This is a genomic window from Dyella sp. SG609 (assembly GCF_012275375.1).
GTDB lineage: Bacteria > Pseudomonadota > Gammaproteobacteria > Xanthomonadales > Rhodanobacteraceae > Dyella_D > Dyella_D marensis.
This window is the reverse complement of the sequence record NZ_JAAZQJ010000005.1, coordinates 269,870-323,517: the sequence shown is the minus strand read 5'-3', so window position 1 is coordinate 323,517 and position 53,648 is coordinate 269,870. Positions and strand designations below refer to the sequence as shown.

Sequence of the window (53,648 nt, the reverse complement as noted above, 5' to 3'; positions counted from 1 at the left end):
AAGGTGGTGGTGCACGAGACCTGCACCTCGGGGGCCAGCTGCAGTCGCGCCAGTTTTTGACGCGACGCGGCATTTCATGGATTTGTCATAGTTGATTGTTCTTAAAATAATTTAATGTGACAAAGCGCGTCTTCACAAAAAATATATTGCGCTGCACAAAAATCCTTGTTAGGCTTTGTCCCACTACCCCCATTCCCTTCGAGGGAGCAAAGCCATGACCCAGCAACTGAATGCCCAGGTGTTCGCCTACGCCAAGCAGCTGACCGACAACGCCTTCAAGGCCCAGTCGGTGGCTTTCAAGGCTCTGGAGAAGATTGCCGAGCTGCAGTTCCAGGCGCTCGAGAAGCAGTCCCAGGTGACCTCCGACTACATCGCCGATGCGCTCGAAACCCGCGACATCGAAGGCCTGCGCACCCTGTGGGAAAAGGGCAGCGCGCTGAGCCGCGAGAACGCCGAGCGCGCCGTCGCCGTGACCCAGGAAATCATCGCCGTCACGCAGAAGACCGCCGAGTCGCTGTCCGCCCTGGTGCAGGAACAGCAGCAGGCCGCCAACGACGCCGTGTCGGCCCCGGTCGCCGCGGTGAAGAAGGCCGCCGCCGCCGCGAAGTAATCCGCTTCAAAACGTCGCTCCCTCCCTCGGCGACGTCCCCCAAGGCCGGACTGGTTCTCCAGTCCGGCCTTTTTCTTGCCCGCGGCATGGACGCTTCGCACACGCGCCGGTCGGCAAAGTAGGCGATCGGGCACGAAAGTGCGGCATAACGCAGGAACGTGGCTTGTCCGTCTAAATGCCCCGCTGATATACTTTTTAAGATTGGACCGTGGCCCGCAGCTGGATCGGTGCCGCCTAGTGCGAAGCCGCGCGGGGACCTCACGTGCTCAACAGTCTTGCCTCCGGACGTCGTCTCGCGCTGCGCATCGTGATGCTGCAGCTCGCCACGGCGGCGATCGTGGGCCTCGCTTTCCTGACGCAGGGGTACCGCGATGCGATCGCGGCCGCTGCGGGCGCCGCACTGGTGGCGCTGGGTACCGCGCTGCTGGCGTCGCGTACCTTCGCAGGACTGGGCGGGGGCGGCATGACCATGGGCCGGATGGTTTCAGGCATGGTTCTGAAATGGATCGCGATCGCTGGAGGGCTGATCGTGATCCTGGGTCAATACAGACTGCCGCCACTGGCCGCTATCACGGGGCTGGTGGCTGCGTACGCAATAAATCTGCTGGCGTTCCGATTCAAGGGCTGAGACATGGCAAGCGAGCCTCAGGGCGGTTTAACCGAATACATCCAGCATCACCTGCACCACAACGTGGTGAGCCTGGGTGACGGTGCTTTCATGAAGCTCCATCTCGACTCGATCGTGGTGGCCTTCCTGCTCGGCGCGCTGTTCTGCCTGTGGTTCTGGCTGAAGGCGCGCAAGGCCACCTCGGGCGTGCCGTCGAAGGGCCAGGCCTTCGTCGAGCTGATCGTCGAATTCGTCGACACCCAGGTGAAGGACACCTTCCACGGCGACCGCCGCACGGTGACCCCGCTGGCGCTGTCGATCTTCATGTGGGTGACCTTCCTCAACGCGATGGACCTGCTGCCGCTGGACGCGCCGGGCTTCGCCGTGACCACCGCCGCCGGCGCCGAGGCCGCGCATCACACCTTCTTCCGCTGGGTGCCGACCGCCGACATCAACACCACCGTGGGCCTGGCCCTGGCGGTGTTCTTCATCGTGCTGGGCCACGGCATGAAGGCGAAGGGCACGCTGGGCTTCGGCAAGGAACTGGTCACCGCGCCGTTCCACGCGCACAACCCGGTGGTGGTCGCGATCCTGGTGCCGTTCAACCTGGCGCTCAACATCATCGAATACCTGTCTAAGCCGGTGTCGCTCGCGATGCGACTCTTCGGCAACATGTACGGCGGCGAGCTGGTGTTCATGCTGATCGCGGGCCTGTTCGCGGGCTGGATCAGCTTCCTGCCGGGCGTGCTGTTCAACACTGCCTGGGGGATCTTCCACATCCTGATCATCCTGCTGCAGGCGTTCATTTTCATGATGCTGACGATCGTCTACATCGCGACGGCGCGTGAGCATCACTGACACTAGGTTCCATCCGGTTTCGCTTTTCAATTCCGTTTCGCTCTAACCACACCTTTAGAAAGATTCACAGGAGAACACCATGAACCTCGCCGAACTCATTTCCCATGTGCAGGGCCTGACCGCGATCGCCGTCGGCATCATCATCGGCCTGGGCGCGCTGGGCGCTTGCCTTGGCATCGCCATCATGGGTTCGAAGTTCCTCGAGTCCGCCGCTCGCCAGCCGGAGCTGGTGCCGCTGCTGCAGGGCCGCATGTTCCTGCTGGCCGGCCTGATCGACGCGGCGTTCATCATCGGCCTGGCCGTGGCGCTGCTGTTCGCGTTCTCGAACCCGCTGACCGCCCAGGTCATCAGCAACTTCGGCCACTAATCGCTTAGTAGCCGGCGCGATATGCCGCTGCGGCCCTGTGGCCGCAGCGGATTGCGGTCCCACGCGTTACCGGAGTTTTCGGAAAGCTCATGAATATCAATCTGACTTTCCTGGGCCAGATGGTGTCGTTCGCCATCCTGGTCTGGTTCACCACCAAGTTCATCTGGCCGCAGCTCAATGCCGCGATCGAAGAGCGTCAGAAGAAGGTCGCCGAAGGCCTGGCCGCCGCCGAGAAGGCGCGCGCCGAGCTGAAGGACGCCGACGCCAAGGTCGCCACGGAGATCAAGCAGGCCCGCCAGCAGGCCGCCGAGATCATCGAGCGCGCCCAGCAGCAGGCCAACCAGATCGTCGACAAGGCCCGCGAGGACGCTGTCGCCGAGACGGCGCGCCTGAAGGCCCAGGCCGGCGAAGAGATCGCCAGCATGCAGCAGCGCGCCCGCGAGGAACTGCGCGGCTGGGTCGGCCGTCTTGCCGTGCAGGGCGCGGAGAAGATCGTGCAGCGCGAAGTCGACGCCTCGGCCCACAAGGCCCTGCTCGACCAGCTCGTCGCCGAGATCTGAGCCATGGCCCAGGCAATCACTCTCGCCCGCCCGTATGCCCGCGCCGCTTTCGAGCTGGCGCGCGCGTCCGGTGCGCTGCCCGCGTGGTCGCAGGCGCTGGCCTTCGCCGCCGCGGTGGCGAAGGACGCCCGCGTGGCCGCGCTCGGCAACGACCCGCGCGTGCTGCCCGAGCAGCTCGTCGCGCTGCACCTGCCGCAGGGCATGGACGCGCAGGCCCCGTTCGCCGGCTTCCTGGCCGAACTGGCCGAGCATCGCCGCATGGCGCTGCTGCCGGAAGTGGCCGACCTGTTCGAGCAGTACAAGCGCGAGGCCGAGTCGCAGCTGCTGGTCAAGGTGACCAGCGCGATGGCGCTGGACGCCGCGCAGGCCGAGCAGCTGAAAGCCTCGCTCAAGCGCCGCTTCAAGCGCGACATCGAACTGGAAACCCAGGTCGACGCCTCGCTGCTCGGCGGCGTGGTGATCGATACCGGCAGCGAAGTGATCGACGGCTCCGTACGCGGCCGCCTGGCGCGCCTTTCCGGCGCGCTGACGGCCTGAGTACGCGCAGAGCCAGCCCGGCCGGCCCGCGCCTGCGCGGAACGGACCGGATCTCGACTAGCGAATTCAAAAAAATCCCAGGATAACCACCATGTCCAGCACCACCTTGAACCCGTCCGAGATCAGCGAGCTGATCAAGACCCGCATCGAGCAGTTCAAGCTCGGCGCGGAAGCCCGCAACGAGGGCACGATCATCAGCGTGTCCGACGGCATCGTGCGCATCCACGGCCTGGCCGACGTGATGCAGGGCGAAATGATCGAGCTGCCGGGCAATGCCTTCGCCCTGGCGCTGAACCTGGAGCGCGACTCGGTCGGCGCGGTGGTGCTGGGCGAATACCAGCACCTGCGCGAAGGCGACACCGCCAAGACCACCGGCCGCATCCTCGAAGTGCCGGTCGGCCCGGAGCTGCTCGGCCGCGTGGTCGACTCGCTGGGCGCGCCGATCGACGGCAAGGGCCCGCTCAACGCCAAGCTCAGCTCGCCGATCGAGAAGGTCGCGCCGGGTGTGATCTGGCGCAAGTCGGTCGACCAGCCGGTGCAGACCGGCTACAAGTCGGTGGACTCCATGATCCCGATCGGCCGCGGCCAGCGCGAGCTGATCATCGGCGACCGCCAGACCGGCAAGACCGCGCTGGCCATCGACGCGATCATCAACCAGAAAGATTCCGGCATTAAGTGCATCTACGTCGCCATCGGCCAGAAGCGCTCGTCGATCGCCAACGTGGTGCGCAAGCTCGAAGAGAACGGCGCGCTGGCCAACACCATCGTGGTGGTGGCGTCGGCCTCCGAGTCGGCCGCGCTGCAGTACATCGCGCCGTACGCCGGCTGCGCCATGGGCGAGTACTTCCGCGACCGCGGCGAAGACGCGCTGATCATCTATGACGATCTGTCCAAGCAGGCCGTGGCCTACCGCCAGATCTCGCTGCTGCTGAAGCGCCCGCCGGGCCGCGAAGCCTATCCGGGCGACGTGTTCTATCTCCACTCCCGTCTGCTCGAGCGCGCCGCGCGCGTGTCGGAGGAGTACGTCGAGAAGTTCACCAACGGTGAAGTGAAGGGCAAGACCGGCTCGCTGACCGCGCTGCCGATCATCGAGACCCAGGCCGGCGACGTGTCCGCCTTCGTGCCGACCAACGTGATCTCGATCACCGACGGCCAGATCTTCCTCGAGACCGACCTGTTCAACGCCGGCATCCGCCCGGCCGTGAACGCCGGTATCTCGGTGTCGCGCGTGGGTGGTTCGGCGCAGACCAAGATCGTCAAGAAGCTGTCCGGCGGCGTGAAGCTGGCCCTGGCGCAGTTCCGCGAGCTGGCTGCGTTCGCGCAGTTCGCCTCGGACCTGGACCCGGCCACCCGCGCCCAGCTGGACCGCGGCCAGCGCGTCACCGAGCTGATGAAGCAGAAGCAGTACGCGCCGCTGTCGATCGCCGAGCTTGCGCTGTCGGTGTACGCCGCCGAGAAGGGCTACCTGGACGACCTGGCGGTCGACAAGGTGCTGCCGTTCGAGAAGGGCCTGCATGCGTTCTTCCACCAGAACCACGCCGAGCTGATGAAGAAGATCGTCGCCACCGGCGACTGGAACAACGACATCGAAGCCATCTTCAAGTCCGGCCTGGACGAGTACAAGAAGACCGGTAGCTGGTGAAGTACCGGGAATAGGGAATAGGGAATCGAAGAGCGCGAGCTCGCATCCCTGTTCCCGATTCACCATTCCCGATTCCCCCGAGCAAGCGCAGCGAGCGAGAACATGGCAGGCGGACGCGAAATCAAATCCAAGATCAAGAGCACGCAGAACATGCGCAAGGTGACGCGCGCGCTCGAAATGGTCTCGGCATCGAAGATCCGCAAGGCGCAGGATCTGATGAAGGCCTCGCGCCCCTATGCGCGCCAGATGCGCAAGGTGATCGCGCACGTCGCCCAGGCCAGCACCGACTTCAGCCATCCGTTCCTGGTGCAGCGCGAGAAGGTCGCGCGCGTCGGCTACGTGGTGGTGTCGACCGACCGCGGCCTCTGCGGCGGCCTGAACTCCAACCTGTTCCGCCGCCTGCTGCCCGCCATCCGCGAGTGGCAGGACAAGGGCGTCGAGGTCGACGTGGTGGCGGTGGGCCAGAAGGCCACGCAGTTCTTCCGCCGCATCAAGGGCGTGAACCTGGTCGGCAGCGTCACTCACCTGGGCGAGAAGCCCAAGCTCGAGCAGCTGGTGGGCGTGATCAAGGTGGTGCTGGACGCTTATACGGCCGGCAAGCTGGACCGCGTGTTCCTGGCCTACAACGACTTCGTCAACACCATGACGCAGAAGCCGACCCTGGACGCGCTGCTGCCGCTGCCCCTGGTGGCGGCGGAGCTGGAAGCGCACCAGTCGGCCGGCGAGTCGGCCTATGCCGGCATCAAGCTCGAACAGTCGCACGACTGGGACTACATCTACGAGCCGGACGCCGCCACGGTGCTGGAGTACGTGCTGGGCCGCTACATCGAGTCGGTGGTCTACCAGGGCGTGCTGGAGAACCTGGCCAGCGAGCATGCCGCGCGCATGGTCGCCATGAAGGCGGCCTCGGACAACGCGAGCAAGGTCATCGGCGAGCTGACGCTGGTCTACAACAAGGCCCGTCAGGCGGCGATCACGCAAGAGATCTCCGAGATCGTCGGCGGCGCCGCGGCTGTATGAGTGCGATCATCCATGATCGCTAAGATCAAACGGGCGGCCATCCATGGCCGCACTCTTCACTAAAACCACGCGACCAGAACGGGCGCGGTTAAACCAGACATTCAAAGATCCATCCGGAGCATTTCCATGAGCCAGGGTAAAGTTGTACAGATCATCGGCGCGGTCATCGACGTCGAGTTCGCACGCGATCAGGTGCCGCAGGTTTACGACGCGCTGAAGATCGACGGCACCGACATCACGCTGGAAGTCCAGCAGGTGCTCGGCGACGGCGTGGTGCGCACCATCGCCCTGGGTTCGCCGGACGGCCTGAAGCGCGGCCTGGCCGTGCGCAACACCGGCGAAGGCATCAAGGTGCCGGTCGGCAAGGCCACCCTGGGCCGCATCATGGACGTGCTCGGCAACCCGATCGACGAAGTCGGCCCGATCGAAGCCGAAGACCAGTGGGTCATCCACCGCGAAGCGCCGTCGTACGACGACCAGGCGCTGGCCAACGAGCTGCTGGAAACCGGCATCAAGGTGATCGACCTGGTGTGCCCGTTCGCCAAGGGCGGCAAGGTCGGCCTGTTCGGCGGCGCCGGCGTGGGCAAGACGGTGAACATGCTGGAGCTGATCAACAACATCGCGACCCAGCACTCGGGCCTGTCGGTGTTCGCCGGCGTGGGCGAGCGTACCCGCGAAGGCAACGACTTCTATCACGAGATGCAGGACGCGGGCGTCGTCAAGATCGACAACCTGCCCGAGTCCAAGGTGGCGATGGTGTACGGCCAGATGAACGAGCCGCCGGGCAACCGCCTGCGCGTGGCGCTGACCGGCCTGACCATGGCCGAGTACTTCCGCGACCAGAAGGACGAGCACGGCAAGGGCCGCGATGTGCTGTTCTTCGTCGACAACATCTACCGCTACACGCTGGCCGGTACCGAAGTGTCCGCGCTGCTGGGCCGCATGCCGTCCGCGGTGGGCTACCAGCCGACGCTGGCCGAGGAAATGGGCGTGCTGCAGGAGCGCATCACCTCCACCAAGACCGGTTCGATCACCTCGATCCAGGCCGTGTACGTGCCCGCGGACGACCTGACCGACCCGTCGCCGGCCACCACCTTCGCGCACCTCGATTCCACCGTGACGCTGAGCCGCCAGATCGCCTCGCTGGGCATCTACCCGGCGGTGGATCCGCTGGACTCGACCAGCCGCCAGCTCGACCCGAACGTGGTCGGCGCCGAGCACTACGACGTGGCCCGCCGCGTGCAGGGCACGCTGCAGCGCTACAAGGAACTGAAGGACATCATCGCGATCCTGGGCATGGACGAGCTGTCCGAGGAAGACAAGCAGCTGGTGTACCGCGCCCGCAAGTGCGAGCGCTTCTTCTCGCAGCCGTTCCACGTGGCCGAAGTGTTCACCGGCGCTCCGGGCAAGTACGTGACGCTGAAGGAAACCATCCGCGGCTTCAAGATGATCGTCGACGGCGAAGTCGACCACATCCCGGAGCAGGCGTTCTACATGGTCGGCGGCATCGACGAGGCCATCAAGAAGGCCGAGGACATGGCCGCGAAGAAGGCGGCTTGATGGTGAGGGAATAGAGAATAGGGAATAGGGAACAGTAAGAGCCTCGCAACTGAGCGCGCTTCTCCCGATTCCCTATTCCCGACTCCCTATTCCCTAGCGAGCGAAGCGAGCAAAAACCAATGAGCCATACCCTTCGAGTCGACATCGTCAGCGCCGAGGCCGAGATCTTCCACGGCGAGGCGACGATGGTGATCGCCACCGGCGAAATGGGCGAGCTGGGCATCGCGCCCCGCCACGCGCCGCTGATCACCCGCCTCAAGCCCGGCCACGTCGACGTGGTGCTGGCCAACGGCGAGCGCCAGCAGTTCTGGGTCTCCGGCGGCATTCTCGAAGTGCAGCCGCAGGTGGTGACCGTGCTGGCCGATACGGCCGCGCGCGCCGCCGACCTGGACGAAGCGGCCGCGCAGCGCGCCAAGCAGGAAGCCGAGGACGCCCTGGCCAACCGCACCGACGCCGAGGACATCGCCGAGGCGCAGGCCAAGCTGGCCCAGGCGCTGACCCAGCTGCAGGCGCTGGAGCGCCTGCGCAAGAACCTCAAGCACTGATCTCCCGCGCCGGCCACGGCGGAAAGAGATATGCGGAACGCCGGCCTTGTGCCGGCGTTTTCGTTTGGGCATGTTGCGCCGGTGCATCCGAGGGAGCCGCGCGTGGCAAAGCGTTTCCGCATCGTGTCATCGGGTCTGGCGGCATGCCTCGCCGCCTGCGGCCAGGTGCCGCCACAAACATCGGCCACGCGGCCGCAGGGCGATGCCACCTGGCATGCCGTGGTGCCCGCAGGCACCGCGCGCTACGAGCTGGCGCTGGGCGAAGTCTCCAGCGGCGCCGCGCCCGAGCATCGCGTCACGCCCGTGTATCCGGCCTCGCTGCTGGCAAGCTGCCCGCCGCCCGAAGAAGTACGCGCGCTGTTCATCGTCAGCGCCACGGGCAAGGTCGACGACGTGCGCATCGACGACGAAGCCAGCGCTGGCGCCGACCGCCGCCTCTATATCGCCGCGGTGAAGGCGGCCGCCAGCCAATGGTCCTTCCTGCCCTTGAAAGTCGAACGCTGGGCCGCCGACGCCAACGGCGAAAGCCACCTCGTCGACAGCCAGGCGCGTCCGTTCAGCCTCGCCTACGATTTTCACTTCGAATGCCACGGAGGTGCGGCGCGCGTCACGGCTGGCGACGCTGCGTCAGCCCCCGGTCATGGAGCGAAATGAGCGGCTGCTATCCTGCTTCGCTGACCCAGGCTCCAAGGGACCGACATGAAGAACATGCCCCTGCACGTCATTGTCCTCGCCGCCGGCGAAGGCAAGCGCATGAAGTCCAAGAAGGCCAAGGTGCTGATGCCGCTCGCCGGCCGCCCGCTGCTGGCGCACGTGCTGGCCGCGGCGCGCGCGCTGTCGGCGCAGCAGATCCACGTGGTCTACGGCCACGGCGGCGACCAGGTGCTGGCCGCCTTCGAAGGCCAGCCTGACCTGCGCTGGGTGCTGCAGGCCGAGCGCCTGGGCACCGGCCACGCCGTGGCCCAGGCCCTGCGCGACGTGCCGGACGATGCCGCGGTGCTGGTGCTGTACGGCGACGTGCCGCTGACCCGGCCGTCCACCCTGCAGCGCCTGATCGATACCGACGAAGCGCTCACCGTGCTCGCCACCCGCGTGGCCGACCCGAAGGGCTACGGCCGCGTGCTGCTGGACGGCAACGGCTTCGTGCGCGCCATCGTGGAAGAAAAAGACGCCAGCGACGAGCAGCGCGCGATCGACCGCATCAACACCGGCATCGTCGCCGCGCACGCCGCCGCGCTGAAGCGCTGGACCGCGAAGCTCGACCGCAACAACGCGCAGGGCGAGTACTACCTCACCGATATCTTCGCGATGGCCGCGGCGGAAAACCGCCCGGCCTTCTGCGTGGAATGCGACGACGAGATGGAAGCGGCCGGCGCCAACAATCCCTGGCAGCTGACCGAACTCGAAGCGGTCTACCGCCAGCGCGCGGCCAAGGCGCTGGCGCTGGAAGGCGTGCGCATCGCCGATCCGGCGCGCATCGATATCCGCGGCCGCGTCACGGTGGAGCGCGACGTGGACATCGACATCGACGTGATCCTGGAAGGCGATGTGCAGCTGGGCGAGGACGTGCGCATCGGCGCGTTCTGCCGCCTGAAGGACGTGCAGCTCGCCGCCGGCACCGTGGTGCAGCCGCACTGCGACCTGGAAGGCGTGGTCACCCACGGCCCCTGCACCATCGGCCCGTTCGCGCGCCTGCGCCCCGGCACCGAGCTGGCCGCCGGCGTGCACGTGGGCAATTTCGTCGAGACCAAGAAGGCGAAGCTGGGCGAGGGCAGCAAGGCCAATCACCTGAGCTATCTGGGCGACGCGGTGATCGGCGCGAAGGTCAATATCGGCGCCGGCACCATCACCTGCAACTACGACGGCGTGAACAAGAGCGTCACCCGCATCGACGATGGCGCGTTTATCGGCTCCAACAGCGCGCTGGTGGCGCCGGTGCGGGTGGGCGAGAACGCGACGATCGGCGCGGGCTCGGTGATCACGCACGATGCGCCGGCCGGGCAATTGACCGTGGCGCGTGGACGCCAGGCCACCTTGCATGGGTGGAAGCGTCCCGAGAAAAAATGAGCTTTGTCCTCACTGGATGCCGGCCTGCGCCGGCATGACGGTTTTTGATCGTCATTCCGGCGCAGGCCGGAATCCAGTAGCGAAGCGCCACATGGAGTGAGCGGCCCCAGAGCGTTGCTCTTTCCGCCAAAATGATCCAAAGACAAGGAGTGTCTTGCATGAACTTCCCCCTGCGCCTCTGTGCTGTGCTGCTTTCATCGCTGGCCGTCGTCGCCACTGCCGGCGATGCGCCGCACCGCGCACTGACCGGCCCGCCCTCGCACTACCTCTCCGTCGCCGGCAAGGACTATCGCCTGGCACCGGCGCATCCGCGCGATGCCGCCGGCCATGCGCTCGACGCCATCCGCGCCACGCGCATCGAAGTCAAAGACGGCGAGGGCGACTGGGAAACGGTGCAGGACAACGAACTGCCCGCACTCGCCATCGCGGCTCCGCCGGAACTGCGCGACAAGCTCGACTGGTTCTACGCCAACGCCATCGGCTGGCTCGCCGTGCCGCGCGGCTGGAAACCGCAGCGCACGGCGGTAGGCGTCGACGGCAATACCGTCTTCAGCTTCGTCGCGCCGGAAGGCGCCGAAGCGGGATGGATGAGCTGGGAACTGTTTCCCGCTTGCCTGGGCTGCATCTACGAAGCGGCGCAGGGCGTGTTCCCCGGCGCGCACAAGCAGCTCGATACGCTGATGGAAACCTCGACGCCGGAGCCGGTGCTCGAACCGAAGCCGGACCAACTGCAGCGGCTGGACCGCTGCACCGCGCGCCTCGCCTACCGCCTGCCGAAATCGCCGCCGGTGCGCGCGCTGATGGTGCTGGACCAGACCGGCGATCCGTTCTTCCGCGAACTGGCGATCGCCGCACCGGCTTCCTCGGCAGCGGTGGCGGATTTCCTGCTCGCCTCGTTCAAGGACGCGCACGGCGGCTGCGGCAAGCCCTGATCAGGCGTAGCGCCAGCCGTCGATCTCCACCAGCAGTTCGCGGCGGCAGACGTCGCCGTGCAGCAGCAGCACCGGTACGCCGGGCAGGCGCGCGGCGAGGAAGCCGAGCACGTGCGGCGCATCCGCCGCATGGCGCACATAGGCCTTCAGCGGCGAATGCGTGTCGAAGCCGGCCGGCATGCCGGCGTGCGCCAGCAGCGTTTCCAGGTTGGCCAGCGTTTCGGCCAGCTGCGCATCGAGGTCGTCCTCGTGCGCGGAACTGTGGCCGACCACCGCGGCGGTGCCGGAAATCGCCAGCACGTCCTGGCCCGGCAGCGCCATGGCGCGGGCGAAGCTCGGCGGCGTGCGGCCGTACTGGCGCGGGTAGCGCCAGGCGCTGACCTGGCGCGGATTCTCCACGCGCTGGCCGGGCTGGTCGCAGGCCAGCAGATAGACCTGCAGCTGCTGCCCGCCGGCGTGATGGCCAGCTCCATGATGGCCCGCTCCATGATGGCCAATCGCCGTGGCGGCGGGAAAGCCTTCGCGGAAGAACTCGCCCATGCCGGCCGCGCGGCCTTCGCAGAACAGCTTGTAGCGCTCGGCGTCGCCGTCGCCCTGGTTGATCGCGCCGAGGTAATTCCAGATGCGCTGCACGTGCTGTTCCGGCCGGCGCGCGAGGAATTCGCGCAGCAGGCGGTAGGCCAGTTCGGCGGTAGCGCGCGGGCCGCCATGCGCGTGTTCGTCCAGGTCCACTGCGGCGAACAGCCAGCCCGCGCCGGCGGACCAGCGCAGCGCGCCTTCGCGGCCGTGTTCGACTTCGCCGTCGACCTGCCAGACCTCCAGCGGCGTCGGCGCCTCCATGCCTTCGAGCGGCACGGGCAGATAGCGCGGATCGTCGTGCAGCGGTGCGCCGGCGCCGAAGCCCAGCGCGGCCAGCGTGCCGGTTTCGGCCAGCACCGCGGCCAGGGCCTCGTGGCGGTAGGAGATGCGGGGGGCGCGCCTTTCCAGGGCGGCCGGCTGGATGCTTTCTGAACCGGGAACCATGCACCGTAACCAGGGACGACAAGGCCGCCATGTTACACTGCCGCCCCATGCCAGCCGGGGGGGAGGGCATGTCCAGAGCAGTACGGAACGAGCATGGCAGAGCAGACCGCGGCACAACGTGAACTGGCGATCCTGATCGTCGAGAGCCTCAACCTGGAAGACCTGCAGCCCGGGCAGATCGACCCCGACACCCCGCTGTTCGGCGGCGAGCTGGGCCTGGATTCCATCGATGCGCTGGAGATCGCGCTGGCGGTGTCCAAGCAGTACGGCTTCCAGCTGCGTTCGGACAATCCGGACAACCGCGCCATCTTCGCCAGCCTGCGCTCGCTCGCCGAGCACATCGAAAAGCACCGCGCGGCCGCCTGAGCCATGCCGGCGATGCCCGCACGCCCGGCATCGTTCCCACGTTTGCGCACGCGCATGCCGGTGGCTGCATGAGCCCGACCTATCGCACCTGCGTGCGCATCGATCCCACGCATCCGTCGCTGCCGGGCCATTTCCCCGGCCAGCCGCTGGTGCCCGGCGTGGTGCTGCTGCAAGCCGTGGCCGACGCGTTGCGCGCCTGGCGCGGGCTGCGCCTGGCGCGCATCGCCGAAGCGAAATTCATGGCGCCGCTGCTGCCTGGCGAAGAGGCCGAGCTGCTGCTGAGCGAAAGCGGCGCGCGCGTGCGCTTCGAACTGCGCCGCGGCGAGCTGCTGCTGGCGCGCGGCGCGATCGAAGGCGAGGCGGCATGACCGAGCATTGGCAAAGCCGGCCCGAAGGCGGCGGGCGCTTCGCGCTGTGGCTGATCCGCAGCATCGCCCTGCATGGCGGGCGCGGTTTCGCGCGGCTGTTCCTGTATCCGATCACGCTGTACTTCTACTGGCGCCGCAAGCTGGAGCGCGAGGCCTCGCAGGCTTTCCTGGCGCGCGTGCTGCCGCATCGCGTCACCGCCTGGCATGTGCTGAAACACATCCACTGCTTCGCCTCCACCATGCTGGACCGCGTCTTCCTGCTGGCGCGCGGCGAGCGCGGCTTCGCCATCGAAGTGGAAGGCCTGGAGGCGCTGAGCCGCTACATGGACGAAGGCCAGGGCGTGCTGCTGTTCGGCTCGCACCAGGGCAGCTTCGAGGCGCTGCGCGCGATCAGCGCGCGCCGTCCCGAGGTGAACCTGCGCGTGCTGCTGGACAAGCAGAAGACGCCCGCGCTCACCGAACTGCTGGAAGCGCTGGCGCCGGAGATCGGCGACAAGGTCATCGACGCGTCGCAGGACGGCACCTCGGTCGCCATGCAGATGGCCGAAGCCTGCGGCCGGGGCGCGCTGGTGGCGATGCTGGCCGACCGCGGCCGCGAACACGAAGTGCTGCGCCGCGCCGAGCTGCTGGGCAGCCCCGCGCCGTTCCCGATCAGCCCCTGGCTGCTGGCGCATACGCTGCGCGTGCCGGTGGTGCTGTGCTTCGGCCTGTACCTGGGCGGCAACCGCTATCGCCTGGTCTTCGAAGCCTTCGCCGACCGCGTGGAGATCCCGCGCCCGGGCCGTGCGCAGGCGCTGGACGCGGTCATCGCCCGTTATGCGCAGCGCGTCGAGCATTACATCCACGCCGCCCCCTACAACTGGTTCAACTTCTATGATTTCTGGCAGCAAGACACTGGCGCTCCTGTTCGGCCTGAGCCTGTCGTGCTGGGCGAACGCCCAGGAGCCTGAGGCGCGCGCGGCCGGGTCGAGTTCGGCCGATGCACAGGCGCTGATCGCTTCGCTGGCGCGTCCCGCGCCGTCGCGCACGCCGTTCGCCGAAGCGCGCTTCATGAAGGTGCTGGAACAGCCGCTGGTGGTCTCCGGCGAACTGGCCTGGCTGGGCGGCGATCGCCTGGAGCGCCGCGTGGAGAAGCCGGCCAGGGAAACCGCCACCATTGCCGACGGCGAGGTGACGCAGCAGCGCGAAGGCCGCAAGCCGCGCAGCTTCTCGCTGCGCCGCGCGCCGCAGCTGCAGGTGCTGCTGGACAGTTTCGTGGCCCTGCTCGGCGGCGATGCCGGCCGGCTCAACCAGGCCTTCGACGTGCGCCAGGAAAGCCATGCCGGCGGCTGGACCCTGACCCTGGTACCGCGCGATGCGCGCGTGGCGAAAGCGATCGCCAGCATCCAGATCGACGGCCGCGGCGGCGAGCCGCGCTGCATGCGCATGCAGGAAGCCGACGGCGACCTGGCCGTGGACCTGCTCGGCGACCTGGCCGCGCGCATGCCGGCGGCGCCGACGCGCGACGCCCTCGCGGCGCTGTGCAAGGGCGGCTGAGCGTGAAGCGCGGCATGCTGCTGGCCGTGTGGCTGCTGGCGCTGGCCGGGCTCGGCCTGCTGGTGTCGCAGCGGCTGAAGGTGAGCGGCGACCTGCGCGACTTCATGCCCGCGCCGGTCGATGCCGATCAGCGCCTGCTGATGGAGCAGGTCGGCGACGGCCCCGGCTCGCGGCTGCTGTTGCTGGCGATCGATGGCGGCGACGACGCGGCGCTGGCTGCGTTGAGCCAGGGCCTTGCGGGTGCGCTGCGTCCTGATCCGCGCTACACCCAGGTGCTCAACGGCAGCTTCGACCTCACCGCGCTGGACGAAAAGCTGCTGCCGTACCGCTATCTGCTTTCGCCGACGCTGGATCAACAGCGCTACGACGAGGCCTTCCTCGCCGACCAGCTCGACCAGCGCCTGGACGATCTCTCTTCGCCCGCCGCCGCGCTGCTGAAAGGCCTGCTGCCGCGCGATCCCACGCTGGAAGTGCTGAAGCTGGCCGAACGCTGGACACCCGCGCGCACGCCGGAGACGCGCGAAGGCGTGTGGTTCTCGCCGCGGCGCGAGGCGCTGCTGGTGGTGCAGACGCGCGCCGCGGGTTTCGATCCGGCGGCGCAGGGCGAGGCGGTGAGCGGGATCGAGCAGGCGTTCCATCGCCTGCCCGGCGCGAGCAGTGCGCGCCTGACCATCAGCGGCCCCGGTTATTTCAGCGTGGTGGTGGGCGAGCACACGCGGCACGAGGCGGAGTGGATCGGCAATGTGTCCACCGCCGGTTTCATCCTGTTGCTGCTGCTGGCGTATCGCAGCATCGGCTCGCTGCTGCTGTCGGCCTTGCCGATCGCCAGCGCGGCGCTCGGCGGCATCGCGGCGCTGGTGCTGGCGTTTCCGCAGGTGCACGGCATCACGCTGGCCTTCGGTTTCACCCTGCTGGGTGTGGCGCAGGAATATCCCATCCGCGTGCTGAGCCACCGCCGCGCGGGCGAGGACGCCGTGGCCAGCGTGCGCGGCCTGTGGCCGCTGCTGCTGACCGCCATCGCTTCGGCGTGCATCGCTTATCTGGCCTTCTACGCCTCGGGCGTGAACGGCCTGCAGCAGCTGGCCGTGTTCACCATCACCGGCCTGCTGGTGGCCGGCCTGTGCACGCGCTATCTGCTGCCGCGCCTGCTGCCGGCGCAGGTGCGCGACGTGGCGCAGATGCCGTGGCTGGCACGCGCGCGCCGTTTCTTCGACCGGCTGCCCCGTCCGCGCTGGCTGCCGGTGCTGGTGGCCGTCGCCATTGTGGCCGCGCTGGCGCTTGCGCCCGGGCCGTTCTGGCAGAACAACCTCGCCGCGCTGACGCCGCTGCCGCAGGACCTGCTGCAGCGGGATGCGCGCCTGCGCGAAGCCCTGGGCGCGCCGGACGTGCGCTATCTGCTGGTACTGCAGGCGCCCGATGCGCAGGGCGTACTGCGCCTGTCGGAGCAGCTGGAGCCGAAGGCCGCCGCGCTGGTAGCCGGGCATGCCGCCGATGCCATCGAACTGCCTTCGCGCTATCTGCCAAGCATCGCCACGCAGCAGCAGCGCCAGCGCCAGTTGCCCGATGCCGCCAGCCTGCGTGCCGCACTCGCGGAAGCGACGCAGGGCATGCCGTTCCGCAAGGATCTGTTCGAGCCGTTCGTGGCCGATGTCGAGCAGGCGAAGACCTTGCCGCCGTTGACGCCGGAAGTCTTCGCGCAAAGTGCGCTAGGCCAGCGCTTCGCCGCGATGCTCGTGCAGCGCGAAGGCCAATGGCTCGGCCTGGCGACGCTCAGCGGCGTGCACGACGTGGCCGCGCTCGAAGCACTGGCCAAGGACAGCGGCGGCAAGGTACGCGTGCTCGACCTGAAAGCCGCCGCCGAATCGCTGGTGGCCGATTACCGCGTGCGCATCCTGCATGCACTGGCCATCGCCGCGGTGCTGCTGGTGCTGACCGTGTCGTTCGCGCTGCGCGGCTGGCGCCGCGCCTGGCGCGTACTGGCGCCGATGACGCTCGCCACCTTCCTGGTGCTGGCGGTGGAGCGCGCGGCCGGCGTGGAGATCTCGCTGTTCCACCTGGTGGCGCTGACCTTGGCCGCCGGCCTGGGCCTGCACTACGCGCTGTTCTTCGAGCGCGATACGGACGACGCAGCCGAACAGCGCCGCACCCTGCACGCCACCCTGGTATGCGTGGCTTCCGCGCTGCTGGTGTTCGGCATGTTCGCCTGGAGCAGCATCCCGGTGCTGCGCGCCATCGGCCTTACGGTGAGCCTGGGCGTGGCCTTCCATTTCTGCCTTTCGACCCTGATGGCGCCGCATGCTCGACCGGACTGACTGGGCCCGGCTGATTCCGCATGCGGGCCAGATGTGCCTGCTCGATGCGGTGCTCGCGTGGGACGCCGCCACCATCCACGCCATGAGCGAAGGCCATGCCGCGGCGGCGCATCCGCTGCGTTCCACGCACGGCTTGCACGCACTGCACTTGTCCGAATACGGCGCGCAGGCGATGGCGGTGCACGGGGCGTTGAACGCCAGGGCGCGCGGCGACACCGCGGTCCGCCAGGGGCGTCTGGTCAGCCTGCGCGACGTGGTGCTGGCGGTGGAGTACGTCGACCCGCAAGGCGGCCGGCTCGACATCCACGCGGAACAACTGTTCGCCGACGAAGCCGGCGCGCAATACGCGTTCCGCGCGGAGCAGGCCGGGCGCGTCCTGGCCAGCGGACGCGCCGCGGTGATCTACGTCGCCGGCTGACTCAGCGCGCCGGCGCCGCCGTATCGAACACGATCGGCCGGCTCGCGCGCGAACGCCGGTAGCTGGCCCACACCTCGCCGTAATGCAGCACGCGGCCCACCGTGTAGGTGGTGATGCGCACCACGTCGCGCACCGGATTGAAATGGCTCAGGCGGAACTCGCCCTGGTAGCGCGAGGCGATCGGCACCGAAGCCATCCCTAAGCCCTTCTCGCGCGAGGCGGCGATCAGGATGGCCGCTTCGAACACGAAGTTCTCCGCCGGCAGTTCCACCAGGTCCAGCGCGGCGCGCGGATACCAGCGCTGGCCGCTCTGCGTGTCGGCCACCGGCTGCGCGCAGGCCCAGGAAATGCCCCAGTCGGCGATCGCGTTGGCGATGCGGCGGGCCTTGGGCTGCTGTGCTTTGTCGAGCAGGCGGGCGCCGATCACGATGTGGTGCGGATAGCGCTGCGCGGCGGCGACGATGCGCGGCACGTCGCTGGCCAGGTGCTGGCCGTCGCCGTCCATGGTCACCACCGCGTCGAAGCCCTGGCGCAGCGCTTCGCGGAAACCGGTGCGCAGCGCCTCGCCCTTGCCGCGGCGCCGTTCGTGGCGCAGCAAGGTCACCGGCAGGCGCGCGACGATGTCCGGCGTGCGGTCGTCGGAGCCGTCATCGACCACGATGACCGGCGCGCCCAGCGCGATCGCCGCGCCGACCACGGATTCGATGGCCGCCTCTTCATTGAGGCAGGGGATAAGTACACACCAAGGGTTGGCCCGGACATTCAAGCGACGTTCTCCATGAGGATTTCCAGGCCGAGCCCTCCCGCTGCGGCCATCTGACAATGACGATCCCGGCCCGCCAGAACGACAAGCAGCGGCAGCGCCGCGGCGGCCGTGGCATTGGCCTCGCTCCAGGCGGCCGGCAATGCGCCGCCGTCCATAGGCGTTGCCGCGCGCGGCGCCAGCTGCAGCGACAGCGTGGCGAGCGTGCGCGGCGAGGTTTCCGGTGCGAGCACGAAGGCGCAGCCGAAGGCCTGGGTACTGCGGGTGATCGGCGCCAGCGGACCGGCACCGGCGACGTCGCTGCACACGAACAGCACCGGGCGCTGGTCGGCCAGCGCCATGGCGGCCGCTTCCAGCAGGCCGGCGCCGGTGCTGTCGTGCCAGGCGCACACGGCCGAGGACGGCGCGTGGCAGCCGGTGGCGATGGTCCAGTAGCCGGCGGCGGCGTTGTGCACCGAGTTGTGGAAGCGCGTGGGCGACAGCTCGGTCGGCGCGTGCGCCAGCGTCTCGCACATGTAGTCGGTGATGCTCAGGTCGCCGAAGGCGGAGCCGAACACGCAGGCCAGTTCCGCCGGCGCGCGTCCGCTCATGGCCACCGCCTGGCCGGCCACTTCGATGGCCAGCAGCACGCTTTCCGGCGCGCGGCGGCGTTCGTTCGCCGGCAGCGTCGATGCGGGCGGCTTGCCCGCAGGCGCGGGCGGCGGCGTGCCCTGCAGCTGCGCGTGCAGCGCGGCGAAATCCGCCAGCTGCGGCGACCACAGGCCGATGCCTTCCACGTGAACCCGCATGCTCATGCCGCCGCCTTGCCGAACGCGAGGCAGGCATTGTTGCCGCCGAAACCGAAAGAATTGCTCAAGGCGATGCGTACGTCGCGTCGTTCGCCGCGCCAGGCGAACTGCGGCCCGCAGGCAGGGTCGGGCTCGTCGCCGCCGAGGTTGCCGGGCACGAAGCCGTGTTCCAGCGCGAGCAGGGCGAACGCGGCCTCGACGATGCCGGCCGCGCCCAGGGTATGGCCGGTATAGCCCTTGGTGGAACTGGCGCGCGTGCTGGCCGGGAAGATGCGGCCGATCAGCGCGGCTTCGACTTCGTCGTTCTTCAGGCTCGCGGTGCCGTGCAGGTTGATGTAGTCGACCTGCGCGGCATCGAGGCCGGCGCGCGCCAGCGCATCGCGCAGCGCCAGTTCGGCGCCGAGTCCTTCCGGATGCGGCGTGGACATATGGTGAGCGTCGCTGGCTTCGCCGTAGCCGAGCAGGCGCGGCGCGGCGGGCGCGGCCCCGGCGCGTTCGAGCAGGGCGAAGCCGGCGGCCTCGCCCAGCGACAGGCCGCGGCGCGCGCGGTCGAACGGGCGGCAGCGTTCCGGCGATACCAGTTCCAGCGAGTTGAAGCCGAACAGCACGCTGCCGCACAGCGTGTCGACGCCGCCGACCACGGCGGCATCGACCAGGCCTAAGCGGATCAGCCGCTCGGCGCTGGCAAACACCTTGGCGCTGGACGAGCACGCGGTCGACACCGTCAGCGCCGGCCCCTGCAGGCCGAGCGCTGCGGCGACGAAAGCGGTGAGCGAGTGCGGCATGTGCACGCCGGAGCGCTCCAGGTCGGCCGGCATGCGGCCGTTTTCCAGGCGCCGGTAGCCTTCCTCGGTGGCGCCGATGCTGGCCGTGGAGGTGCCCAGCACCAGCGCGATGCGCGCGGCGCCGTAGCACGCGATGGCCGCTTCGGCCTGCGCCAGGAAGCCGTCCTGCTGCAGGCCCAGCCAGGCCAGGCGGTTATTGCGGCATTCCCAGGCGGCGAAGGCGGCGGGCAGGGGCGCGTCCTCGACGCCGTCGACGCGGCCGATCCAGCAGGCCAGCGGCGCGTCGCCGAAATCGTTGGGGCGCAGGCCGCCGCGCGCCGCTTCGAGCGCGCGAAGGTGATCGGCAACGCCGTGGCCCAGTGCGGACGTCACGGTGTATGCACTGACGGCAAGTGGATGAATGGGTTGGGGCATCGCGGGAGCCTAGCGGGCGGCCGCTGGGTGCGCCCAGTGCGGCCGGTTCTTGCGTTCATATTTCCGCCTATTTTTTTCCATTGCGGCTTTCATAAGCCTTGCCCACACTGCTGGCCTTTTGCCGGACCCAGCCTTGTCCTCCCTGCTCGCACCCCTCAGACGCGGCCCCTGGCGCCATGCGCGCCGGCGCGACCTGCTGCACGTAGCCGTGGTAGTGGGCGCGGCGATGGCGCTGAGCCTGGGCCTGGTGTGGCTCGGTTATCTGCTCTACGTGTGGCGGGTGGCGGCGCGCAGCCCGCTGGCGCCGCCGCAGCGGCGCGACCTGCTGGTGTTCGGCCGCAAGCTGATCGGCGACCGGCCGGAGCGCGACTACCAGCAGCGCCTGGCCCGCGCGCTGGCCCTGGTGCATGAAGGGCGTGTGGAGCGCATGTTCCTGCTCGGCGGCTGCAGCGGCGGCCGCATCAGCGAGGCGGAAGCCGGCCTGGCCTGGCTGCGCGCGCACGGCCTGCCGGACGCCGTGGCGCCCAGGCTCGAACAGGCCTCCACCGATTCGCTGGACAACCTGCGCCACGCCCGCAGCCTGCTGCGCCACGACGATCCCGGCCATGCGATGCCGCCGGTGGCGCTGGTGACCAGCCGCTATCACCTGCCGCGCTGCCTGCTGCTGGCGCGCTGGCTCGGGTTTACGGCGAGCGTGCCGGTGGCGGCGGAGGAACGCCTGCGCCTGGACCGGCGCATCGCGCTGCGCCTGCTGGCCGAGGCGGCCTATGTGATGTGGATCGACCTGGGCCTGCGCTGGGCGCGGCGCATCGGCCATGCGCGGCTCTTGATGCGCGTGCGCTAGGGCGCGGCGCACGGTCGCAGTCCCGGCGCCGGAGGGCTTGCTAAGCTCGCGGTGTTTTCCCCTCCCCGGACGCCTAGATGAGCCAGCAAACCGACCGAGTCGAACAGTTCCTGCGCGCATTGCAGGACCGCATCTGCGCAGCGGTCGAACAGTTGGACGGCAAGGCGAAGTTCGTCGAGGACGCCTGGACGCGCCCCGCCGGCGGCGGTGGCCGCACGCGCGTACTGCGCGACGGCGCGGTGTTCGAGCAGGCCGGCGTGAATTTCTCGCTGGTGCACGGCAGCCAGCTGCCGCCCAGCGCCACCGCGCACCGGCCGGAGCTGGCCGGCGGCGGTTTCGTCGCCACGGGCGTGTCGCTGGTTCTGCATCCGCATAATCCTTATCTGCCGACCACGCATGCCAACGTGCGTTATTTCGAGGCGGGCAAGGACGGCCTGGAGCCGGTGTGGTGGTTCGGCGGCGGCTTCGACCTCACGCCGTTCTATCCTTTCGACGAAGACGTGGCGCACTGGCATACGGTGGCGCGCGACCTGTGCGCGCCGTTCGGCGCCGACGTCTATCCTCGCTATAAAAAATGGTGCGACGAGTATTTCTATCTCAAGCACCGCGCCGAGACGCGCGGCGTCGGCGGCCTGTTCTACGACGACTTGAACGAAGGCGGCTTCGAGCGCTGCTTCGATTTCACCAAGGCCGTGGGACAGGGGTTCCTCGACGCCTACCTGCCGATCGCCGAGCGCCGCAAGGACACGCCGCACGGCGAGCGCGAACGCGAATTCCAGCTGTACCGGCGCGGGCGCTACGTGGAGTTCAACCTGGTCTACGACCGCGGCACGCTGTTCGGGCTGCAGTCGGGCGGGCGCACCGAATCGATCCTGATGAGCCTGCCGCCGCGCGTGCGCTTCGAATACGCCTATACGCCGGAGCCGGATTCGGCCGAGGCGCGGCTGGCGGATTACCTCAAGCCGCGCGACTGGCTTTGACAAAAAAAAAGCGGGCGGCCCGGTCGGGCCGCCCGCATCGGTGGATCAGTCGTCCGAGGACGGCATGTCGCCGGAGAACTTGGTCGGCGTGGCGCCCTTGATCGTGCCGACCTGGGCGCTGTCGCTGATCTGCAGGATCACCTCGCGGCGGAATTCCAGCGTGCCCTGCACCACGGCGTGCGGGCCGATCACCACGTGCGGCGGGCGGTTGTTGCTGTTGAACCAGCCGCTGGGCTTGTCGACCAGGATGCCGCCTTCGACGCGCGAATTGGCGCCGATGTAGATGCTGCCGTTGACCGTCTCGATGCCGTGGCCGATATGGCCGCCGTCGAGGTTGATGCGGCCGTTGACGTTGCCGACCTTGCCGGCCACGTCCGCGCCCTTGCCCAGGCGGATCGCGCCATTGGTGGTGCTGACTTCGCCGCTGACCTTGGCGCCGGCGCCCAGCGTGGCCGAGCCGTTGACCGTTTCCACCTCGCTGGCCTGCGCGCGCTCGCCCAGTTCCACCGAACCGTTCACCGTGCTGGCCTTCTGCACCACGGCGCGCTCGCCCACGTGCACCGAGCCGTTGACCGAGCTGACGTCGCCGGCCTGCTGGCCGGCCTCGACGCGGACCGCGCCATTGACCTTGTCGATATCGTTGTCCCGGGCCTGGGCGGCCAGCGGCAGCGCGAGGACGAGGGCCAGGGTGAGCAGGGTGCGGCGCATGGCGGAACTCCTTGAGTGAATGACCTGCCTAGGATGCTCCGCCGCGGCACGGGGTTTAGCATGACCTTCGACAGGGGCGCGATTTGACGGGCAGCAGGGCGGCCTGCACCATCCGGTCTTTCCCCGCAGCCCTTTCATCGCCATGCACAAACTCGTACTGATCCGCCACGGCCAATCCCAGTGGAACCTCGACAACCGCTTCAGCGGCTGGGCCGACGTCGACCTCACCGCGCAGGGCATGGAAGAGGCCAGGGAAGCCGGGCGCCTGCTGAAAGAGGCCGGCTACAGCTTCGACGTGGCGCACACCTCGGTGCTCAAGCGCGCGGTGCGCACGCTGTGGGGCGTGCAGGACGAGATGGGCCTGATGTGGATCCCCGTGGTCACCGACTGGCGCCTCAACGAGCGCCACTACGGCGCGCTCACCGGCCTCAACAAGGCGGAGACCGCGGCGAAGTTCGGCGAAGACCAGGTCAAGGTGTGGCGCCGCAGCTACGACATCCCGCCGCCGGCGCTGGAGCGCGCGGACAACGAATCGGTGCAGGACCCGCGCTATGCCGGCCTGGATGCCTCGGTGATTCCCGACACCGAATGCCTGAAGGACACCGTGGCCCGCGTGCTGCCGTACTGGCACGACGTGCTGGCGCCGGCGATCCGCTCCGGCCAGCGCGTGGTGGTGGCCGCGCACGGCAATTCGCTGCGCGCGCTGGTGAAGTACCTGGACGGTATGTCGGACGACGAGATCGTCGAGCTCAACATCCCCAACGGCGTGCCGCTGGTGTACGAGTTCGACGAGAACCTCAAGCCGCTGCGCCACTACTACCTGGGCGATGCCGACGCGATCGCGGCGAAGATGGCCGCGGTGGCCAACCAGGGCAAGGCGAAGTAAGCGCCGCGCCGCGCGGGTGACACGCGTCACCCGCGATGGCTGTGCGGCGTCAATCGCCGTGCAACACAACGGGCGCTAGGCTGCGCCAACTTCCACCGACGAGTGCCGGCCATGATGGCTCCGAACATGATTCCCGCGCTGATGGTTCCGCTGGCCGCGTTCGCCATCTACCGGCGCGTGCGCGGCAATTTCGGGCCGCAGCCGATCCGGCGCAAGCGCATGATGGCGCGCGTGGCCATCTTCGCCGTGCTGGCCGTGGTGTTCGCCCTGACGGGCCTGTACGACCCCATGCTGCTGGCGGGACTGGCCGGCGGCATCGCCGGGGGTGCGGTGCTGGGCCTGGCGGGCCTGCGCCTGACCCGCTTCGGGCAGAACGAGCAGGGCGCGGACGTCTATATCCCCAACCCCTGGATCGGCGCGGCGCTCACCGTGCTGCTGATCGGCCGGCTGGCCTGGCGCTTCCTCGAAGTGATGCCGCAGATCAAGGATCCCGCGCTGGCCGCGGCCGCGGGCCACGCGCCCCCGGTGGGCAGCCCGCTGACCCTGGCGGTGTTCGGGCTGATGGTGGGCTACTACCTGGTGTATTTCATCGGCCTGCTGGTGCACCACCGGCGCTTCCAGCGCGAGCGCGGCATCGCCGCCTCGGCCGACTGAGCGGGGACGCCCTCAGAGCGCGTCGTTGTCCAGCTCGCCGGTGCGGATGCGGATGACCTGGTCCAGCGCGCTGACGAAGATCTTGCCGTCGCCGATCTTGCCGGTGCGCGCGGCCTGGGAAATGGCCTCGACCACGCGGTCCAGCTGCTCGTCCGCCACCGCCACTTCCAGCTTGATCTTGGGCAGGAAGTCGACCACGTACTCGGCGCCGCGGTAGAGCTCGGTGTGGCCCTTCTGGCGGCCGAAACCCTTCACCTCGGTCACCGTGATGCCCTGCACGCCCACTTCGGCCAGCGCCTCGCGCACGTCGTCGAGCTTGAAGGGTTTGATGATCGCCACCACCAGCTTCATGGGAACCTCGTCACTTAAGGCAGCGGGCGGCAGGCGCCCCCGGGGAGCGGCATTTTGCCCGTCCCGGGGCGGATTTGTCGCCTGTGACGATGGTGTGTAGGAAAATCCCTACATAAAGCAGCGGAGCAGGCCGATGGCGTACAAACTAGGCATTTACTTAGACTTCTTTCCGACGAGTTCGAGGTGCTATCCATGATGGATAGGCAGGATATCGATCAGCTTGCCTTACGACTTGCCTCGTTGGTTCCGCCAGGATTGGCTCAGGCGCATGAGGACCTCCGCGCCAACTTTTCCGATGTCCTTGCGCAGGGACTGCGCCGCCTCGACCTAGTCACCCGCGAGGAGTTTGACGTCCAGAGCCTCTTGCTCGCCCGTACGCGAGCCAGAGTGGAAGCCTTGGAGCGACGAGTGGCCGATCTGGAGGCGCTCGCCGCATCGCGCGGGGGCTAGCCCTTCTCCCTCCCGGGAGCCGTCCCCGGTCCGTCACCCTCACCCCGAGAACGACCGGGGGCGGTCATTCTCTTTGCCCGCTCCGGAAACGCCGTCGCCATGAGTCTTGCCGTCACCCTCAGTCGAGCCCAGGAGGGGGTGGCCGCGCCGCAGGTGATGGTCGAGGTGCATCTTTCCGGCGGCCTGCCCGGCACCAATATCGTCGGCCTCCCCGAAGCCGCCGTGCGCGAAGCGCGCGACCGGGTGCGCGTGGCGATCCAGAACACCGCCTTCGAATACCCCAACCGCCGCGTCACCGTGAACCTGGCCCCGGCCGAGCTGCCGAAGGACGGCGGGCGTTTCGACCTGGCGATCGCGCTGGGCATCCTCGCCGCCGGCAACCAGGTGCCGCGCGAGCGGCTCGACAACTGCGAATTCCTCGGCGAACTGGCCCTGTCCGGCGCCTTGCGTGGCGTCTCCGGCGTATTGCCCGCGCTGATGCGCGCCCGCGCGCGCGGCCGCAAGGTGGTGGTGCCGCGCGCCAATGCGGCGGAGGCGGCGCTGGTGTCCGATGCCGACGTGCGCGTGGCCGATTCGCTGGCCGAGGTCTGCGGCTGGCTGCGCGGCGTACAGGACCTGCCCACCCCGGCCGCCGCCCCCGCCAACGACGAGCTGGCCGGCGACGGCCCGGACCTGCGCGACGTGCGCGGCCAGCGCCATGCGCGCCGCGCGCTGGAGATCGCCGCCGCGGGCGGCCATCACCTGCTGCTGGTCGGTCCGCCCGGCACCGGCAAGACCATGCTGGCCGAACGCCTGCCCGGCATCCTGCCGCCCTTGAGCGAATCCGAGGCGCTGGAAACCTGCGCCGTGCTGTCGGTGGCGGGGCAGGCGGTGGAAGCCGGGGAATGGCGGCGCCGGCCGTTCCGCGCGCCGCACCACACCGCGTCCGGCGTGGCCCTGGTCGGCGGGGGTTCGCAGCCGCGGCCGGGGGAGATTTCGCTGGCCCACCATGGCGTGCTGTTCCTGGACGAACTTCCCGAATTCAGCCGCCACGTGCTGGAAGTGCTGCGCGAGCCGCTGGAATCGGGCTCGATCGTGGTCTCGCGCGCGGCGCGGCAATCCACCTTTCCGGCGCAGTTCCAGCTGGTCGCGGCGATGAACCCCTGCCCCTGCGGCTATGCCGGCGATCCGCGCGAGCGCTGCCGCTGCACGCCGGACCAGGTGCAGCGCTACCGCGGCAAGATTTCCGGCCCGCTGCTGGACCGCATCGACCTGTGCGTGGACGTGCCGCGCCAGCCACTGAGCGAACTGGGCGCCGCCCGCGGCGAGCACGACGAGGATTCCGCCACCGTCCGCGCCCGCGTGATGAAGGCGCGCAACCAGGCCTTGCAGCGCGCGGGGCGCAGCAACGCCGAGATCAACACCCGCGAACTGGAGCGCGACTGCGCCCTGGCCCCGGCCGAACGCGCCTGGTTCGAGGCCGCGCTGGAACGGCTCGGCCTGTCCGCCCGCGCCTATCACCGCACCTTAAGAGTGGCCCGCACCATCGCCGACCTGGACGGCGGGGCGGCTTCGCTGGCCCGCGCGCATCTGGCCGAAGCGCTGCAGTACCGCCGTTTCTAGCCTTGCCGGCCAGGCGGCCGGGCCGATCCGGCGAATTTGTGTACCGATCAGTATTGACTTGGGTCCGATACGGGCTAATATCTGCACCGACGAGTTCTCTTATGGACTCCGTCCCCCGCCACCCCGGTATCGGTCCCTCCCTCCCTCCCCCGTCCGATACCGGGGTTTGGCCTTTCTCCCGCCGAACCTTCTCGTTTCGTTCCGGAATACTCCTATAGCGTCCACGCCCGGCCGCCTGGACACTGCGCGCCCTGCCGGCGCGGGTACCCTGTTGCCGCACTCGACGAAGGAACGCGAATGAGCACGCTCCAAATCAGCCTGATGCTCGCGGGCATGCTCGGCATCGGCTTCCTGGCGCAGTGGCTGGCCTGGCGCGTGCGGCTTCCCGCCATTCTGTTTCTGCTGCTGGCCGGCATCCTGCTGGGGCCGGTCTCCGGCGTGCTGCAGCCGGACCGCCTGCTCGGTGAGCTGCTGTTTCCGGTGGTGTCGCTGGCGGTGGCGGTAATCCTGTTCGAAGGCAGCCTCACCCTGCGTTTCGACGAGCTGCCCGGCATCGGCCATGCCGTGCGCGGGCTCGTCAGCTATGGCGCCGTGGTGGCGCTGGTGCTGCTGGCCGTCGCCGGCCATTATTTCGCCGGGTTGCGCTGGGAACTGGCCTGGCTGTTCGGCGCGCTCACCTGCGTCACCGGCCCGACCGTGATCGCGCCGATGCTGCGCACCTTGCGGCCGAATGCGCGCATCGCCAACACCTTGCGCTGGGAAGGCATCGTGATCGACCCGCTCGGCGCGCTGTTCGCCGTGCTGATCTACGAAGCCATCGTGTCGCGCCACCAGGGCCACACCATCGGCGTCTTCCTGGCCACCGTGGTGTGCGGCAGCGTGGCCGGCGCGCTGGCCGCGTGGATCATGGGTTTCCTGCTGCGCCGCCAGCTGATTCCCGATTACCTGCAGAACTTCGGCGTGCTCGCCGCGGTGTTGCTGGCGTTCTGTCTTTCCAATGCGATCGAACACGAATCGGGCCTGCTCACCGTCACGGTGATGGGCATCGCGCTGGGCAACATGCGCGGCGTGCATATCGACGACATCCTCGACTTCAAGGAAAGCCTCACCACCTTGCTGGTCTCCACCTTGTTCATCCTGCTCGCCGCGCGGCTGGAATGGCCGCTGCCGGACGGCATGCTGTGGGCGGGCATCGCGATCTTCATCGCGGCGCAGCTCATCGTGCGGCCGCTCACCGTGGCCATCTCCAGCATCGGCAGCGCGCTGAACTGGCGCGAGCGCGCGCTGATCGCCTGGGTGGCGCCGCGCGGCATCGTGGCGGCTTCGGTGTCCGCGCTGTTCGCGCTGAAGCTCGAAGCGCTGGGCATGCAGGATGCGCGCGCGCTGGTGCCACTGGTCTTCATCCTGATCATCGGCACCGTGGTGTTGCAGAGCGCCACGGCGCGTCCGCTGGCACGCTGGCTGAAGGTGTCGGAGCCGGACCCGAACGGCGTGCTGATCGCCGGTTCCGACAGCGTCGCGCGCGCCATCGCCAAGGCATTGAGCGATGCGGGCTTCCGCGTGGTGCTGGCGGACGACGCCTGGGAAGGCGTGCGCATCGCGCGCATGGAAGGACTCGGCACCTTCTTCGGCAACCCCGCCTCCAGCTATGCGGAACGCAATCTCGACCTCACCGGCATCGGCACCCTGCTGGCGCTGTCCACCCAGCGCGAGCGCAACTCGCTGGTGTGCGTGCACTACCGACAGGAATTCGGCCGCGACCGGGTCTACCTGCTGCGCGTGCTGCCGCCGCAGGAATCCAACGGCCGCGCCATGCTCGCCGGCACCTTGATGGCGCCGCCGCTGTTTGCCGAAGACATGACGCACGCGCGCTTCGCCGAACTGCTCGCGCAGGGCTGGCGCATCAAGTCCACGCGCCTGTCGGCCACCTTCGACTGGCCGCATTTCATCGAGCAGTACGGCTCCGGCACGGTGTTGCTGTTCGGCGTGGACGAGAAGGGCGTGCTGCGCGTGGTCTCCGCGCATCGCGAGGTGGAGCCGCGCCCCGGCTGGCTGGTGATCGCCCTGGTGCCGGCCGAGTAAGCGTCCCTGCATGGCGGGAGCCGGCGGGCGGACCCGCCGGCTCCCGCGCCGGCATCCCTGCCGGCGCCACGCCAAGTGGTGCTGGCCCGATCAGGCCGCCGAAGCGCGCCGTGCGTGGAACTGCGCTTCCTCGGTGGAGCCCTTCAAGGCCGTGGTGGACGACTGCCCCTGCTGGATCGCCTGCGTCACCTGGTCGAAGTAGCCGGTGCCCACTTCGCGCTGATGCTTCACCGCGGTGAAGCCGCGCTCGGCAGCGGCGAACTCGCGCTCCTGCAGCTCCACGAAGGCGCTCATCTGGCGGCGCGCATAGCCGTGGGCCAGGTCGAACATGCCGTAGTTGAGGCTGTGGAAGCCGGCCAGGGTGATGAACTGGAACTTGTAGCCCATCGCGCCGAGCTCGCGCTGGAATTTCGCGATGGTGGCGTCGTCCAGGTTCTTCTTCCAGTTGAAGCTGGGCGAGCAGTTGTAGGCCAGCAGCTTGCCGGGGAACCGCGCATGGATCGCCTCGGCGAACTTGCGCGCTTCTTCCAGGTTCGGCTTGCTGGTCTCGCACCACACCAGGTCGGCGTAAGGCGCATAGGCCAGGCCGCGGCTGATCGCCTGCTCCAGGCCGGGCCGCACGCGGAAGAAGCCCTCCACGGTGCGCTCGCCGGTGACGAACGGACGGTCGTTGTCGTCGATGTCGGAAGTGAGCAGGTCCGCCGCATCCGCGTCGGTGCGCGCCACCAGCAGGGTGGGCACGCCCAGCACGTCGGCGGCCAGGCGCGCGGCGGTGAGCTTGTCCACCGCTTCGCGCGTTGGCACCAGCACCTTGCCGCCCATATGGCCGCACTTCTTCACCGAGGCCAGCTGGTCTTCGAAGTGCACGCCGGAGGCGCCCGCCTCGATCATCGCCTTCATCAGCTCGAAGGCGTTGAGCACGCCGCCGAAGCCGGCTTCGGCGTCGGCCACGATCGGCACCATCCAGTCGATCTCGTCATTGCCTTCGGCGTGGTGCAGCTGGTCGGCGCGCAGCAAGGTGTTGTTGATGCGCTTGACCACCTGCGGCACCGAATTGGCCGGATACAGCGACTGGTCCGGATACATCTCGCCGGCCAGGTTGGCGTCGGCGGCGACCTGCCAGCCGCTGAGATAAATGGCCTTGAGGCCGGCCTTCACCTGCTGCATGGCCTGGTTGCCGGTCAGCGCGCCCAGCGCGTTGACGAAGTCTTCCTGCTGCAGCGATCTCCACAGCCGCTCCGCACCCTGGCGGGCGATCGAATGCTCCACCGGCACGGTGCCGCGCAGGCGCACCACGTCGGCGGCGGTGTAGTTGCGGCGCACGCCGTTCCAGCGCGGGTTGTTCTGCCAGTCGAGGGTGAGCTGGTCGGCGGTGGGCAGGGCGTTCTTCATGAGATGACTCCTGGTAACAAAGGGCTTCGATGCGTCGCGCTCAGGCGAGGCGGTCGTAGGCGGGCAGGGTGAGGAAGTCGCCGAGCTGGGCGGCGTGCGTGAGCGAGGCGAGCAGCGCCGCGGCGTCGTCGGCGCGCGCGGCGCCGGGATGCGTGCTGGCGCGCAGGCGGTGGGTGTGCGCCGCGAGCGCCTGGTCGAACAGGGCGAAATCGATCGGTGCGTGGTCGGTGAATTCCACGCCGCCGTGATGCAGCCACTGCCACAGCTGGGCGCGCGCGATTTCCGCGGTGGCCGCGTCTTCCATCAGGTGATGGATCGGCACGCAGCCCAGCCCGTCCAGCCACGCGGCGGTGTAGCGCAGCGCCACTTCCACGTTGTTGTCGAAGCCGGCGCGGCTGATGGTGCCGGCGCAGGGCGCGATCAGCTGGTCGCGCGATACCTGCACGTCGGCGCGCGCCACGTTGAGCTGGTTCGGCGAGGGCATGTACTTGTCGAAGATCTCGCGCGCCACCGGCACCAGCGCCGGATGCGCCACCCAGGTGCCGTCATGGCCGGCCTGCACTTCGCGCAGCTTGTCGGCGCGCACCTTGGCCATGGCCGCTTCGTTGGCGGCTTCGTCGCCCTTGATCGGAATCTGCGCCGCCATGCCGCCCATGGCGAAGGCGCCGCGGCGGTGGCAGGTCTGGATCAGCAGTTCCGAATAGGCCTTCAGGAACGGCACCGTCATCAGCACCTGGCCGCGCTCGGGCAGCAGGCGGTCGCGGTGGCCGCGCAGGGTCTTCAGGTAGGAAAAGATGTAGTCCCAGCGGCCGCAGTTCAGGCCCACCGCGCGCTCGCGCAGCGCATGCAGGATCTCGTGCATCTGGAACACCGCCGGCAGCGTCTCGATCAGCACGGTGGCCTTCATGCAGTTCGCCGGCAGGCCGAGTTCGTCCTCGGCGGCAGCCATCACCTCATGCCACAGCGCGGCTTCTTCCATCGCCTCCAGCTTGGGCAGGTAGAAGTACGGGCCGCGGTCGCGCTGCTGCAGGCTACGGGCGTTGTGGAAGGCGTACAGGCCGAAGTCGACCAGGGCGCCGGACATCGGCTCGCCGTCCACCGTCAGGTGGCGCTCCGGCAGGTGCCAGCCGCGCGGGCGGACCACCAGCACGGCCGGGTCGTGGCCGACGCGGTAGGTCTTTCCCTCCGGCGAGGTGTAGCCGATGGTGCCGTTCACCGCGTCGCGCAGGTTGATCTGGCCGTCGAGCTGGTTGGCCAGCGTCGGCGCGCTGGAGTCCTCGAAGTCGGCCATGAACACCTTCGCGCCGGAATTGAGCGCGTTGATGATCATCTTGCGTTCGACCGGGCCGGTGATCTCCACGCGGCGGTCCTGCAGGGCGGCGGGGATCTTGCCGACCGTCCAGTTGCCTTCGCGGATGGCGAGGGTGTCGGCGCGGAAATCCGGCAGCACGCCGGCGTCGTAGCGGGCCTGCCGGGCACGGCGGGCGGCCAGCAGGTCCAGGCGGCGCCGGTTGAAGCGGCGGTGCAGGCCGGCCAGGAGGGCCAGGGCCGCCGGGGTCAGGATGCTCTCGTGGCCGGGACCGGTCCGGCCTTCGATCCGGACGGACGGCTGGGGCAGGCGTTCTTGGGGGACGGCCATGGCGCTTCTCCATCGATGACGATGGGGCGACACTAGGTCGCCGAGCTTGGCTTTGACAAAGCGAATGTTTCAATTTTAGATATTGGCAATGCTAATGATCTTTCCAACTCATTGAGCGAAAAGCCGTGCCGAAGGCGTCCGACAAGCTGAACAAGCCTCGCAAGGGCCGCAAATCGACTCCGCGGCGCCGCGCCGGCGACGTCGCCCCGGCCGAGGGCACCGCGCGCTTCTACTACAAGGGCAACCGCCAGAAGCAGCTGCGCGCCTTCGTCTACACCGTGAAGCTGGGCACCCTCACCCGCGCCGCCGAGGCGCTGTACCTGTCGCAGCCCAGCGTGAGCCTGCAGCTGCAGGCGCTGGAGCGGGAGCTGGGCACGCGCCTGCTGGAGCGCAGCCGCCGCCGCATCAATCTCACCGATGCCGGAGAAGCCCTGTACGAGCTGGCGCGCCCCCTGGTGGAAGGCTGGGAATCGCTGGACCGCGACTTCCAGGCCAAGGTGAAGGGCCTGCAGAGCGGCCGCCTGACCATCGCCGCCGGCACCTCCACCATCCAGTACCTGCTGCCGGACCTGGTGCGCCGCTACCGCGAGCGGTACCCGGCCGTGCAACTGCAGCTGGCCAACGTCACCGGCAAGGACGGCCTGGCCCTGCTGCGCGCGGACGAGGCGGATTTCGCCGTGGGTTCGATGCTGGACGTGCCCAACGACATCGCCTGGGCGCCGGTCTACCACTACGACCCGATGCTGATCACGCCGCCGGATCATCCGCTGGCGGGCAAGGACAGCATCCGGCTGGAGGATCTCTCGCCCTACGGCCTGATCCTGCCGCCGCAGCGCCTGTCGACGTACCGCATGGTGGACCTGGTGTTCCAGCAGCGGCAGGTGCCGTACCAGGTGGCGATCGAGGTGGGCGGCTGGGACGTGATCAAGGAATACGTCGCGATGGGCTTGGGGATCTCCATCGTCACCGGCATCTGCATCACCGAGGCCGACCGCGCGCGGCTGGCCGTGCGCAATCTGCGGCAGTACTTTCCGCAACGGGCCTATGGGGTGGTGATGCGCAAGGGGAAATTTTTAAGCGCGGAAGCGCGGGCCTTTATCGATCTGATCCGGCCTGGCCTGCTGACCCATCGCGATTACGACGAATCGGGGCATTCCGAACGGTAGGTTGGGGTGAGCCGCAGGCGAACCCCAACGATGCGATGCGCCCGATGTTGGGGTTCGCCTGCGGCTCACCCCAACCTACGCCGAGCGTTACTGCTGGCGCTGCATCGCCAGCCGGATGCCGAAGCCCAGCAGCACCGTCCCGCACGCACGATCCATCCACTGCCCGAAGTGCGGCCGCGCATCCAGCAGCCGGTGCACCTGGCCGCCCAGCATCGCCAGCACCATCGACCACACCAGGCCGACGCCGATAAAGCTCAGGCCCAGCACCGCCAAACCCCACTGCGGATGCGCCGCCTGCATCGACACGAACTGCGGCAGGAAGGCCAGGAAGAACAGCGCCACCTTCGGATTCAGCACATTGGTCAGCATGCCCTGGCGGAATGCTGCGCCCAGGCCGCGGCCGCGCGTCACCGTCGGCTGCCGCGCACTCTGCTTCGCCAGCAGCATGCGCACGCCCATCCACACCAGATAGGCCGCGCCCAGATACTTCAGCGCCGCGAACGCCAGCGCCGAGGTCATCAGGATCGCCGAGATGCCGAGCACGGCCGCCAAGGTATGCACCAGGCAGCCCGTATTGATGCCCAGCACCGCCGCCACGCCCACCGTGCGGCCTTCGCGGCCGCTGCGGGCGAGGATGTAGAAGGTGTCCAGGCCGGGAGTCAGCGCCAGCGCGATGCAGGCCAGGACGAAGGCGCCGAAATGCTGGATGCCGAGGGATTCCATCGGGTCACTCCGTATTGCGGTGCTTGCCGCGATAGGGGCGGAACAAGGCGCGGATCTTCAGCATGTCCGCGTCGTGGTCTCCCGTGGCGTGTACCACCGGCCCCAGGGTGAAAGTCTTGGTCGGATAGTCGATAAACAGCGTCTGGATCGGCACGTTCGCCTCGTGCGCGATGCGCAGGAAGCCGGACTTCCATTCCTTCACCTGCTTGCGCGTGCCCTCGGGCGTGATGCCCAGCCACATGCGCTCGTTCTGCTGGAAACGCTCCACCATCTGCCCCACCACGTTGAGCGCGGCCTTGCGGTTGATCGGGATCATGCCGATCGGGCGCAGGATGATGCCGAGCGGGCCGTCCAGCACCTCGCGCTTGATCATGATGTTGATCTCGGCGCCCACGCCGATCTTCATCAGCAGGCCCCACAGGCCGTCCCAGTACGAGGAATGCGGCGCGCCGATCAGGATCAGCTTGGGCACGTCCGGCAGCTCGCCCAGCAGGCGCCAGCCGCTCAGCCGCAAGATGCCGCGCGACAGCCACGGCCAGAAGCGGCTCTTGAGCCTGGGCGCCGAGGGCGGCGTCGGCGGGACCACGGGTGGGCTCATTCGGAACTCCAGTTGCGCGAGCGCGTCTGCTTGATCTTCCCGCGTTGCTGCTTGCCGGCCAGGCGGCGCTCCTTGGAGGCGCGCGACGGCTTGGTGGCGACGCGCGGCTTGGGCGGCACCAGCACGTCGCGGATGATCTCGACCAGGCGCTCGCGCGCGTCCTCGCGGTTGCGGCCCTGGTCGCGGAAGCGGCGGGCCTGGATCACCAGCACGCCGTCGTCGGTGAGGCGGCGGTCGCGGCGCGCCAGCAGGCGTTCGCGCACGGCGTCGGGCAGCGACGGCGAATGCGCCACGTCGAAGCGCAGTTCCACCGCGCTTTCGGTGCGATTGACGTGCTGCCCACCGGGGCCGTCGGCGCGCAGGAAGCGCTCGGTCAGCTCGGTCTCGGGCAGCGCTAGGGAACGGCTGACGATAAGCATGGCGCGCAGTGTAGCGGGGGCCGGGCGGGCCGCCCACCGGCGCTCAGGGAATCCCGGGCACGGCCCAGCCGAAGCGCTCCAGCACGCCGGCGAAGGCGGCATCGAGCGGCGCTTCCAGCCGCATCGGCGCGCCGCTGAGCGGATGCGCGAAGCTCACCCGCCACGCATGCAGCAGCATGCGGTGGCAGCCGAAGTACTGCTTGTACAGGCGATTGTGGTCGCTGCGGCCGTGCTGGCAGTCGCCGATCACCGGATGGTGGATATGCGCCATGTGCTTGCGGATCTGGCGGAAGCGGCCGGTCTCCGGTTCCGCCAGCACCATCCCGTAGCGCTGCTGCGGGTAGCGGCCCAGCGCGATCGGCACCTCCACCGTGGCCAGGCGGCGGTAGCGCGTGCGTGCATCGCGGCGCGGGCCGGTGTCGCGCGATCCGGGCAGCGGATAGTCGATCAGCGCGGCTTCCGGCTCCGGCCAGCCGCGCACCACGGCGAGGTATTGCTTGTGCACGCCGCGGCCCATGAACTGCTCGCCCAGCGCCGCGGCGACTTCCGCCGAGCGCGCCACCAGCAGCACGCCGCTGGTGGCGCGGTCCAGCCGGTGCGCCAGGTTCACGGTGCCGCCGACCTGCTCGCGCAGCAGGTCGATCAGGAACTCGTCGGCGGGGCCGACCAGCTTGGAGCGATGCACGGCCAGGCCCGCGGGCTTGTTCACCGCGATCAGGGCGTCGTCCTGGTAGATCAGTTCGAGCACGGTCATGCGTGTGGCGCTTGCTTCAGCGCCTCGGCCACGCGGCTGCGAACGCGCACAGGCCTGCTACGGCCGCGACGACCGGCAGCCACGCGCCATGCTGCGGCGCCTGCGTCCACAGCAAGGTGGCGCTGACCAGCAGCGCACCGCCGAGCAGGCCGGCGCCGAGCGTGCGCTGCTGCCGGCGCGAGGCTTCCTGGCGCTGCGCCAGTTCCAGCGGATCGGCCAGCCCGCGCTGTTCGCCGCGCGCCACCTGGCGCAGCGCGTCGCGGATCAGTTCCGGAAACTGCGGCGCCGCATGGAACCATTCCGGCAGCCGCTTGCGCACTTCGCGCAGGGTGCGGCGCGGGCTGTAGCGCTCGCGCAGGATGCGCTTGAGCACCGGGTGCGCCACCGCCCAGATATCGATATCCGGATCGAGCATGCGGCCCACGCCTTCGATATTCAGCAGCGTCTTCTGCAGCAGGATCAGCTGCGGCTGCAGGGTGAGCTCGAAGCGGCGCGCGGTCTGGAACAGCTTGACCACCAGCTCGGCCAGCGAGATCTGCGACAGCGGACGGGTGAAGTACGGCTCGCACACCGTGCGCACCGCCGCTTCCAGTTCGTCCATGCGCACGGTGTCGGGCATCCAGCCGGCGTCGACGTGCAGCTGCGCGATGCGCGCGTAGTCGCGCTCGAACAGCGCGATGAAGTTCTGCGCCAGCCAGTACTGGTCCGCTTCCGGCAGCGAACCCATGATGCCGAAGTCCAGCGCGATGAAGCGCGGCTCGCCGGTGCGCGCCACGTCCACCCAGATGTTGCCCGGGTGCGCGTCGGCGTGGAAAAAGTTGTCGCGGAACACCTGCTCGTAGAACACGCGCACGCCCTTGGCGGCGAGCGTCTTGCGGTCCACGCCGGCGGCGTCGATGGCGGCGATGTCGTCGCAGCTCACGCCGTTGACGCGCTCCAGCGTGAGCACGCGTTCGGCGGTGAGTTCCCAGTGCACTTCGGGCACGTAGAGATCCACGCCGCTGTCAAAATTGCGCCGCAGCAGGCTGGCGCTGGCGCCTTCGCGCTGCAGATCCAGCTCGTTCTCCAGCATCTTCTCGACTTCGGCCACCACGTCCAGCGGGCGGATCTTGTCGGCGTTCGGATGCCAGCGCTGCGCCAGCTCGCCCAGCGAATGCAGCAAGGCGACGTCGCGGGCGATGCGCGCGTCGATGCCGGGACGCAGCACCTTCACCACCACCTCGCGGCCATCCGGCAGCGCAGCCGCGTGCACCTGCGCGATCGAGGCCGAGGCCAGCGGCGTTTCGTCGAAGCGCGCGAACAGCTGCGTCACCGGCGCTTTCAGTTCGCGCTCGACGATGGCGCGCGCCTCGGCGCCGGGGAAGGGCGGTACCTGGTCCTGCAGCAGGGCCAGCTCGTCGGCGATGTCGCCGGGCACCAGGTCGCGCCGGGTCGACAGCACCTGGCCGGCCTTGACGAAGATCGGGCCCAGCTCGGTCAGCGCCAGGCGCAGGCGCGCGCCGCGCGGCAGGTTCGCCACGTCGGCGCGCGGCCTGGCCAGGAACGGGCGCAGCAGTTTCAGCGGGCGGAACAGATGGGCGGCGTCGACCAGCTCGTCGAGCCGGTAGGCCAGCAGCACCGAGGCGACGCGCAGCACGCGCGGCACGACTTTCAGCGGCGTCACGCGGCGTTTCCTTTGAGCTTCTGTTCCAGCCGCGCCAGGCGCGATTCCAGGCGTTCGCTGCGTTCGCGCAAGCCGTCCACGCCGTCGAGGAAACCTTCCACTTCGCCCGGCGCCGCGGCCACGCGCACTTCGTCGCGCAGCCAGTCAGCGGTGTCCTCGGCCAGGTGGCTGCCGCTTTCGCGCGCATGCGCCAGCGCTTCGCGCACGGCCTTGGCCAGCGGCACGCCGAGTACGTCGCCGAAGGTGCGGGTGAAGGCTTCTTCGAAATCAGGGGCGAACTTCGCGGCGAGTTTTTCCAGGCGGCGCGCCAGTTCCGCATCGCCGGCGATATCCACCTTGCCCGGCGCCACCCCTTCGTCGTCGCGCCGCAGCGCCATCGCCAGCAGGCTGCCGGGCGTGGCGCGCACGCGCAGCTGGCTGTCGTCGCGGCCGGGGCCGACCTGCAGGCGGCCTTCGTGCACGGTGATCGCCAGGGTCAGCGCGGGGCCTTCCAGATGCAGCTGCACGCTGCGTCCGTCCAGCGCGGACAGGCGCTGCACGGTGTCGGGATCGAGCGAGAGCAAGTGGTTCAGCGCGGTCTCGAGCGCGCGGCCGGCGATCACGCGCAGCGGGCGCGGCAGCAAGGGGCGGGGAGCGGGTGCGGTCATGGGCCGGCATTGTAGCGGCAGGGCGCGCGGACTCGCCCTGCGGCCGGTCAGCCCGCGCCGTCGAAGCCCAGCTGGCGCCATGCCTCGTACACGGCGACGGCGACGGTGTTGGAGAGATTCAGGCTGCGGCTCTGTGGACGCATCGGCAGGCGCAGGCGGCAGTCTTCCGGAATCGCATCCAGCACCTCGCCGGGCAGGCCGGCGGTTTCGCAGCCGAACAGGAAGGCGTCGCCGGGCGCGTAGTGCGCATCCACATGGGCGACGCGGCCGCGGGTGGAGAAGGCGAACACGCGCGGATGCCCCAGGGCGGCGAGGCAGGTGTCCAGGTCGTCGTGAACCGCGAGGCTGGCGTACTCGTGGTAGTCCAGGCCGGCGCGGCGCAGGCGCGCATCGTCGAGTTCGAAACCCAGCGGCCGGATCAGGTGCAGCGAGGCGCCGGTGTTGGCGCAGAGGCGGATGACGTTGCCGGTGTTCGGCGGGATTTCGGGATGGAACAGGATGACATGCAGCATCCGGCCATTATCTGTGCGGGGCGCCCGCCGGAACAGCGCCCCGTCCGGCGTTCAACCGCCCAGGCGGGGACAGACCACGCCATCGGCCGGCAGCAGGCACTGCGCATGGGCGGCCGGGGCGAGCTGGCCGGCGCTGCCGCTGGCGGCCAGGCGGATGGCGTCGGGCGAGGCATTGACCATCGCCACCAGCAGCAGAGCGCACACCAGCAGGCAGCCGGCGAACAGACCGCGCAACATCAGGGCTTCGAATTTCATGGGGTGTCTCCGACAAGGCTTGGGGTCCTGCGTCCTTGGAATGGCAAGCGCCGTGCCAAGCCCGGCCGGATCACAAGGGCTTGATTTGGCGGAACTTAGGATGCGCGGCCGGATCTGTTCCGCTGTCCGCGGACACTGTGCGCACGCCAGCGGACACTGTCCGGACGCCCGAGGTGTCCGATCGGCCGTCCTTTCGGGTCAATCGGCCGAAGGTCATTTGCGGTTCCCCCCATGCATGACTAGCCTCGGAGGTTCTGTGAAACAGGAGGTTCATCCATGCGCAAGCCCCTTGCCCTGCTTATTGCCGGGCTTCTGTCCGCCGGAGTCGCCATGACAGCGCCCTCGCCATCCCTGGCCGCCCCGGCCACGCAGACCGTCCCCGAGATCGCCTATACCCGCTTCACCCTGCCCAACGGGCTGACCGCGGTGGTGCACGAGGACCACAAGGCGCCGGTGGTGGCGGTGAGCATCTGGTACCACGTCGGTTCCGGCGACGAACCCAAGGGCAAGACCGGCTTTGCGCATCTGTTCGAGCACCTGATGTTCTCCGGCTCGGAGAACCACAAGGGCACTTACTTCGCCCCGTTCGAGCTGGCCGGCGCCACCGACATGAACGGCACCACCTGGTTCGACCGCACCAATTATTTCGAGACGGTGCCGACCACCGCGCTGGACATGGCGCTGTGGATGGAATCGGACCGCATGGGCCACCTGCTCGGCGCGATCGGCCAGAAGGAGCTCGACACCCAGCGCGGCGTGGTGCAGAACGAGAAGCGCCAGGGCGAGAACCGCCCCTACGGCCGCGTGGACCAGAACATCCTGTCCAACACCTACCCGGCCAACCACCCGTACCAGCACGACACCATCGGCTCCATGAAGGATCTCGATGACGCCTCGCTGGCCGACGTGAAGCAGTGGTTCCACGACTACTACGGCGCCGCCAACACGGTGATCGTGCTGGCCGGCGACATCACGCCGGCGCAGGCCAGGGAAAAGCTCACCAAGTATTTCGGCGACATCCCCGCCGGCCCGCCGGTGCCGCGCCAGCAGCCGTGGATCACGCCGCTGGCCAAGTCCAGCCGCGGCGTGCAGCACGACCACGTGTCGCAGCCGCGCATCTACCGCACCTGGGTGGTGCCGCAGCTGGGCACCGACGACATGGTCTCGCTGGACCTGGCCTCCACCGTGCTCGGCGGCGGCAAGACCTCGCGCCTGTACCAGCGGCTGGTCTACCAGGACAAGCTCGTCGACGACATCTCCGCCAGCGTCTCGCCGTTCGCCCTGGCCAGCCAGTTCCAGATCCAGGCCGACGTGCGCGAAGGCGTGGATCCGGCCAAGGTCGAAGCGGCGGTGGCCGACGAGCTGAAGAAATTCCTCGCCGACGGCCCGACCCAGGACGAACTGGATCGCGCCAAGGTCGGCAACCGCGCTTCGTTCGTGCGCGGCCTGGAGAAAGTCGGCGGCTTCGGCGGCAAGGCCGTGATCCTGGCCGAGGGCCAGGTCTATCGCGGCGATCCGGGCGCCTACAAGAAGGACCTGGAGCGCATCGACGGCGCCACCATCGCCAGCGTGAAATCCGCTTCGGCCAAGTGGCTGGCCAAGGGCGACTACCTGCTGACCGTGCTGCCGGCCGGCGACGGTTTCGATCCGGACCAGGAAGACGCCAAGGTCGTGGCGTTGCCTGACGCGCAGGGCCGCCCCGACGCCAAGCTGCCGGCCGCGCAGCAGTACAGCGTGGGCAAGAACGAAGTCGATCGCGCCAAGGGCGTGCCGCAGGTCAACCAGTTCCCGGACCTGAGCTTCCCGAAGCTGGAGCGCGGCAAGCTGAAGAACGGCATCGAAGTGGTGCTGGCGCAGCGCCACACCGTGCCGGTCACGCAGATCCAGTTGCAGTTCGACGCCGGCTACGCGGCCGACCAGGGCCACAAGCTCGGCACCGCCAGCTTCGCCACCACGCTGATGAACGAGAGCACCAAGTCGCTGGACTCGGTGGAAGTGTCCAAGCGCAAGCAGCGCCTGGGTGCGATCACCAGCATCGGCTGCGGCCTCGACACCTGCACCGCCTCGCTCAATGCGCTCAACGATCAGCTGAAGCCGTCGCTGGAACTGTTCGCCGACATCGTGCGCAACCCCGCCTTCAAGGCCGAGGACATCGAGCGCGTGCGCGGCCAGTGGCTGGCCGGCATCGCGCAGGAGAAGACCCAGCCGACGGGCCTCGCGCTGCGCACGCTGCCGCCGCTGCTGTACGGGCAGGGCCATGCGTACGGCATCCCGTTCACCGGCACCGGCACCGAGGCGGCGATCAAGTCGCTCACGGCGGACGACCTGGCCGGCTTCCAGCGCAACTGGCTGCGGCCGGACAACGTGAAGATCCTGGTCGCCGGCGACACCACGCTGGAACAGATCATTCCGCAGCTCGACGCGGTGTTCGACGACTGGAAGGCGCCGGACAGCGCGCTGCCGAAGAAGAACATCGCCAAGGTCGCCGCCCAGGCCAAGCCGCGAGTGTTCCTGATCGACCGGCCGGATGCGCCGCAGTCGCTGATCCTCGCCGGCCTGCTGGCGCCGTCCAGCAAGGCGCCGAACGACATCGACATCGACGTGGCCAATGGCGCCTTCGGCGGCAGCTTCACCTCGCGCCTCAACATGAACCTGCGCGAGGACAAGCGCTGGGCCTACGGCGCCTTCAGCTTCCTGCGCGATGCGCTCGGCCAGCGGCCGTTCCTGATGTATGCGCCGGTGCAGACCGACAAGACCGCCGAGTCCGCGCGCGAAGTGCAGAAGGAAGCCGTGGCCGTGGTCGGCGCCAAGCCGCTCACCGCGCAGGAAGTGGACAAGATCAAGTCGTCCAACGTGCGCGGCCTGCCGGGCAGCTTCGAGACCACCGCGTCGGTGCTCGGCGCACTCAGCGAGATCGTGCAGTACGGCCGTCCGGACGACTACGTGCAGACCCTGAAGCAGCACACCGAGGCGGTGAACCAGGCCAGCGCGCAGAAGGCGATCGGCGAGATCGTCCATCCGCAGGCGCTGACCTGGGTGATCGTCGGCGACCTCAGCAAGATCGAGCAGCCGGTGCGCGCGCTGAACCTGGGCGAGGTGCACGTGATCGACGCCGACGGCAAGCCGGTGGCGGCCAAGGCGGCGCCGAAGGCCAAGGCCGGCAAGTAAGCGAAGGGCGGGAGGCGTTGCCTTCCGCCGTTCAGCCGGGCGTGGGCTGCCGTCATCGCCGCACGTTACGATGGGGGCCGGGCAGGAGACTGCCCGGCCCTTCTTACTGGACATCCATGGAGTCACCCATGCGCAAGACCCTGCTGCTCGTTCCCGTGGCCCTGCTGCTCGGTGCCTGCACCTGGGGCATCACCCTGGACGATGCCGCCAAGAACGTCCGCACGGTATGGAGCGGCGACGTGTCCTCCTGCCATGAGCTGGGCAAGGTCACCGTGTCGGTGATGAACCGGGTGGGGCCGATCAACCGCAACGACATCAAGGTGCGCGACGAGCTGGAAGTGATGGCGCGCAACGAGGCGGCCAAGATGCACGCCGACACCGTCAAGCCGCTGGCCGAGCCGTCCGAGGGTTCCCAGCCCTGGGGCGCCTACCAGTGCGGCGCCAACCGCCCGTCCGCCGGCCGCCCGGGGGCGGCCCCCGCGCCGGCGCAGTCGGCCGGCGGCAATACGGAGACCTTCCCGATCAAGGGTTAAGCCACGCCGCAAGCCATTGGAAATACGAGAAAAGCGCCCCCATCGCGGGGCGCTTTTTTTGTGCCCTGGAAAAAGCCGGTTGCGCCGGTTCTCTCACAGGCATAATATTCACAAATAAGTTGTACATAAATGTACTAAATGATCGATCCCCGCCGAGATCCGCGCATGAGCAGCTTCGCCCCCACCGAGCAGCGCCTGGCCATCACCTGCCGCCGCTATCCCCAGTTCCCGCGCGACCCGGCCGTGCTGGTGCGCCTGGTCAAGCACATCTACAAGCGCGTGCACGACGAGGCCAACGCGCTGCTCAAGCCGTTCGGCATCAACCATCCGGAATACAACCTCCTGATGATGCTGTACGGCACCGAGGGCTATACGCTCAATCCCTCGCAGCTGGCGGACGCGGCGGGGGAGAAGTCCGCCAACATCACGCGGCTGACCAACGAGCTGTGCGACAAGGGCCTGATCGAGCGCACCGCCAGCGACGAGGACCGCCGCAAGGTCACGCTTACGCTGACGGCGAAGGGGCTGACGATGATCGAGAGCTTCCTGCCTGGCATCTGCGGCCTGCTCGAACGGCAGGCCGGCGGGCTGCAGCCGCGCGAATCCGCGCAGCTGGAGCGGCTGCTGAAGAAATTCCTCGACCACGTGGACCCGGCCTGAGGCCATGGCTCCCGAAACCGCACCCGCCGCCCCGCGCTGGGCCTGGCTGCCCGCCTTCCTCGCCGAGGAGCAGGTGTCGTGGGTGTTCGTGGCCAAGACCCTGCTGGCCATGTACGTCACCTGCTGGCTGGCCATGCTGTTCCAGCTGGAGCAGCCGGCCACGGCGATGATCACGGTGGCCATCGTCATGCATCCGCAGAGCGGCATGGTGCTGGCCAAGAGCTTCTATCGCGCGCTGGGCACCTTCGCCGGCAGCCTGTTCGGCCTGGTGCTGATGAGCCTGTTCCCGCAGCAGCGCGAACTGTTCCTGCTGTGCCTGTCGCTGTGGGTCGCCATGTGCGCCGGCGGCGCCACGCTGTACCGCAACTTCGCCGCCTACGGCTTCGTGCTGGCCGGCTATACCGCGGCCATCGTCACCCTGCCGGCGGTGAGCAATCCGCTCAACGTGTTCGACTCCGCGGTGATGCGCGTGAGCGAAGTGATGCTCGGCATCATCGTTTCCGGCGTGGTCAGCGACGTGATCCTGCCCGAGCGCCTGCGCCCCCTGCTGCGCCGCAGTGCGCGCGAGCATTTCGCGCACTTCATCGACTTCGCGCGCGGCAGCACCGGCGGGGCCATCCCGCGCCGCGAGATGGAGAAGGCGCACCTGCGCTTCGTGCGCGCCGCGGTGCAGCTGGAAGACCTGCGCGCCTCGGTCATCTTCGAAGACCCGGAAGCGCGCGCCCGCAGCAGCCGCATGCGCCTGCTCAATCAGCGCTACATGGCCGCGTCCACCAGCTTCCAGTCGGCGCATCACCTGATCAACCGCCTGCAGCGCGCCGGCCGCGACAACGTCGCCGCCGCGCTGATCGCGCTGTACGCGCCGATCGGCGAAGCGCTCTCGCCCGACCCCGCGCAACAGCAGGACCCCGCCGTGCTCGCCCCGCGCCTGAAGGCCTGCGAAGACGTGCTGCCGCCGCTGGCCGCGCGCCTGCGCGCGGAACTGCCGGCCGACGCCTGGCTGGAGTTCGACACCGGCGCCGGCCTGCTGCGCCGCTTCTGCAGCGAGATGCGCGACTTCACCGCGCTGGAAGCCTCGCTGCGCGAAGGCAATCTCAAGGGCGCGGTGGAGATCGTGCACTTCCGCCGCGGCAACGACGTGCCCGGCGCCGCGGTGAGCGTGCTGCGCACCTTCCTCACCATGGCGGTGCTCAGCGTGTTCTGGCTGAGCAGCGGCTGGACCTACGGCTCCAGCGCCATGCTGCTGGCCACCATCTTCAGCGGCCTGTTCGCGGCATCGGCATACCCGATGATCGCGGTGACCAACACGCTGGCCGGCTATGTCAGCGGCATGGTCGGCGGCTATCTGGTGACCTTCTACGGGCTGCCCGGCGGCGACGGCTTCGCCATGCTGATCATCGCCACGCTGCCGTTCCTGCTGATCGGCCCCTACCTCACCACGCGCAACCAGACGTTGCCGGGCGTCGGTGCGGGCTACACGCTGGGCTATGTGTACATCCTCGCGCTGAAGAACCCGATGGTGTACGACCCCACGCGCTTTCTTAATGACGCCATCGCTCAGGTCGTCGGCATAGCCATGACGGCGGTGTTCTTCATCTTCGTGCCGGCGGTGACCGGTTCGCTGTGGCAGCGCCGCCGCCAGCTGGTGCAGCTGCGCCACCAGGTGGTGCTGGCGGCGAACGCGCCGCTGCCGGGGCTGCTGTACAGCTTCGAAAGCATCAACCGCGACATCGTGCAGCAGGTGGTCACCTACACGCGCCCCGATACCGACGAGTCGCGCAGCCTGCTGGCCTGGGCGCTGTCGGTGCACGAATGCGGCCGCGCGGTGATCGAGCTGCGCCAGGACGTGGCGCGCAGCGGCATGCCGCATTCGGTGGTGGGTCCGGTACAGGACGCGGTGCACGCCATCGGCGCGCTCTACGCGCAGCCCGGCGCGGAGCGCTGGCGCCTGGCCGATCAGAGCGTCACTCACGCCATCGCCATCACCAACGCCCACCTGGCGCAGTCGCCGTCGACCTGCCAGGCCGCGCTCACCCACCTCTACCTGTTGCGCAGCGCGCTGCGCGACGACGAATCGGCCATGGCGCCCTATATCGAGGCGAACAAGGCCGCGGAGACTCCCCATGCCGCATAGATGGATACCTCATGAAGTCGCGCTCGCCGACGCCCTGGTGCCCGGCCTGCTGGTGGTCTTTATCGGCTGCCTGCTGGTGCTGTGGCTAGTCGATACCGTGGTCGGCCGCTTCGGCCTCTATCGCTTCGTCTGGCATCCGCCGCTGTTCCGGCTGGCCCTTTTCGTGTGCATGTTCGGCAGCGCCGGACTGCTGCTGTTTCCCTGAGCCCGCAACCATGAAAATCACCTCGCTGCTCCGTTTCGCCCTTACCGCCGCCGTCGTCGTCATCGCCGCGCTGCTCGGCCATGCGCTGTGGCGCCACTACATGTATTCGCCGTGGACGCGCGATGGCCGCGTGCGCGCCGAAGTGGTGCGCATCGCGCCGGACGTGTCCGGCCTGGTCACCCGCGTCGCCGTGATCGACAACCAGCAGGTGAAGAAGGGCGACCTGCTGTTCTCCATCGACAAGCCGCGCTTCGAATACGCCGTGGCCCAGGCCCAGGCCAATCTCGCCGCGGCCGAAGCCAGCGCGCGCGCCGCCGGCGCCAATATCAACGCGGCCCTGGCCAGCGCCGCCGCGCGCAAGGCCGACTACGAGATGGCTTCCTCGCAGGCGCAGCGCCGCCAGCGCCTGGGCGACGTGGTCTCGCAGGAAGTGCGCGCCGACGCGCAGTCCTCCGCCAACGCCGCGCGCGCCACCTGGCAGCAGGCCCAGGCCAGCGGCAACCAGGCCAGCGCCGCGCGCCAGCAGGCCGAGGCCGCGGTGGAGCAGGCACAAGTAGCGCTGGACCGCGCCAAGCTCGATCTGGAACGCACCGACGTGCGCGCGCCGGTCGACGGCTATGTCACCAACCTGGATATCCGCGTCGGCGACTACGCCTCCACCGGCTCGCCGCGGCTGGCCCTGATCGACAGCCACAGCTACTACATCTACGGCTATTTCGAGGAAACCAAGCTGCCGCACCTGCGCGTGGGCGACCCGGTGCACATCCGCCTGATGGCCGGCGGCGCGCGGCTGGACGGCCAGATCACCGGCATCGCGCGCGGCATCACCGACCGCGACAATCCCACCGGCAGCGACCTGCTGGCCGACGTGAACCCCACCTTCAACTGGGTGCGCCTGGCCCAGCGCGTGCCGGTGCGCATCGCCATCGACACCGAACACCTGCCACCGGACGTGCTGATCGCCGCGGGCATGACCGCGACGATCGAGGTGCAGCCGCGCGCGGATGGACGCAAGCCGGTCGACTGAGCGGCGTAGGTTGGGGTGAGCGCCAGCGAACCCCAACGTTGCGCGACGTTGGGGTTCGCCTCCGGCTCACCCCAACCTACGGTCAGCGCGGCGCTACGTCGCGCAGGCGCATGTCCAGCACCTTGCCGCCATCCAGCGTGAGCTTCAGCGGCGTGCCTTCCGGCAGATTCATGACGGCATCGCGCAGCTCGCCCAGTCCGATCGACTTCGCCGCTTTACCGTTCACCGCGACGATGAAGTCGCCCGCCTTCAGTCCGGCCTCGGCGGCGGGACTGCCGGCCAGCACCCAGCTCACCTTGTAGCGATCCGGCTGCGCCGCCGACTTGCTGGCGCGGAAGCCGGCCATCGCGTACTGCGCCGGCACCGGCGGTTTGCGCGGCAGCAGCACCATCTCCGCGCGGCGGTAATCGAAGTGCACGTTGAAGCGCGACAGGATGTCCTGCCCGATATTGCCCGCCTCGGTGGGATTGCCGGTGGCGCCGGCATCGGCGCGGGTCAGCATGGCCACCACGTTGTCCAGCTTCTGCGTGCCAAGCTGCAGGCCCTGCGCATGCGCGAAGTGCGCGGTGAACAGTCCGCCCACGCCGCCGGTCGGCGCCGGTGCGCCATGCTCGTAATGTGCGGCGATGCCGTTGCGCGCGGCCCACTGCGGGAACAGCAGGGTCAGGCCGCCATTGCCGGTATCGATGCCGAACACGCCCTGCTTGCCGTCGAGGCTGGCGTCGACCAGCGGCATGTCGTAGGTGAACGTCACCGGCAGCCGCTCGCCGTGCTCGGCCGGCGGTGCGTCGCCGCGGTCGTAGGCCTGCAGCACCAGCTGGTTCTTGTCGTAGTCGAAGGTCACCGCGAAGCGCTCGAAGATTTCCAGGCCCAGGATGCCGGCGATCGGCTCGCGCCCTTCGCCGCGCTCGTAGAACTCGTGCGGGTAGGGCATCACCAGGAAGGCGAGGTCGCGGATGTCCGCGCCGCCCATGCCGAGATGGCCGACCCGCGCATAGGCCATTTCCATCGAACCCGGCCCGGAGCCGGTGCTCACGCCCGCGCCCTGGGTGGCGAGGCCAAGCTTCTTCGCCGCGTCGGTGGTGAGGATGGCGTGGCCGCCGGTGTCGAGAATGAAGGGCATCGGGCCCTTGCCATCGATGCTCGCATCGACCAGCAGGAAGCCGCCTTCCAGATGCATCGCCACCGTGGTGCGGCGTGCATCGCCGGCCATGCTCACGTCGCGCACCGTGTTGTCGGGACGCGCCAGCGCCTCGGCCGGCGCGCGCTCCAGCCAGCGGTAGCTCTGCACGATGTCGGTGCTGCCGTTGTCCTCGCCGCCGCCGGCGGTCACCGCGCTGGCGGTGATGCGGAACGGCAGCTGCACGCCGTCGACGTCGCGATAGTCGGCGAAGGCTTCCGTCGCCAGCAGGAAGGAGCTGGCATAGGTGGCGTGGTCCAGGCGATGCGTGGCCGGATCCAGCCACAGCGTGATCGCGCGGCCGCCGGCCGGCGTGGCTTCCAGGCGCTGGTAGCGGTGGCCGTTGGCGTCCGCATCCGGCAGGCGGCGATAGCCTGTGCGGTCGTCGGCGGCGAGGAAGGCGAAGCGGCGCAGCCAGTCTTCATTGGCGGCGACGATCGCGGCCTCGGCCGAGTCGTAAGGGTGGCTGAGGCCGGTGATGTCCTGGTGCCAGCGGCCTTGTGCGTCGGCGCCGTCGGCGCGGGTGAACAGCGGCGTCTTCGCGTGCTCGGCGTAGTGGCCGTTGCGCAGGTCCACCGCCATGCGCCACTCGCCGGTAAAGCCGTCGGCGTCTTCGCGGCCTTGCGCGATCAGCGCGCCGTGGCGGCGCCAGGCCTCGGCGCCATGGGCGTCGCGCAGCTGGCGCAGCAGGGTGTCGGTGTCGTCGGCGCAGGCCAGCGTGGGCAGCAGCAGGCCGGCGAGCAGCAGCAGGCGGGGCAGGGATGGTTTGAGCATGGTTCGTCTCCGTGGCGTACGGAACCCATGCTGCCGGCCGCGCCGCGTGCCGACTAGGACGAACCTGAGGTATCAGGACGCGTGTTGCGTTTTATGCCGGTAGTCACGCGGCGTCTGGCCGGTGACGCGCTTGAATACGCGGGCGAAATGGCTCTGGTCGGCAAAGCCGGCACCGGCGGCGACCTCGGCGATCGGCCGCTCGCCATCCGCCAGCTCGCGGCAGGCCTGGCGGATGCGCAGCGTGCGCCGGTAGTCGCCCACCGACATGCCCTGCGCCTGCTGGAAGCGCCGCGCCAGATGCGCCGGATGCACGCCGGCCAGCCGGCCCAGTTCCGGCAGCGACAGCTCGGCCAGCGGGTCGTCGTGCAGCCGCTGCAGCACCTTGGCCAGCCAGGCGGGGCGCTTGTCCTCGCGCTCGTTGCGGCAGGCCAGGGCGACCAGTTCGAACACCGCCGATTGCAGCGCCAGCGGCGCGGCATCGTCATCGGCCGCCAGCTCGCGCTCGATGCGTGCCAGCAGGCGCGCGGCGTCGGGCAGGCGCAGTGCGCGGTAATCGCCGAGCAGCCGCAGCAGGCCGCCGCTGTCGGCCAGTTCCTGGCCCGGGAAGATGCTGAGGCAGCGCGCGCCGCGCGGCGAAAAACGGTTGGCGTGGCGATGGCCCCGCGGATGCGCCAGCAGCAGGCCGGGCGCGCAGTCGGTATCCGCGCCGGACGCCTGTTGCGTATAGGCGCCGTCGGCGACCAGGCACAGATAGGCCTCGTCATGCTCGTGCAGCGGCAGCACGCCTTCGCCCGCATATGTGGTGGCGGTGACCAGCATGCCGCCGAACGACTGGCGGTGCTGCGGGGATCCGAAATTGGCGCGCCCTAGGTGCTGCATGGCTTGCAGTGTACGGAGCCGCGGCGCGGCGCCGCGTGCCGTTGGTCAGGGGCCGAGCTGGGCCGAAGCCCAGGCGGCGACGGCCTGCGGGTGTTCCAGATGCAGGTGATGGCCGCCCTGCAGGTGGCTGACCGCGATGCCGGCGACGCAGGCCGCACGCTGCATCATCGGGCCGCTGGGCAGGTACGACGTGGCCGGTTCGGCCAGCAGCAGGGCGGTCGGCGCGTCGATGCCGCGCAGCAGGGCGTGCACCTGCGTCTCGGCGAGGCGCAAGGGCGAGGTGCGGGTAAGCCGCGGATCGCTGCGCCAGCACCAGCCGTCCGCCACTTCGGCCAGGCCGCGCTCGACGATCGGCCGCGCCAGCTCCGCGCGCAGGCCGCCGGCGATGGCGCGGGCGGCCTCGGCCTGCTCGATATCGCGGAACACGCGCAGCCCCTTGCCGTTCGGCGCGGTGGCGATGCCGTCGCGGAAACGCTGCAAGGTGTGCGTGCCGTCGTCGCCGAGCGGCCCCAGCCCTTCGATCAGCAGCAGGCGATGGACGCGCGACGGCGCCGCGGCCGCCGCCAGCGCGGCGATGCCCGCGCCGAGCGAATGGCCGAGCAGGTCGAAGCGCTCCAGGCCCAGCGCATCGGCGGCGGCCAGCACGGCGCGCACGTAGTCGACGAAGTGGTAGTGCAGGCCGGGCGGCAGGTGATCGGAGTGGCCATGGCCCGGCAGTTCCAGGGCGATGACCTGGCGATGTGGCGCCAGCAGCGGCGCGAGGCGTGCATAGCTGCCGGCATTGTCCAGCCAGCCATGCAGGGCCAGCAGCGGCGGCCGATGGTCGCCGCCCCAGACCAGCGCGCGCAGCGCCAGCGCCGGCAGTTCGATCGCGCGCTCGGCGGGGCCGCTCATGCGCCGCCGCGTTCCGGCCAGCCCTGCATATGGCGCAGGGCCAGTTCGGCCAGGCTGTCCACCTGGTGCCGGCTATGGTTGAGCGCGGGGATATAGCGCAGCTCCTGGCCGCCGGCTTCGAGGAAGAAATCGCGGTTCTGCATCGCGATCTCCTCCAGCGTTTCCAGGCAGTCGACCGCGAAGCCGGGGCAGGCCACGTCCAGCCGCTTCACGCCCTGCGCCGCCAGCTCGCGCACGGTGGCGTCGGTGTACGGCTGCAGCCACGGCTCGCGGCCCACGCGCGACTGGAAGCTGACGATCAGCTGCGCAGGCTCCAGGCCCAGGCGCGCGCGCAGCAGCGCCGCGGTGCGCTGGCATTGCAGGAAATACGGGTCGCCGGCTTCCGTATAGCGCTGCGGAATGCCGTGGAAGGACAGCAGCAGCCGGTCGCCGCGCCCGTGTTCGCGCCACCAGCCTTCGATGCTGCGCGCCAGCGCTTCGATATGGCCGGGGTCGTCGTGATAGTCGTTGACCACGCGCAGCTCCGGCGGCCAGCGCAGCGTCTTGAAGCTGTCGGCCACCGCATCCAGCACCGAGCCGGTGGAGGTGCCCGAATACTGCGGATACAGCGGCAGCACCAGCAGCCGGCGCACGCCTTCGCGCATCAGCTGCTCGATCTGCGCGGCCACCGAGGGCTGGCCATAGCGCATGGCCAGGGCCACCTTGACCGGTCCCGGCATGCGCTGCGACAGGGTTTCCTGCAGCGCGGCGGCCAGCGCCTCGCTGCCCACCCGCAGCGGCGAGCCCTGCGGCGTCCACACGCGCTGGTAGGCATGCGCCGAGCGCGGCGGCCGGATGCGCAGGATCGCCCCGTGCAGGATCAGCCACCACAGCCAGCGCGGGTACTCGATCACGCGCGGATCGCCGAGGAACTCGGCCAGATAAGGACGCAATGCGCGCGCAGTCGGCGCTGCGGGCGTGCCCAGGTTGACCAGCAGCAATCCGGCCTTAACCGGCAGGTCATCGGAAAGTCCGGTCAGGCCGGTATAGTGGCTGAGAGGCATGGCAGCGACGTGGACAATTCAACCATGAAGTGTGCCACAAGCCATCCGGCGCCCCCTGTGACCCGCGGTCGCGGGCGCTACTGACGGAACCCGTACAGGAGTCACCCATGTTCAAAGCATCGCTGCGCCGCCTGCTGCTCGCCGCCCTGGTTCTGCTGCCGGCCATGGCCGTCCACGCCGAGGACCCGCCGCTGGTGCGCGCCGAGAACTCGGTGCGCGTGCTGAAGGAGATCATGGAGGCGCCGGACAAATCGATCCCGGTCGACCTGCTGAAGGAAGCCCACGCGATCGCGGTGATCCCCGACATGGTCAAGGCCGGCTTCATCTTCGGCGGCCGCCGCGGCGAGGGCCTGATCTCGGTGAAGAGCCCGGACGGCACCTGGTCCAACCCCAGCTTCATCTCGCTCACCGGCGGCAGCGTCGGCTTCCAGGCCGGCGTCTCGTCCACCGATGTGATCCTGGTCTTCCGCACGCAGCGCGGCGTGGATTCCATCGTCAACGGCAAGTTCACCCTGGGCGCCGACGCCGCGGCCGCGGCCGGCCCGGTCGGCCGCACGGCCACCGCCTCCACCGATTCGCAGTTCAAGGCCGAGATCTACTCCTACTCGCGCTCGCGCGGCCTGTTCGCTGGCGTGGCCCTGGATGGCTCCGCCCTGCGCATCGACTACGACGCCAACGAAGCCATCTACGGCAAGGGCATCACCCCGCGCCGCATCTTCGAAGGCGGCGTCAGCAATGTTCCCTCCCAGGTCGTCGATTTCCGCGACCGCCTGGAGGAGTACACTCAGCGATGATTCGGAAAGGCCGGCGTACCCGCGTGCGATCGTTTTCCGGTCTTCTTCCGACTTGAGGCCATCCCCATGAGCATGACCCATCTCCTTATCCTGCTGGTCGTCGTAGTGCTGATCTTCGGCACCAAGAAATTGCGCAATATCGGTTCGGACCTCGGCGGCGCCGTGCGCGACTTCAAGAAAGGCCTTGACGGCGGCGAAGAAAGTGCCGGCAGCAGCAAGCCCAAGGACGAGCGCCTGCAGGCCGACCCGCCGCCGGCCAGCAGCCAGAGCCAGTCGCAGCACGACCACAGCGAAACCAAGTAAGCCCCGGCGGATCCTCAAGGCATGATCGAGATCAGCTTCGGCAAGCTGGTGCTGCTGGCGCTCGTCGCGCTGATCGTGCTCGGCCCGGAAAAACTGCCCCACGCCGCCCGCACCGCGGGCGCCCTGCTGCGCCGCGTGCGCCTGGGCTGGGACAGCGTGCGGGCCGAGGTGGAGCGCGAGCTGCAGCTGGAAGAAATCAAGCGCCAGGCGCGCGAGGCGGCGGACCGCGCCCAGGCGGCGCAGTCCGAGCTGGACGCCACGCTGCGCAAGGTGCGCGACGCCGGCGCCGAAACGGTCGGGCCCGCCACCATCGCGCCGGCTTCCGGCGAAACCACGCCCGTGAAGGAGGAGCCGGCCCTCGGCTCCGAGACGCCACCCAAGGATCCGAAGGACTCCCCGCATGGCGGCGCCTGAGCAAGAACAAGAACCCGACGCAGTCGAAGAAGGCCTGTTCTCCCACCTGATCGAGCTGCGCTCGCGCCTGATGCGCGCGATCGTCACCATCGCCCTGGTGCTGCTGGCGCTGATCCCGATCGCCAACCGCCTGTACGCGGAGCTGGCTGCCCCGCTGGTGGCGCGCCTGCCGCAGGGTGCGCATCTGATCGCCACCGAAGTGGCCAGCCCGTTCGTCACGCCGCTGAAGCTGGCCTTCTACGCGGCGCTGTTCATCAGCATGCCGATGATCCTGTACCAGCTGTGGGCCTTCGTCAGTCCCGGCCTGTACAAGCACGAGAAGCGCCTGGCGCGCCCGCTGCTGGCGGCGGCGCTGGTGCTGTTCTACACCGGCTGCGCGTTCGCCTATTTCCTGGTGCTGCCGGCGGCGTTCCGCTTTCTTACCGCGGTGACGCCGGAAGGAGTGGAGATGATGACCGACATCACCCACTACCTCGACTTCGTGATGCTGATGTTCTTCGCCTTCGGCCTGTGCTTCGAGGTGCCGGTGGCGGTGGTGATCCTGGCCGCGATCGGCGTGGTGAACCTGCAGCAGCTGCGCGATGGCCGGCGCTACGCCATCGTCGGCGCCTTCACCATCGCCGCCTTCATCACGCCGCCGGACATCACCTCGATGATCATGCTGGCGGTGCCGATGTGCTTCCTCTACGAAGTCGGCCTGCTGGCCGTGCGCTGGCTGGTGAAGCCGGCGGCGGCGACGCCGTGAGCGGGTCCGGGCGCGCGGCGGAACTGATCGCCGCGCTGCGCCTGGAGCCGCATATCGAAGGCGGCCACTACCGCCGCTTCCACACCGCCATCGCGCCGCATGGCGAGCGGCCGGCGCTCAGCGCCATCCATTACCTGATCGCCGCCGGCCAGGTCGGCGCCTGGCATGCGATCGACGCCGAGGAAGCCTGGCACTACGTGGAAGGCGATCCGCTGGAGCTGCTGATCTACCACCCCGCCGAGCGCCGGCTGGAACGCCACCGCCTGGGGCCGCTGGCGCAGGGCGCCGTGCCAGTGCGCGTGGTGCCGGCGAACGCATGGCAGGCCTCGCGTCCGCTGGGCGCCTATACGCTGGTGACCTGCACGGTGGCGCCGGCATTCGAGTTCGGCGGTTTTCGCCTGCTTGCCGACGAGCCGTTCGCCAGCACCTTGCGGCAACAACTGGCGTAGGTTGGGGTTCGCCTGCGGCTCACCCCAACCTACGTCAGAATTC

Annotated in this window: 60 protein-coding genes (2 of these 60 running past the window's edge); 39 read left to right on the top strand and 21 right to left on the bottom strand. The window is 69.0% G+C overall.

Annotation, left to right across the window (positions count from 1 at the left end):
• The 14 genes from queD to FHW85_RS11895 form a co-directional block, all read left to right on the top strand.
• On the top strand, positions 1 to 60 hold the 3' end of the coding sequence (gene queD, locus FHW85_RS11960) for a 6-carboxytetrahydropterin synthase QueD (RefSeq protein ID WP_167253288.1). 303 nt of this gene lie to the left of the window's left edge; 60 of the gene's 363 nt are visible here — the last part of the coding sequence; its start codon lies off the left edge, out of view; the stop codon is at positions 58 to 60.
• A 154-nt stretch (positions 61 to 214) separates the two neighbouring features.
• Entirely contained in the window at positions 215 to 610 is a 396-nt protein-coding gene (locus FHW85_RS11955) for a phasin family protein (protein ID WP_167253290.1), read from the top strand.
• A 262-nt stretch (positions 611 to 872) separates the two neighbouring features.
• Entirely contained in the window at positions 873 to 1,238 is a 366-nt protein-coding gene (locus FHW85_RS11950) for a hypothetical protein (RefSeq protein ID WP_167253292.1), read from the top strand.
• 3 nt (positions 1,239 to 1,241) lie between these two features.
• Positions 1,242 to 2,075, top strand: a complete 834-nt coding sequence (gene atpB / locus FHW85_RS11945) for a F0F1 ATP synthase subunit A (protein ID WP_168648366.1) — start codon at positions 1,242 to 1,244, stop codon at positions 2,073 to 2,075.
• 79 nt (positions 2,076 to 2,154) lie between these two features.
• Positions 2,155 to 2,442 (top strand): F0F1 ATP synthase subunit C, encoded by a 288-nt coding sequence (gene atpE, locus FHW85_RS11940; RefSeq protein WP_168648365.1) that lies wholly within the window; start codon positions 2,155 to 2,157, stop codon positions 2,440 to 2,442.
• Positions 2,443 to 2,531: 89 nt separating this feature from the next.
• On the top strand, positions 2,532 to 3,002 hold the full coding sequence (locus FHW85_RS11935) for a F0F1 ATP synthase subunit B (protein WP_167253298.1): 471 nt from the start codon (positions 2,532 to 2,534) through the stop codon (positions 3,000 to 3,002).
• A gap of 3 nt (positions 3,003 to 3,005) precedes the next feature.
• Complete coding sequence (locus FHW85_RS11930; protein WP_167253300.1) at positions 3,006 to 3,539, top strand: F0F1 ATP synthase subunit delta; 534 nt, start codon at positions 3,006 to 3,008, stop codon at positions 3,537 to 3,539.
• A gap of 91 nt (positions 3,540 to 3,630) precedes the next feature.
• Positions 3,631 to 5,181 carry a F0F1 ATP synthase subunit alpha gene (atpA, locus tag FHW85_RS11925; RefSeq protein WP_168648364.1) on the top strand — a complete coding sequence of 517 codons (1,551 nt, stop codon included), beginning with the start codon at positions 3,631 to 3,633 and terminating at the stop codon, positions 5,179 to 5,181.
• A gap of 102 nt (positions 5,182 to 5,283) precedes the next feature.
• Complete coding sequence (gene atpG, locus FHW85_RS11920; RefSeq protein WP_167253304.1) at positions 5,284 to 6,201, top strand: F0F1 ATP synthase subunit gamma; 918 nt, start codon at positions 5,284 to 5,286, stop codon at positions 6,199 to 6,201.
• A gap of 126 nt (positions 6,202 to 6,327) precedes the next feature.
• Positions 6,328 to 7,761 (top strand): F0F1 ATP synthase subunit beta, encoded by a 1,434-nt coding sequence (gene atpD, locus FHW85_RS11915; RefSeq protein ID WP_026635370.1) that lies wholly within the window; start codon positions 6,328 to 6,330, stop codon positions 7,759 to 7,761.
• A gap of 119 nt (positions 7,762 to 7,880) precedes the next feature.
• Positions 7,881 to 8,306, top strand: coding sequence for a F0F1 ATP synthase subunit epsilon (locus FHW85_RS11910; protein ID WP_026635371.1), 426 nt, complete (start codon positions 7,881 to 7,883; stop codon positions 8,304 to 8,306).
• 102 nt (positions 8,307 to 8,408) lie between these two features.
• Complete coding sequence (locus FHW85_RS11905) at positions 8,409 to 8,960, top strand: hypothetical protein (protein ID WP_343203698.1); 552 nt, start codon at positions 8,409 to 8,411, stop codon at positions 8,958 to 8,960.
• 45 nt (positions 8,961 to 9,005) lie between these two features.
• Positions 9,006 to 10,373 (top strand): bifunctional UDP-N-acetylglucosamine diphosphorylase/glucosamine-1-phosphate N-acetyltransferase GlmU, encoded by a 1,368-nt coding sequence (glmU, locus tag FHW85_RS11900; protein WP_168648363.1) that lies wholly within the window; start codon positions 9,006 to 9,008, stop codon positions 10,371 to 10,373.
• Positions 10,374 to 10,531: 158 nt separating this feature from the next.
• On the top strand, positions 10,532 to 11,305 hold the full coding sequence (locus tag FHW85_RS11895; RefSeq protein WP_168648362.1) for a DUF4850 domain-containing protein: 774 nt from the start codon (positions 10,532 to 10,534) through the stop codon (positions 11,303 to 11,305).
• Here the strand turns inward: FHW85_RS11895 and FHW85_RS11890 are convergent, their stop codons facing one another.
• Positions 11,306 to 12,328 (bottom strand): pteridine-dependent deoxygenase, encoded by a 1,023-nt coding sequence (locus FHW85_RS11890; protein ID WP_168648361.1) that lies wholly within the window; start codon positions 12,326 to 12,328, stop codon positions 11,306 to 11,308.
• Between the two features lie 93 nt (positions 12,329 to 12,421).
• Here FHW85_RS11890 and FHW85_RS11885 point away from each other — a divergent pair, with 93 nt between their 5' ends.
• From FHW85_RS11885 to FHW85_RS11860, 6 genes are all read left to right on the top strand, one after another.
• Entirely contained in the window at positions 12,422 to 12,694 is a 273-nt protein-coding gene (locus tag FHW85_RS11885) for a phosphopantetheine-binding protein (protein ID WP_167253312.1), read from the top strand.
• 68 nt (positions 12,695 to 12,762) lie between these two features.
• Positions 12,763 to 13,062 (top strand): hydroxymyristoyl-ACP dehydratase, encoded by a 300-nt coding sequence (locus FHW85_RS11880; protein ID WP_168648360.1) that lies wholly within the window; start codon positions 12,763 to 12,765, stop codon positions 13,060 to 13,062.
• Positions 13,059 to 14,012, top strand: coding sequence for an acyltransferase (locus tag FHW85_RS11875; RefSeq protein WP_168648359.1), 954 nt, complete (start codon positions 13,059 to 13,061; stop codon positions 14,010 to 14,012). The genes FHW85_RS11880 and FHW85_RS11875 overlap by 4 nt, the downstream gene beginning before the upstream one ends.
• The gene (locus tag FHW85_RS11870; RefSeq protein WP_243867899.1) at positions 13,936 to 14,598 is read left to right on the top strand and encodes an outer membrane lipoprotein carrier protein LolA; all 663 of its coding nucleotides are present in this window, start codon (positions 13,936 to 13,938) and stop codon (positions 14,596 to 14,598) included. Before FHW85_RS11875 ends, FHW85_RS11870 begins: the two co-directional genes overlap by 77 nt.
• Positions 14,599 to 14,612: 14 nt before the next feature.
• Entirely contained in the window at positions 14,613 to 16,910 is a 2,298-nt protein-coding gene (locus FHW85_RS11865) for an MMPL family transporter (protein ID WP_168648486.1), read from the top strand.
• The gene (locus FHW85_RS11860) at positions 16,894 to 17,328 is read left to right on the top strand and encodes a phosphotransferase (RefSeq protein WP_167253320.1); all 435 of its coding nucleotides are present in this window, start codon (positions 16,894 to 16,896) and stop codon (positions 17,326 to 17,328) included. Before FHW85_RS11865 ends, FHW85_RS11860 begins: the two co-directional genes overlap by 17 nt.
• Position 17,329: 1 nt before the next feature.
• Here FHW85_RS11860 and FHW85_RS11855 read toward each other — a convergent pair whose 3' ends face one another.
• Genes FHW85_RS11855 through FHW85_RS11845 form a run of 3 tightly spaced genes read right to left on the bottom strand, consistent with a single transcriptional unit; the run spans position 17,330 to position 20,078 of the window.
• A complete protein-coding gene (locus FHW85_RS11855; RefSeq protein WP_167253322.1) occupies positions 17,330 to 18,094 on the bottom strand; it encodes a glycosyltransferase family 2 protein in 765 nt (254 codons plus the stop codon).
• Entirely contained in the window at positions 18,091 to 18,885 is a 795-nt protein-coding gene (locus FHW85_RS11850) for a beta-ketoacyl synthase chain length factor (protein WP_168648358.1), read from the bottom strand. The genes FHW85_RS11855 and FHW85_RS11850 overlap by 4 nt, the downstream gene beginning before the upstream one ends.
• Positions 18,882 to 20,078, bottom strand: a complete 1,197-nt coding sequence (locus tag FHW85_RS11845) for a beta-ketoacyl-[acyl-carrier-protein] synthase family protein (protein ID WP_210427765.1) — start codon at positions 20,076 to 20,078, stop codon at positions 18,882 to 18,884. Before FHW85_RS11845 ends, FHW85_RS11850 begins: the two co-directional genes overlap by 4 nt.
• Positions 20,079 to 20,211: 133 nt before the next feature.
• On the opposite strand from FHW85_RS11845, the gene FHW85_RS11840 reads away from it, so the two are divergent.
• Positions 20,212 to 20,922 (top strand): YdcF family protein, encoded by a 711-nt coding sequence (locus FHW85_RS11840; protein ID WP_246866728.1) that lies wholly within the window; start codon positions 20,212 to 20,214, stop codon positions 20,920 to 20,922.
• Positions 20,923 to 20,999: 77 nt separating this feature from the next.
• The gene (hemF, locus tag FHW85_RS11835; RefSeq protein WP_167253326.1) at positions 21,000 to 21,902 is read left to right on the top strand and encodes an oxygen-dependent coproporphyrinogen oxidase; all 903 of its coding nucleotides are present in this window, start codon (positions 21,000 to 21,002) and stop codon (positions 21,900 to 21,902) included.
• Positions 21,903 to 21,947: 45 nt separating this feature from the next.
• Here hemF and FHW85_RS11830 read toward each other — a convergent pair whose 3' ends face one another.
• On the bottom strand, positions 21,948 to 22,610 hold the full coding sequence (locus tag FHW85_RS11830; RefSeq protein WP_167253328.1) for a hypothetical protein: 663 nt from the start codon (positions 22,608 to 22,610) through the stop codon (positions 21,948 to 21,950).
• A 142-nt stretch (positions 22,611 to 22,752) separates the two neighbouring features.
• Between FHW85_RS11830 and gpmA the strand changes: the two genes are divergently transcribed.
• On the top strand, positions 22,753 to 23,496 hold the full coding sequence (gene gpmA, locus FHW85_RS11825) for a 2,3-diphosphoglycerate-dependent phosphoglycerate mutase (RefSeq protein WP_168648357.1): 744 nt from the start codon (positions 22,753 to 22,755) through the stop codon (positions 23,494 to 23,496).
• A 111-nt stretch (positions 23,497 to 23,607) separates the two neighbouring features.
• Positions 23,608 to 24,150, top strand: a complete 543-nt coding sequence (locus tag FHW85_RS11820) for a DUF1453 domain-containing protein (protein ID WP_343203697.1) — start codon at positions 23,608 to 23,610, stop codon at positions 24,148 to 24,150.
• Between the two features lie 12 nt (positions 24,151 to 24,162).
• Here FHW85_RS11820 and glnK read toward each other — a convergent pair whose 3' ends face one another.
• Positions 24,163 to 24,501 carry a P-II family nitrogen regulator gene (gene glnK, locus FHW85_RS11815; protein ID WP_167253333.1) on the bottom strand — a complete coding sequence of 113 codons (339 nt, stop codon included), beginning with the start codon at positions 24,499 to 24,501 and terminating at the stop codon, positions 24,163 to 24,165.
• Positions 24,502 to 24,693: 192 nt separating this feature from the next.
• On the opposite strand from glnK, the gene FHW85_RS11810 reads away from it, so the two are divergent.
• The 3 genes from FHW85_RS11810 (at position 24,694) to FHW85_RS11800 (ending at position 28,635) form a co-directional block, all read left to right on the top strand.
• Entirely contained in the window at positions 24,694 to 24,951 is a 258-nt protein-coding gene (locus FHW85_RS11810) for an accessory factor UbiK family protein (protein WP_167253335.1), read from the top strand.
• A 99-nt stretch (positions 24,952 to 25,050) separates the two neighbouring features.
• Entirely contained in the window at positions 25,051 to 26,553 is a 1,503-nt protein-coding gene (locus FHW85_RS11805) for a YifB family Mg chelatase-like AAA ATPase (RefSeq protein ID WP_167253337.1), read from the top strand.
• A 297-nt stretch (positions 26,554 to 26,850) separates the two neighbouring features.
• Positions 26,851 to 28,635 carry a sodium:proton antiporter gene (locus FHW85_RS11800; RefSeq protein ID WP_168648356.1) on the top strand — a complete coding sequence of 595 codons (1,785 nt, stop codon included), beginning with the start codon at positions 26,851 to 26,853 and terminating at the stop codon, positions 28,633 to 28,635.
• A 90-nt stretch (positions 28,636 to 28,725) separates the two neighbouring features.
• Here the strand turns inward: FHW85_RS11800 and aceA are convergent, their stop codons facing one another.
• The gene (aceA, locus tag FHW85_RS11795) at positions 28,726 to 30,027 is read right to left on the bottom strand and encodes an isocitrate lyase (RefSeq protein ID WP_167253341.1); all 1,302 of its coding nucleotides are present in this window, start codon (positions 30,025 to 30,027) and stop codon (positions 28,726 to 28,728) included.
• A 40-nt stretch (positions 30,028 to 30,067) separates the two neighbouring features.
• A complete protein-coding gene (gene aceB, locus FHW85_RS11790) occupies positions 30,068 to 31,666 on the bottom strand; it encodes a malate synthase A (RefSeq protein ID WP_168648355.1) in 1,599 nt (532 codons plus the stop codon).
• 125 nt (positions 31,667 to 31,791) lie between these two features.
• On the opposite strand from aceB, the gene FHW85_RS11785 reads away from it, so the two are divergent.
• On the top strand, positions 31,792 to 32,832 hold the full coding sequence (locus FHW85_RS11785; RefSeq protein ID WP_167253345.1) for a LysR family transcriptional regulator: 1,041 nt from the start codon (positions 31,792 to 31,794) through the stop codon (positions 32,830 to 32,832).
• Between the two features lie 87 nt (positions 32,833 to 32,919).
• Here the strand turns inward: FHW85_RS11785 and FHW85_RS11780 are convergent, their stop codons facing one another.
• Genes FHW85_RS11780 through FHW85_RS11745 form a run of 8 tightly spaced genes read right to left on the bottom strand, consistent with a single transcriptional unit; the run spans position 32,920 to position 38,403 of the window.
• Positions 32,920 to 33,555, bottom strand: coding sequence for a LysE family translocator (locus FHW85_RS11780; RefSeq protein ID WP_167253347.1), 636 nt, complete (start codon positions 33,553 to 33,555; stop codon positions 32,920 to 32,922).
• A gap of 4 nt (positions 33,556 to 33,559) precedes the next feature.
• Positions 33,560 to 34,153 carry a 1-acyl-sn-glycerol-3-phosphate acyltransferase gene (locus FHW85_RS11775; RefSeq protein ID WP_168648354.1) on the bottom strand — a complete coding sequence of 198 codons (594 nt, stop codon included), beginning with the start codon at positions 34,151 to 34,153 and terminating at the stop codon, positions 33,560 to 33,562.
• Positions 34,150 to 34,572 (bottom strand): alternative ribosome rescue aminoacyl-tRNA hydrolase ArfB, encoded by a 423-nt coding sequence (arfB, locus tag FHW85_RS11770; protein WP_167253351.1) that lies wholly within the window; start codon positions 34,570 to 34,572, stop codon positions 34,150 to 34,152. The genes FHW85_RS11775 and arfB overlap by 4 nt, the downstream gene beginning before the upstream one ends.
• A gap of 43 nt (positions 34,573 to 34,615) precedes the next feature.
• Positions 34,616 to 35,320, bottom strand: coding sequence for a pseudouridine synthase (locus FHW85_RS11765; RefSeq protein ID WP_168648482.1), 705 nt, complete (start codon positions 35,318 to 35,320; stop codon positions 34,616 to 34,618).
• A gap of 22 nt (positions 35,321 to 35,342) precedes the next feature.
• On the bottom strand, positions 35,343 to 36,989 hold the full coding sequence (ubiB, locus tag FHW85_RS11760) for a ubiquinone biosynthesis regulatory protein kinase UbiB (RefSeq protein WP_168648353.1): 1,647 nt from the start codon (positions 36,987 to 36,989) through the stop codon (positions 35,343 to 35,345).
• Entirely contained in the window at positions 36,986 to 37,636 is a 651-nt protein-coding gene (locus tag FHW85_RS11755; protein WP_168648352.1) for an SCP2 sterol-binding domain-containing protein, read from the bottom strand. Before FHW85_RS11755 ends, ubiB begins: the two co-directional genes overlap by 4 nt.
• A gap of 47 nt (positions 37,637 to 37,683) precedes the next feature.
• Complete coding sequence (locus FHW85_RS11750) at positions 37,684 to 38,148, bottom strand: tRNA (cytidine(34)-2'-O)-methyltransferase (RefSeq protein ID WP_168648351.1); 465 nt, start codon at positions 38,146 to 38,148, stop codon at positions 37,684 to 37,686.
• Positions 38,149 to 38,199: 51 nt separating this feature from the next.
• Positions 38,200 to 38,403, bottom strand: a complete 204-nt coding sequence (locus FHW85_RS11745; RefSeq protein WP_167253359.1) for a hypothetical protein — start codon at positions 38,401 to 38,403, stop codon at positions 38,200 to 38,202.
• 276 nt (positions 38,404 to 38,679) lie between these two features.
• On the opposite strand from FHW85_RS11745, the gene FHW85_RS11740 reads away from it, so the two are divergent.
• The 6 genes from FHW85_RS11740 (at position 38,680) to FHW85_RS11715 (ending at position 46,130) form a co-directional block, all read left to right on the top strand.
• Positions 38,680 to 41,571, top strand: a complete 2,892-nt coding sequence (locus FHW85_RS11740; protein WP_168648350.1) for a pitrilysin family protein — start codon at positions 38,680 to 38,682, stop codon at positions 41,569 to 41,571.
• Between the two features lie 128 nt (positions 41,572 to 41,699).
• Positions 41,700 to 42,104 (top strand): DUF4156 domain-containing protein, encoded by a 405-nt coding sequence (locus FHW85_RS11735; RefSeq protein WP_167253363.1) that lies wholly within the window; start codon positions 41,700 to 41,702, stop codon positions 42,102 to 42,104.
• Positions 42,105 to 42,269: 165 nt separating this feature from the next.
• Positions 42,270 to 42,764 (top strand): MarR family transcriptional regulator, encoded by a 495-nt coding sequence (locus tag FHW85_RS11730; RefSeq protein ID WP_167253365.1) that lies wholly within the window; start codon positions 42,270 to 42,272, stop codon positions 42,762 to 42,764.
• 4 nt (positions 42,765 to 42,768) lie between these two features.
• Positions 42,769 to 44,898, top strand: coding sequence for an FUSC family protein (locus tag FHW85_RS11725; protein ID WP_168648349.1), 2,130 nt, complete (start codon positions 42,769 to 42,771; stop codon positions 44,896 to 44,898).
• Positions 44,888 to 45,103 carry a DUF1656 domain-containing protein gene (locus FHW85_RS11720; RefSeq protein WP_210427763.1) on the top strand — a complete coding sequence of 72 codons (216 nt, stop codon included), beginning with the start codon at positions 44,888 to 44,890 and terminating at the stop codon, positions 45,101 to 45,103. The genes FHW85_RS11725 and FHW85_RS11720 overlap by 11 nt, the downstream gene beginning before the upstream one ends.
• A 10-nt stretch (positions 45,104 to 45,113) precedes the next feature.
• Complete coding sequence (locus FHW85_RS11715) at positions 45,114 to 46,130, top strand: HlyD family secretion protein (RefSeq protein ID WP_168648348.1); 1,017 nt, start codon at positions 45,114 to 45,116, stop codon at positions 46,128 to 46,130.
• An 82-nt stretch (positions 46,131 to 46,212) separates the two neighbouring features.
• Here the strand turns inward: FHW85_RS11715 and FHW85_RS11710 are convergent, their stop codons facing one another.
• From FHW85_RS11710 to hemH, 4 genes are all read right to left on the bottom strand, one after another.
• On the bottom strand, positions 46,213 to 48,084 hold the full coding sequence (locus FHW85_RS11710) for an aspartyl protease family protein (RefSeq protein ID WP_168648347.1): 1,872 nt from the start codon (positions 48,082 to 48,084) through the stop codon (positions 46,213 to 46,215).
• Positions 48,085 to 48,156: 72 nt separating this feature from the next.
• Positions 48,157 to 48,963 carry a helix-turn-helix transcriptional regulator gene (locus FHW85_RS11705; protein ID WP_168648346.1) on the bottom strand — a complete coding sequence of 269 codons (807 nt, stop codon included), beginning with the start codon at positions 48,961 to 48,963 and terminating at the stop codon, positions 48,157 to 48,159.
• Between the two features lie 45 nt (positions 48,964 to 49,008).
• Positions 49,009 to 49,857: an alpha/beta hydrolase gene (locus FHW85_RS11700; RefSeq protein WP_168648345.1), complete on the bottom strand. Its 849-nt coding sequence runs from the start codon at positions 49,855 to 49,857 to the stop codon at positions 49,009 to 49,011.
• Positions 49,854 to 50,900, bottom strand: coding sequence for a ferrochelatase (hemH, locus tag FHW85_RS11695; protein ID WP_168648344.1), 1,047 nt, complete (start codon positions 50,898 to 50,900; stop codon positions 49,854 to 49,856). Before hemH ends, FHW85_RS11700 begins: the two co-directional genes overlap by 4 nt.
• Positions 50,901 to 51,007: 107 nt before the next feature.
• On the opposite strand from hemH, the gene FHW85_RS11690 reads away from it, so the two are divergent.
• From FHW85_RS11690 to FHW85_RS11670, 5 genes are all read left to right on the top strand, one after another.
• Positions 51,008 to 51,694 (top strand): lipid-binding SYLF domain-containing protein, encoded by a 687-nt coding sequence (locus tag FHW85_RS11690; protein ID WP_167253380.1) that lies wholly within the window; start codon positions 51,008 to 51,010, stop codon positions 51,692 to 51,694.
• A 66-nt stretch (positions 51,695 to 51,760) separates the two neighbouring features.
• On the top strand, positions 51,761 to 51,997 hold the full coding sequence (gene tatA, locus FHW85_RS11685) for a Sec-independent protein translocase subunit TatA (RefSeq protein WP_167253382.1): 237 nt from the start codon (positions 51,761 to 51,763) through the stop codon (positions 51,995 to 51,997).
• Between the two features lie 21 nt (positions 51,998 to 52,018).
• Complete coding sequence (gene tatB, locus FHW85_RS11680) at positions 52,019 to 52,411, top strand: Sec-independent protein translocase protein TatB (protein WP_168648343.1); 393 nt, start codon at positions 52,019 to 52,021, stop codon at positions 52,409 to 52,411.
• A complete protein-coding gene (gene tatC, locus FHW85_RS11675; RefSeq protein WP_167253386.1) occupies positions 52,398 to 53,156 on the top strand; it encodes a twin-arginine translocase subunit TatC in 759 nt (252 codons plus the stop codon). The genes tatB and tatC overlap by 14 nt, the downstream gene beginning before the upstream one ends.
• Complete coding sequence (locus FHW85_RS11670) at positions 53,153 to 53,605, top strand: cupin domain-containing protein (RefSeq protein WP_168648342.1); 453 nt, start codon at positions 53,153 to 53,155, stop codon at positions 53,603 to 53,605. The genes tatC and FHW85_RS11670 overlap by 4 nt, the downstream gene beginning before the upstream one ends.
• A 34-nt stretch (positions 53,606 to 53,639) precedes the next feature.
• Here FHW85_RS11670 and FHW85_RS11665 read toward each other — a convergent pair whose 3' ends face one another.
• Positions 53,640 to 53,648, bottom strand: the end of a protein-coding gene (locus tag FHW85_RS11665; RefSeq protein WP_343203696.1) for a TonB-dependent receptor. 2,118 nt of this gene lie beyond the right edge of the window; only the last 9 of its 2,127 coding nucleotides appear in the window; its start codon lies beyond the right edge, outside the window; its stop codon occupies positions 53,640 to 53,642.

Excerpts from the sequence above, each read along its gene's own strand:
- FHW85_RS11830 (WP_167253328.1), bottom strand. The coding sequence starts at position 22,610 with ATGCGCCGCACCCTGCTCACCCTGGCCCTCGTCCTCGCGCTGCCGCTG.
- FHW85_RS11780 (WP_167253347.1), bottom strand. The coding sequence starts at position 33,555 with ATGGAATCCCTCGGCATCCAGCATTTCGGCGCCTTCGTCCTGGCCTGC.
- hemH (WP_168648344.1), bottom strand. The coding sequence starts at position 50,900 with ATGCCTCTCAGCCACTATACCGGCCTGACCGGACTTTCCGATGACCTG.
- FHW85_RS11705 (WP_168648346.1), bottom strand. The coding sequence starts at position 48,963 with ATGCAGCACCTAGGGCGCGCCAATTTCGGATCCCCGCAGCACCGCCAG.
- FHW85_RS11700 (WP_168648345.1), bottom strand. The coding sequence starts at position 49,857 with ATGAGCGGCCCCGCCGAGCGCGCGATCGAACTGCCGGCGCTGGCGCTG.
- tatB (WP_168648343.1), top strand. The coding sequence starts at position 52,019 with ATGATCGAGATCAGCTTCGGCAAGCTGGTGCTGCTGGCGCTCGTCGCG.
- FHW85_RS11890 (WP_168648361.1), bottom strand. The coding sequence starts at position 12,328 with ATGGTTCCCGGTTCAGAAAGCATCCAGCCGGCCGCCCTGGAAAGGCGC.
- FHW85_RS11735 (WP_167253363.1), top strand. The coding sequence starts at position 41,700 with ATGCGCAAGACCCTGCTGCTCGTTCCCGTGGCCCTGCTGCTCGGTGCC.
- FHW85_RS11710 (WP_168648347.1), bottom strand. The coding sequence starts at position 48,084 with ATGCTCAAACCATCCCTGCCCCGCCTGCTGCTGCTCGCCGGCCTGCTG.
- FHW85_RS11720 (WP_210427763.1), top strand. The coding sequence starts at position 44,888 with ATGCCGCATAGATGGATACCTCATGAAGTCGCGCTCGCCGACGCCCTG.
- FHW85_RS11745 (WP_167253359.1), bottom strand. The coding sequence starts at position 38,403 with ATGAAATTCGAAGCCCTGATGTTGCGCGGTCTGTTCGCCGGCTGCCTG.
- FHW85_RS11820 (WP_343203697.1), top strand. The coding sequence starts at position 23,608 with ATGATGGCTCCGAACATGATTCCCGCGCTGATGGTTCCGCTGGCCGCG.
- hemF (WP_167253326.1), top strand. The coding sequence starts at position 21,000 with ATGAGCCAGCAAACCGACCGAGTCGAACAGTTCCTGCGCGCATTGCAG.
- FHW85_RS11810 (WP_167253335.1), top strand. The coding sequence starts at position 24,694 with ATGATGGATAGGCAGGATATCGATCAGCTTGCCTTACGACTTGCCTCG.
- FHW85_RS11880 (WP_168648360.1), top strand. The coding sequence starts at position 12,763 with ATGAGCCCGACCTATCGCACCTGCGTGCGCATCGATCCCACGCATCCG.
- FHW85_RS11750 (WP_168648351.1), bottom strand. The coding sequence starts at position 38,148 with ATGCTGCATGTCATCCTGTTCCATCCCGAAATCCCGCCGAACACCGGC.
- FHW85_RS11930 (WP_167253300.1), top strand. The coding sequence starts at position 3,006 with ATGGCCCAGGCAATCACTCTCGCCCGCCCGTATGCCCGCGCCGCTTTC.
- FHW85_RS11860 (WP_167253320.1), top strand. The coding sequence starts at position 16,894 with ATGCTCGACCGGACTGACTGGGCCCGGCTGATTCCGCATGCGGGCCAG.
- glmU (WP_168648363.1), top strand. The coding sequence starts at position 9,006 with ATGAAGAACATGCCCCTGCACGTCATTGTCCTCGCCGCCGGCGAAGGC.
- FHW85_RS11725 (WP_168648349.1), top strand. The coding sequence starts at position 42,769 with ATGGCTCCCGAAACCGCACCCGCCGCCCCGCGCTGGGCCTGGCTGCCC.
- FHW85_RS11800 (WP_168648356.1), top strand. The coding sequence starts at position 26,851 with ATGAGCACGCTCCAAATCAGCCTGATGCTCGCGGGCATGCTCGGCATC.
- FHW85_RS11775 (WP_168648354.1), bottom strand. The coding sequence starts at position 34,153 with ATGAGCCCACCCGTGGTCCCGCCGACGCCGCCCTCGGCGCCCAGGCTC.
- atpB (WP_168648366.1), top strand. The coding sequence starts at position 1,242 with ATGGCAAGCGAGCCTCAGGGCGGTTTAACCGAATACATCCAGCATCAC.
- FHW85_RS11865 (WP_168648486.1), top strand. The coding sequence starts at position 14,613 with ATGCTGCTGGCCGTGTGGCTGCTGGCGCTGGCCGGGCTCGGCCTGCTG.
- FHW85_RS11730 (WP_167253365.1), top strand. The coding sequence starts at position 42,270 with ATGAGCAGCTTCGCCCCCACCGAGCAGCGCCTGGCCATCACCTGCCGC.
- FHW85_RS11715 (WP_168648348.1), top strand. The coding sequence starts at position 45,114 with ATGAAAATCACCTCGCTGCTCCGTTTCGCCCTTACCGCCGCCGTCGTC.
- atpA (WP_168648364.1), top strand. The coding sequence starts at position 3,631 with ATGTCCAGCACCACCTTGAACCCGTCCGAGATCAGCGAGCTGATCAAG.
- FHW85_RS11845 (WP_210427765.1), bottom strand. The coding sequence starts at position 20,078 with ATGCCCCAACCCATTCATCCACTTGCCGTCAGTGCATACACCGTGACG.
- FHW85_RS11885 (WP_167253312.1), top strand. The coding sequence starts at position 12,422 with ATGGCAGAGCAGACCGCGGCACAACGTGAACTGGCGATCCTGATCGTC.
- glnK (WP_167253333.1), bottom strand. The coding sequence starts at position 24,501 with ATGAAGCTGGTGGTGGCGATCATCAAACCCTTCAAGCTCGACGACGTG.
- FHW85_RS11875 (WP_168648359.1), top strand. The coding sequence starts at position 13,059 with ATGACCGAGCATTGGCAAAGCCGGCCCGAAGGCGGCGGGCGCTTCGCG.
- gpmA (WP_168648357.1), top strand. The coding sequence starts at position 22,753 with ATGCACAAACTCGTACTGATCCGCCACGGCCAATCCCAGTGGAACCTC.
- FHW85_RS11690 (WP_167253380.1), top strand. The coding sequence starts at position 51,008 with ATGTTCAAAGCATCGCTGCGCCGCCTGCTGCTCGCCGCCCTGGTTCTG.
- arfB (WP_167253351.1), bottom strand. The coding sequence starts at position 34,572 with ATGCTTATCGTCAGCCGTTCCCTAGCGCTGCCCGAGACCGAGCTGACC.
- tatA (WP_167253382.1), top strand. The coding sequence starts at position 51,761 with ATGAGCATGACCCATCTCCTTATCCTGCTGGTCGTCGTAGTGCTGATC.
- FHW85_RS11740 (WP_168648350.1), top strand. The coding sequence starts at position 38,680 with ATGCGCAAGCCCCTTGCCCTGCTTATTGCCGGGCTTCTGTCCGCCGGA.
- FHW85_RS11755 (WP_168648352.1), bottom strand. The coding sequence starts at position 37,636 with ATGACCGCACCCGCTCCCCGCCCCTTGCTGCCGCGCCCGCTGCGCGTG.
- atpE (WP_168648365.1), top strand. The coding sequence starts at position 2,155 with ATGAACCTCGCCGAACTCATTTCCCATGTGCAGGGCCTGACCGCGATC.
- FHW85_RS11850 (WP_168648358.1), bottom strand. The coding sequence starts at position 18,885 with ATGAGCATGCGGGTTCACGTGGAAGGCATCGGCCTGTGGTCGCCGCAG.
- FHW85_RS11805 (WP_167253337.1), top strand. The coding sequence starts at position 25,051 with ATGAGTCTTGCCGTCACCCTCAGTCGAGCCCAGGAGGGGGTGGCCGCG.
- FHW85_RS11895 (WP_168648362.1), top strand. The coding sequence starts at position 10,532 with ATGAACTTCCCCCTGCGCCTCTGTGCTGTGCTGCTTTCATCGCTGGCC.
- atpG (WP_167253304.1), top strand. The coding sequence starts at position 5,284 with ATGGCAGGCGGACGCGAAATCAAATCCAAGATCAAGAGCACGCAGAAC.
- FHW85_RS11910 (WP_026635371.1), top strand. The coding sequence starts at position 7,881 with ATGAGCCATACCCTTCGAGTCGACATCGTCAGCGCCGAGGCCGAGATC.
- tatC (WP_167253386.1), top strand. The coding sequence starts at position 52,398 with ATGGCGGCGCCTGAGCAAGAACAAGAACCCGACGCAGTCGAAGAAGGC.
- aceB (WP_168648355.1), bottom strand. The coding sequence starts at position 31,666 with ATGGCCGTCCCCCAAGAACGCCTGCCCCAGCCGTCCGTCCGGATCGAA.
- FHW85_RS11955 (WP_167253290.1), top strand. The coding sequence starts at position 215 with ATGACCCAGCAACTGAATGCCCAGGTGTTCGCCTACGCCAAGCAGCTG.
- aceA (WP_167253341.1), bottom strand. The coding sequence starts at position 30,027 with ATGAAGAACGCCCTGCCCACCGCCGACCAGCTCACCCTCGACTGGCAG.
- FHW85_RS11935 (WP_167253298.1), top strand. The coding sequence starts at position 2,532 with ATGAATATCAATCTGACTTTCCTGGGCCAGATGGTGTCGTTCGCCATC.
- FHW85_RS11870 (WP_243867899.1), top strand. The coding sequence starts at position 13,936 with ATGATTTCTGGCAGCAAGACACTGGCGCTCCTGTTCGGCCTGAGCCTG.
- atpD (WP_026635370.1), top strand. The coding sequence starts at position 6,328 with ATGAGCCAGGGTAAAGTTGTACAGATCATCGGCGCGGTCATCGACGTC.